Here is a 56,346-nt window from a genome sequence, read left to right as displayed (position 1 = left end):
TTTGCCCTCTGATTGCCGATCTGGTGCTTCTCGCCGGTTTGATTTTCTTCTTCTTCTGAATAAGAAATGTCCGTTAACGTTATGGGCTTACCCGAGCCCATAAAAATTTACTCTCCGTTTACTTTCTCCCATTCCCAACCCTCTTTCCCGCGCGTATAGTAGCGAAGTTTAAAAGCATTAACTTTTGTTGCATTACCGGGATGTAAAGTGAATACAACGCTGTTTCGATGGCCGGTTCGTGTCTATTACGAAGATACCGATGCCGGTGGTGTGGTTTACCACGCCAGCTACGTTGCTTTTTATGAACGGGCACGCACAGAGATGCTGCGCCATCATCACTTTAGTCAACAGGTGCTGTTGGCTGAGCGAGTTGCCTTCGTGGTACGCAAGATGACGCTTGAGTATTTTGCGCCTGCCAGACTCGACGATATGCTCGAAGTCCAAACTGAAATTACATCAATGCGCGGGACCTCACTGGTTTTCACGCAGCGGATAGTCAACGCAGAGAATACCGTACTGAACTCAGCTGAAGTGCTGATTGTTTGTGTTGATCCAACCATAATGAAGCCTCGTGCGCTTCCTAAGTCTATTGTCGCGGAGTTTAAGCAGTGACTGACATGAATATCCTTGATTTGTTCCTGAAGGCAAGCCTTCTGGTTAAACTTATCATGTTGATTTTGATTGGTTTTTCAATCGCATCCTGGGCCATCATCATCCAGAGAACGCGTATCCTCAATGCCGCTGGCCGTGAAGCTGAAGCGTTTGAAGATAAGTTCTGGTCGGGTATTGAGCTTTCTCGTCTGTATCAGGAAAGCCAGGGACGCCGTGAAAACCTTACAGGCTCCGAGCAAATTTTTTATAGCGGTTTCAAAGAGTTTGCTCGTCTGCATCGTGCAAACAATCATGCGCCAGAAGCGGTGGTGGAAGGTGCCTCGCGTGCGATGCGCATCTCTATGAACCGCGAGCTGGAAAATCTCGAAACGCATATTCCATTTCTCGGCACTGTCGGTTCCATCAGCCCGTATATCGGCCTGTTTGGTACCGTGTGGGGGATCATGCACGCCTTTATCGCGCTGGGCGCGGTGAAGCAGGCGACGTTGCAGATGGTTGCACCGGGTATCGCTGAAGCACTGATTGCGACCGCTATCGGTCTGTTTGCGGCAATTCCGGCGGTTATGGCTTACAACCGTCTGAACCAGCGCGTGAACAAACTGGAACTGAACTACGACAACTTTATGGAAGAGTTCACTGCGATTCTGCACCGTCAGGCGTTTACCAGCACCGAGAGCAACAAGGGGTAAACCATGGCCAGATCGCGTGGACGAGGTCGTCGCGAGCTCAAGTCCGAAATCAATATCGTTCCACTGCTGGACGTCCTGCTGGTACTGCTGCTGATCTTCATGGCGACAGCGCCAATCATTACCCAGAGTGTGGAAGTGGATCTGCCGGATGCGACAGAATCACAGGCGGTGAGCACCAATGACGATCCTCCGGTTATCATTGAGGTTTCCGGCGTAGGGCAATACAGCGTCGTGGTAGAGAAAGATCGTATGGATCAGCTGCCGCCTGAGCAAGTGATTGCTGAAGCGCAGCGTCGCCTGGAGTCAAATCCGAAAACGGTCTTCTTAATCGGTGGCGCGAAAGACGTACCCTACGATGAAATTATTAAAGCGCTGAACTTGCTACATAGTGCGGGTGTTAAGTCAGTTGGCTTAATGACCCAACCTATTTGATCATCCGCGTAGTTTTTGGGAACCGATAGTGTCAAAGGCAACCGAACAGAACGACAAGCTTAAGCGAGCGATAATCGTCTCCGCAGTGCTGCACGTGATTCTCTTTGCAGCGCTGATCTGGAGTTCGTTCGACGAGCATATTGATGCATCAGCCGGCGGCGGTGGAGGGTCTTCCATTGACGCCGTGATGGTGGATCCCGGTGCGGTAGTACAGAACTATAATCGCGAACAACAGCAGAAGGCGAGTGCCAAACGGGCTGAAGAGCAGCGTGAAAAACAGTCGCAACAGCAGGCGGAAGAACTGCGTGAAAAGCAGGCCGCAGAGCAGGAGCGTCTGAAGCAGCTTGAGAAGGAGCGTTTGCAGGCGCAGGAAGCTGCGAAAGAGCAGGCGGAACAGCAGAAGCAAGCCGAAGAGGCCGCGAAAAAAGCCCAGGAACAGCAAAAGCAGGCGGAAGAGGCGGCAGCAAAAGCCGCAGCGGACGCGAAAGCACAGGCTGATGCCCAGGCAAAATTAGCGGCAGAAGCGGCGAAGAAAGCCGCTGCTGATGCCCAGAAGAAAGCTGAAGCGGAAGCCGCGAAGAAAGCCGCAGCTGATGCTCAGAAGAAAGCCGAAGCGGAAGCCGCGAAGAAAGCCGCAGCTGATGCTCAGAAGAAAGCCGAAGCGGAAGCCGCGAAAAAAGCCGCTCAGGAAGCAGAGAAGAAAGCTGCTGCCGAGGCCGCGAAGAAAGCGGCTGCGGCTGAGAAAGCGGCTGCAGAAAAAGCTGCCGCCGCTGAAAAAGCCGCTGCCGATAAAAAAGCTGCAGCTGAGAAGGCTGCTGCCGATAAGAAAGCTGCAGCTGAGAAGGCCGCTGCCGATAAGAAAGCTGCTGCTGATAAAGCGGCTGCCAAAAAGGCCGCTGCTGCTGAAAAAGCCGCTGCCGCCGCAGGGGTTGACGATCTGCTGGGCGATTTGAGCTCCGGTAAGAATGCACCGAAAACGGGCGGTGGGGCGAAAGGAAACAACGCAGCGCCGACGGGAAGTGGTAACACTAAGAGTAACGGTGCGACAGGGGCTGAAATCAACGGTTATGCCGCGCAGATTAAATCCGCTATTGAAAGCCGATTCTATGATGCGTCTTCCTATACCGGTAAAACGTGTACGTTGCGTATAAAACTGGCTCCGGACGGCATGCTGCTGGATATTAAGTCTGAAGGTGGCGACCCGGCTTTATGTACTGCGGCCCTGGCTGCAGCGCGTCAGGCGAAGATGCCTAAACCGCCGTCTCAGGCAGTTTACGAAGTCTTCAAAAATGCGCCGCTGGACTTCAAACCTTAAGTTACATTTTCCCCGTGCAAACGGGGAAAAATAGACCAGGTTTAGTCACAGGGTTCTGGTAGTTTTGTCTATTTGAGTTTGTTAACATTCTGCTAAATTATCGTGGGTAAGGTTACCCGGATAAGGGAGATATGATGAAGCAGGCATTACGTGTAGCATTTAGTTTTTTAATGCTGTGGGCAGCAGTACTGCACGCAGAAGTACGTATCGAGATCACCCAGGGGGTGGACTCGGCACGCCCAATCGGTGTTGTTCCGTTCCAGTGGGCCGGTCCTGGCGCTGCACCTGAAGATGCCGGTGGCATCGTGGCGGCTGACCTGCGTAACAGCGGTAAATTCAACCCGTTAGATCGTTCTCGTCTGCCGCAGCAGCCGGGCAGCGCGCAGGAAGTACAGCCTGCAGCATGGTCTGCACTGGGTATTGATGCCGTGGTTGTGGGTCAGGTTACGCCTAACCCGGACGGCTCTTACAACGTGGCCTGGCAGCTGGTGGATACCGGCGGTGCACCGGGTACCGTTCTGGCACAGAACTCTTACAAGGTCACTAAGCAGTACCTGCGCTACGCGGCACACGCTGCCAGCGATGCGGTATTTGAAAAACTGACCGGCATTAAAGGGGCGTTCCGTACCCGTATTGCTTATGTGGTACAGACCAACGGTGGTCAGTTCCCGTATGAGCTGCGCGTATCTGACTACGACGGCTACAACCAGTTCCTGGTGAAACGTTCTTCTCAGCCGCTGATGTCTCCAGCCTGGTCTCCGGACGGTTCTAAACTGGCCTATGTAACCTTCGAAAGCGGTCGTTCAGCGCTGGTTATCCAGACGCTGGCAAACGGTGCTGTTCGTCAGGTGGCCTCTTTCCCACGTCACAACGGTGCGCCTTCCTTCTCTCCGGACGGGTCCAAACTGGCGTTTGCGCTGTCAAAAACCGGTAGCCTGAACCTGTACGTGATGGACATTGGCTCTGGCCAGATTCGTCAGGTGACCGACGGTCGCAGCAACAACACCGAACCTTCATGGTTCCCGGACAGTCAAAACCTGGCGTTTACCTCTGACCAGGCTGGCCGTCCACAAATTTACAAAGTCAACATCAACGGCGGTGCTCCGCAGCGTATTACCTGGGAAGGTTCGCAGAACCAGAACGCAGACGTGAGCAGCGACGGTAAATTTATGGTAATGGTGAGCTCCAACGGTGGGCAGCAGCACATTGCCAAACAAGATCTGGTAGCGGGTGGCGTTCAAGTTCTGTCGTCAACGTTCCTGGATGAAACGCCAAGTCTGGCACCTAACGGCACGATGGTAATCTACAGCTCTTCTCAGGGGATGGGATCTGTGCTGAATCTGGTTTCTACAGATGGGCGTTTCAAAGCGCGTATTCCGGCAACTGATGGACAGGTAAAATCACCTGCCTGGTCGCCGTATCTGTAAATAATAATTAATTGATTACTAAAGGAATCATAGAAATGCAACTGAACAAAGTGCTGAAGGGGCTGATGATCGCTCTGCCTGTAATGGCAATCGCAGCGTGTTCTTCTAACAAGAACGCCAGCAATGACCAGAGCGGCGAAGGCATGATGGGTGCCGGCACCGGTATGGACGCGAACGGCAATGGCAACATGTCTTCTGAAGAGCAAGCGCGTCTTCAGATGCAGCAGCTGCAGCAGAACAACATCGTTTACTTCGATCTGGATAAATACGACATCCGTTCTGACTTCGCTGCGATGCTGGATGCTCACGCTAACTTCCTGCGTAGCAACCCATCTTACAAAGTCACCGTAGAAGGTCACGCGGACGAACGTGGTACTCCAGAGTACAACATCTCCCTGGGTGAACGTCGTGCTAACGCTGTTAAAATGTACCTGCAGGGTAAAGGCGTTTCTGCTGACCAGATCTCCATCGTTTCTTACGGTAAAGAAAAACCTGCAGTACTGGGTCACGACGAAGCGGCTTACTCCAAAAACCGTCGTGCCGTACTGGTTTACTAAGAGAATTGCATGAGCAGTAACTTCAGACATCATCTGTTGAGTCTGTCGTTACTGGTTGGAATAGCGGCCCCCTGGGCCGCTTTTGCTCAGGCACCAATCAGTAGTGTCGGCTCAGGCTCGGTAGAAGACCGGGTCACTCAACTCGAGCGTATTTCTAACGCTCACAGCCAGCTTTTAACCCAACTCCAGCAACAACTTTCCGATAACCAAAACGATATTGACTCTCTCCGCGGCCAGATTCAGGAAAGCCAGTATCAGTTGAACCAGGTTGTGGAACGTCAGAAGCAGATTTTGCTGCAGATAGATAGCCTGAATAGCGGTGGTGCAGCAGCACAAGCACAGCCAGCCGCGGGCGATCAGACCGGTGCGGCGACATCAGCTCCGGCTGCGGATGCTTCTGCTTCAACAGGGGCGCCTGTACAGAGCGGTGACGCGAATACGGACTACAACGCGGCCATTGCCCTGGTGCAGGATCAGTCTCGTCAGGATGACGCGCTTGCTGCGTTTCAGAACTTTGTTAAGAAATACCCTGATTCCACTTATCAGCCAAATGCGAATTACTGGCTCGGTCAGTTGAATTACAACAAGGGTAAAAAGGACGATGCGGCGTTTTATTTTGCCTCCGTGGTAAAAAACTACCCGAAATCGCCAAAAGCGCCTGATGCGATGTACAAAGTGGGCGTCATCATGCAGGACAAAGGCGACACTGCGAAAGCCAAAGCGGTTTACCAGCAGGTAGTCTCAAAATTCCCGGGTACCGAAGGTGCTAAGCAGGCGCAAAAACGTCTGAATTCGATGGGATGATTATCGCATGACCAGAAATCGCGTTATTTCTGGTCGTGCAGCATGATTCGTAAGCAGTTAAGTGATCTTCATCGAAATTTTTGTTGCGCTGAATTCTTAAATCAGTAATATATGCCGCCGTTGCCACGGGATATCAAACAACGTGAAAACAGCGTAAAAGTGGGTCGTTAGCTCAGTTGGTAGAGCAGTTGACTTTTAATCAATTGGTCGCAGGTTCGAATCCTGCACGACCCACCACTAAGTCAGGTGGAAGTAGTAGTAAAACGTGAAGGATAACGTTGCGTCAGCAACGGCCCGTAGGGCGAGGCGAAGCCGAGTCATCCTGCACGACCCACCGCTTAACGCATATCGGCAGTACAGAGTGGGTGATTAGCTCAGTTGGTAGAGCATCTCCTTTACACGGAGGGGGTCGGCGGTTCGAGCCCGTCATCACCCACCACTCGGGTCGTTAGCTCAGTTGGTAGAGCAGTTGACTTTTAATCAATTGGTCGCAGGTTCGAATCCTGCACGACCCACCAATTTTAATGTCTTACTCAGATATTAAACGTGAAGGATAACGTTGCTTTAGCAACGGCCCGAAGGGCGAGGCGAAGCCGAGTCATCCTGCACGACCCACCAATTTTATTGGTTCCGAGTGATAATTCAGGCAACACCCAAAAGGGTCGTTAGCTCAGTTGGTAGAGCAGTTGACTTTTAATCAATTGGTCGCAGGTTCGAATCCTGCACGACCCACCAGCCTGAATAAATTTGAAGTACATCCCGCAAGGGGTCGTTAGCTCAGTTGGTAGAGCAGTTGACTTTTAATCAATTGGTCGCAGGTTCGAATCCTGCACGACCCACCAGTGTAGAAAGGCGCCCTAAAGGCGCCTTTTTGCTATCTGCCGTCTGTGCAGGTCGGGCAAGGCGAAGCCGCCGGCCGACAAATGCTATCCGCACCTATTTCCGGTGACTTTTCCTCTCATATTCGCTATCTTGTTTAGTATACAAAACACAATTGCCATGCGTTTTGCTATGTCATGCAAAAGAAAGGCAATATTGTTAAGCCCGTAAAACGAGAAGCCATAATGAGTGTGATGTTTGATCCTGAAGCCGCAATCTATCCGTTTCCGCCAAAGCCTGTCCCGCTAAGCCAGGACGAAAAGCAATTCTACCGTGAGAAGATCAAACGTCTTCTTAAAGAACGAGATGCGGTGATGGTGGCCCATTACTACACCGACCCGGAAATTCAGCAGCTGGCGGAAGAGACCGGGGGCTGTATTTCTGACTCACTGGAGATGGCACGCTTCGGTGCAAAACATCCCGCTTCCACGCTGCTGGTTGCTGGCGTGCGTTTTATGGGCGAAACGGCAAAGATCCTGAGCCCTGAAAAAACCATTCTGATGCCGACGCTTAATGCGGAGTGTTCCCTGGATCTCGGCTGCCCGATTGACGAGTTCACGGCCTTCTGCGACGCTCACCCTGACCGGACCGTGGTGGTTTACGCCAACACCTCTGCGGCGGTAAAAGCGCGTGCAGACTGGGTTGTCACCTCCAGCATCGCCGTTGAGCTGATTGAACATCTGGACAGCCTTGGCGAGAAAATTATCTGGGCGCCTGACCGCCATCTTGGAAATTATGTCCAGAAGCAGACGGGGGCTGACGTTCTCTGCTGGCAGGGTGCCTGCATTGTGCACGACGAATTCAAAACCCAGGCGCTGGCGCGCATGAAGGCACTTTATCCTGACGCCGCTATTCTTGTTCACCCTGAATCACCCCAGTCTATTGTCGACATGGCGGACGCCGTGGGCTCAACCAGCCAGCTTATCAACGCGGCCAGGACGTTGCCTCACAAGCAGCTCATCGTGGCGACCGATCGCGGTATTTTCTACAAGATGCAGCAGGCCGTGCCGGAGAAAGAGCTCCTTGAAGCGCCAACGGCGGGTGAGGGCGCAACGTGTCGCAGCTGTGCGCACTGCCCGTGGATGGCGATGAACGGCCTGAAGGCCATTGCCGAAGGGCTCGAGACGGGCGGTGCGGCACATGAAATCCATGTGGATGCCGCCCTGCGTGAAGGTGCGTTAATTCCGCTTAACCGCATGCTGGATTTTGCGGCTACACTACGTACTTAATTCAAAACGTCCCGGGGAAAAGATGGATTTTTTTAGCACGCAGAACATTCTGGTTCATATACCGATTGGTGCAGGTGGCTATGACCTGTCATGGATTGAGGCCGTTGGCACGCTGGCGGGATTACTCTGCATCTGGCTGGCAAGCCTGGAGAAGATCAGCAACTACGCGTTCGGGCTGATTAACGTTACGCTGTTTGCGATTATCTTCTTCCAGATCCAGCTGTACGCCAGCCTGCTTTTGCAGCTGTTCTTCTTTGCGGCCAATATTTACGGCTGGTACGCGTGGTCGCGTCAGAACAGCCAGCAGGAGGCAGAGCTGCAGATCCGCTGGCTGCCCTTGCCGAAAGCCATCGCCTGGTTTGTCGCCTGTCTGGTCGCCATTGGTTTAATGACCGTCTACATCAACCCGGTGTTTGCGTTCCTGACCCGCGTTGCCGTGTCGGTCATGTCCGGTTTCGGCCTGAACGTGACGATGCCCGAGCTCCAGCCGGATGCCTTCCCGTTCTGGGATTCCTGCATGATGGTGCTGTCGATTGCGGCGATGATCCTGATGACGCGAAAATACGTTGAGAACTGGCTGCTGTGGGTCATCATCAACGTTATTAGCGTAGCGATCTTCGCTCTGCAGGGCGTCTATGCGATGTCGCTGGAATATCTGCTGTTGACCTTCATCGCGCTGAACGGCAGCCGGATGTGGATTAACAGCGCGCGTGAGCGAGGTTCTCGCGCGCTTTCCAGCTAGTGGTGATGCTGATGTGAATGTCCGGACTGCGCCTCGTTGAGGTGGCAGTCCGGCCCGTTACAGGGCTGATATTCCATCTGGATGGTGGCGTGGCCAATTTCGTAGTGATGTTCAAGAAAATGCTGGATGCGCTCAAGCAGCGCATCGTGGTCGTGAGGCGGGATCACCTGGACGTGCAGCGTCATGACCGGTTTTTCCCCCACCAGCCAGACGTGCACGTGATGAACATTGCGGACTTCCGGGACTGAACGGCGCAGGTTGCGCTTCAACTCTTCAATATCCATAGATGTCGGTGCCCCTTCAAGCAGTTCATTCACGCTCTCCTTCAGCAGTCGCCAGGCGCTGCGCAAGACCAGACATGACACCAGCACGGACAGAATCGGATCGACAGGCGTCCAGCCGGTATAGAGGATCACCAGCGCGGCGACGATCGCCCCGACTGAGCCGAGCAAATCACCCAGGACATGCAGAGCCGCAGCGCGCACGTTGAGGTTCTTTTCTCCGCTGCCGCGGTGCAGAATCCAGAAGGCCAGGATATTTGCCAGCAGCCCCGCCACGGCAATCACCATCATTGTTGTCCCGGCGATTGGCTGCGGGTGTGTGAAGCGCTGTACGGCCTCCCAGACGATAAGAACGGTGATGACCACCAGCGCAATAGCGTTCACAAACGCGGCAAGGGTTGTCAGCCTCAGCCAGCCGAAGGTATGGCGCGCATTGGGAGGACGACGCGCAAACTGTACCGCCAGGAGGGCGAAGAGCAGCGCTGCGGCATCGGTCAGCATGTGTCCGGCATCAGCCAGTAGCGCCAGAGAGCCGGAAATCAGGCCGCCAATGACCTCGATAACCATAAACGTTGCCGTAACGCCAAAGGCCAGCATCAGTCGTTTAGCGTTGTCGTTGCCGGGAGAGTGTGAGTGGGAATGGGAGTGCGCCATATCTGCTTTCCTGATGTGTTATTGTTTTTAGTGTAGCGTTTTTAATAGGTTACTCCAAAAAGAAAGGAGAGCCTGAGCTCTCCTTTTTCTTACCGGTTACCACCCCTTACTGGGTTGTGCCATCGGTTTTGGTATTCGCGTCGTTCCCTACTTTATCATTAGGATCGGGGCATTTGCCGTCCTTACACATCGAGTTCTTATGAACCTCATCCGAACTCATATTGTCATGATTCATGGTGCCGGCACCGCTGCTGTTAGGATGCAGCATAGTGCCGCCGGTGTTGGTGTTACCGGTATTGATCTGGCTGTTGTCGACATTATTCGGGGCGATATTCTGTTTCGCATCAGGGGCGGGCTGGCCTGCTGCCGCAGCGGCATTCGCATCACCGTTGCTGTCTGATGTGCCCGTTTCCGCGGCCAGGACGCTGCCGCTGGCCAGAGTGAGTGTGGCGGTCAGGAAGAGGGTTGCCAGTTTTGTCATTTTCATCATGGTGCTCCTGTTCTTGTCGTTACGCTGGATAACTTTCTCCAACAGTGCATCTCTTTCAGAGGCGAAAGATTCCTCCTCACGGACTTACGTCAGTAGGGAATCGCGTTTAAGCGTTTAAAATTGGTTGTTACAGTTAAAAAGCTTAGGTTAGATCTCGTTTTTCGCTATTTTGTGGCGATTTTTAGGCGAATTCCAGGAATTATCTGCGTGAAGTGTAAAACCGTGTTTACACTTCCTGGTCGACAAGATAGATTGAAAGGATTGCTTTCATTACTAAAGATATGGCAGAGCTGGAACGAAGATGAATTATCAGAACGACGATTTACGCATTAAAGAGATCAATGAGTTATTACCTCCTGTAGCGCTCCTTGAGAAATTCCCCGCCACTGAAAATGCCGCAAACACGGTTTCTCATGCTCGTAAAGCGATCCATAAGATCCTGAAAGGTAATGACGATCGTCTTCTGGTGGTGATTGGCCCGTGCTCCATTCACGATCCTGCAGCTGCGAAAGAGTACGCAGCCCGTCTGCTCACCCTCCGTGAAGAGCTGAAGGACGAGCTTGAAATCGTCATGCGCGTTTATTTTGAAAAACCGCGCACCACCGTGGGCTGGAAAGGGCTGATTAACGATCCGCATATGGATAACAGCTTCCAGATCAACGACGGTCTGCGCATTGCGCGCAAGCTGCTGCTGGAGATCAACGACAGCGGCCTGCCTGCTGCCGGTGAATTCCTGGACATGATTACGCCACAATACCTGGCAGACCTGATGAGCTGGGGCGCAATTGGTGCGCGCACGACTGAATCTCAGGTTCACCGCGAGCTGGCGTCCGGTCTCTCTTGCCCGGTGGGTTTCAAAAACGGCACTGACGGCACCATTAAGGTGGCTATCGACGCCATCAACGCAGCGGGTGCGCCGCACTGCTTCCTGTCCGTAACCAAATGGGGCCATTCCGCCATCGTTAACACCAGCGGGAACGGTGACTGCCATATCATTCTGCGCGGCGGCAAAGAGCCGAACTACAGCGCGAAACACGTGGCAGAAGTGAAGGTCGGGCTGGAAAAAGCCGGGCTGCCACCGCAGGTGATGATCGATTTCAGCCATGCCAACTCCAGCAAGCAGTTTAAAAAGCAGATGGAAGTGGGTGCAGACGTCTGCCAGCAGATTGCCGGCGGTGAGAAGGCGGTGATTGGGGTGATGATCGAAAGCCATCTGGTTGAAGGTAACCAGAACCTGGAAGGCAGCGAGCCGCTGGTGTATGGCAAAAGCGTCACCGATGCCTGCATTGGCTGGGACGATACCGATGCTATCCTGCGTCAGCTGGCGAATGCGGTAAAAGCGCGTCGCGGCTGAATTCTCAGTCACAAATAAAAAGCGCGGAAGGCTCCGCGCTTTTTTTATATCTGGCGAAAATTACTTCGCTTTACCCTGGTTCGCGACAGCCGCTGCTTTCGCCGCGATCTCTTCTGCGTTACCCAGATAGTAGTGTTTGATTGGCTTGAAGTTTTCGTCGAACTCATACACCAGCGGTACGCCAGTTGGGATGTTCAGTTCGAGGATTTCGTCTTCACCCATGTTGTCCAGGTATTTCACCAGCGCACGCAGGGAGTTACCGTGAGCCGCGATGATCACGCGCTCGCCGCTTTTCAGGCGTGGCAGAATGGTTTCGTTCCAGTAAGGCACAACGCGGTCGATGGTCAGCGCCAGGCTTTCGGTGGTTGGCAGCTCAGCGTCGGTCAGCTTCGCGTAACGCGGATCGTGGCCCGGGTAGCGCTCGTCATCTTTGGTCAGCTCTGGTGGGGTGATTGCGAAGCCGCGACGCCACTGTTTAACCTGCTCGTCGCCATATTTCTCAGCGGTTTCCGCTTTGTTCAGGCCCTGCAGCGCACCGTAGTGACGTTCGTTCAGTTTCCAGGACTTCTCAACCGGCAGCCAGGCCTGATCCAGTTCGTCCAGCACGTTCCACAGGGTGTGGATGGCACGTTTCAGCACAGAGGTGTAAGCAAAATCAAAGCTGAAGCCTTCTTCCTTCAGCAGTTTACCTGCTGCTTTTGCTTCGCTTACGCCTTTCTCAGACAGATCAACGTCGTACCAACCGGTAAAGCGGTTTTCGTTGTTCCACTGGCTTTCGCCGTGACGCACCAGAACCAGCTTAGTAATAGCCATCTCTTACTCCTCAAGCATTTTTAGAATGATAACAATTCTCATTATATTGCCGTGGCCGTGCCACCAGCAACGCTTAACCCTAACCATAGCGAAAATAGTCTCTGAGTGTAAGATGCTTGTGAATCCAGGGTTATGATTTTGTCTGCGATCGGCGCTATTTTCAGCAAGGCGCGCAGAAAAAAGCCCTCCGGAGGGAGGGCTGGATATTAATGCGGAATAAAATGATATTCCGTCACGCTCACGTACTCTTCACCCGGGCGCAGCACGCAGTCCGGCTGTGGCCATTCGGTATGATTCGGGCTGTCCGGCAGGAACTCGCTCTCCAGCGCCAGGCCTTGCCAGTCGCTGTACTCATCGTGTTCGCGCGCCGTCGTACCTCCGAGGTAGTTGCCTGAGTAAAACTGCAGGGCGGGGGCGGTGGTATAAACCGTCATCTGCAGTTTCTCATCCGCAGACCAGACCTGCGCGGCAGGCTGTTTCACATCGCCTTTGGCCTGCAGCAGGAAAGCGTGATCGTAGCCTTTCACCTTGCGCTGATCGTCATCGCTCATGAAATCCTGGGCGATGGACTTCGCGCTGCGGAAGTCAAAGCTGGTGCCGCTCACGTCTTTGAGGCCCTGATACGGAATGCCCATCTCGTCAACCGGCAGATACGCATCCGCCAGGATCTGCAGCTTATGGTTACGCACGTCGCACTGGCTACCGTCCAGGTTGAAATACGCGTGATTGGTCAGATTGACCGGACACGGCCTGTCGACCGTCGCACGGTATTCGATGGCGATACGGTTGTCGTCGGTCAGCGTAAAGCGCGCGGATGCGACAAGGTTCCCCGGAAAGCCCTGGTCGCCATCAGGCGAATCCAGCGAGAACAGAACTTCGCCATCGTTTTGACGAACAATCTTCCAGCGGCGTTTATCAAACCCGTCCGGTCCGCCGTGCAGCTGGTTCTCACCCTGGCTTGGAAGCAGGGTGTACTGCACGCCGTCGAGTTCAAAACGGCTTTTCGCGATGCGGTTAGCATAGCGCCCAACGGACGCGCCAAGATAGGCGGACTGATTGACGTACTGCTCAGGCGAGGCGCAGCCGAGCAGAGTCTCACGCACGCTGCCGTCCGGCATCGGTACGCGGGCAGAAAGAAGGGTTGCCCCCCAGTCCATCACCGTAACGACCATCCCCGCGCGATTGCGCAGGGTTAACAGGCGATACGGCAGACCATCCGGTGCAAGGGTAGGTGTTTCGTTTAGCACTGTCCGGCTCCTTGTGATGCTTTGCAAACATAGAAGGTTTCTTTGATGCCCGTTTTTGCTTCGTACTGCTTCGCCACGGCATCCTGTACGGCAGGGACCAGCTCCTCAGGCACCAGCGCAACGATGCAGCCGCCAAAACCGCCGCCCGTCATGCGCACGCCGCCTTTGTCGCCGATGGTGGCTTTAACGATGTCCACCAGGGTGTCGATCTGCGGCACGGTGATTTCAAAATCATCGCGCATGGAGGCGTGAGATTCCGCCATCAGCTCACCCATGCGTTTCAGATCGCCTTTCGCCAGCGCGGACGCGGCTTCAACGGTACGGGCATTTTCCGTCAGCACGTGACGAACGCGTTTGGCGACGACCGGATCCAGCTCGTGTGCCACTTTGTTAAATTCATTGAGCGTCACGTCGCGCAGGGCAGGCTGCTGGAAGAAGCGGGCGCCGGTTTCGCATTGCTCGCGGCGGGTATTGTATTCGCTGCCCACCAGCGTGCGCTTAAAGTTGCTGTTAATGATGACGACAGCCGCGCCTTTTGGCAGGGGAACGGCTTTGGTACCCAGCGAGCGGCAATCAATTAACAGGGCATGCTCTTTTTTGCCGAGCGCGGAGATCAGCTGGTCCATAATGCCGCAGTTACAGCCCACGAACTGATTTTCTGCTTCCTGACCATTCAGGGCAATTTGCGCGCCGTCCAGCGGCAGATGATAAAGCTGCTGGAACACGGTGCCCACGGCGACTTCCAGCGACGCAGAGGAGCTTAAGCCCGCACCCTGCGGCACGTTGCCGCTGATAACTAAATCGGCGCCGCCAAAGTTCTTGTTGCGCTTCTGAAGGTGTTTCACCACGCCGCGCACGTAGTTAGACCACTGCTGGCTGTCGTGCGTCACAATCGGGGCATCGAGAGAAAACTCGTCCGTCTCATTACCGTAATCCGCCGCAATCACGCGAACTTTACGGTCGTCGCGCTTCGCGCAGCTGATGACTGTCTGGTAATCGATGGCGCACGGCAGCACGAAACCGTCGTTATAGTCGGTGTGTTCACCGATCAGGTTAACGCGGCCTGGCGCCTGGATAACGTGGGTGGCAGGGTAGCCAAATTTCTCAGCAAACAGGGATTGGGTTTTATCTTTCAGACTCATTTTTTTTAGACTCCTGATTCGCGATAGTGGACGTCGCTAACGGCACGCAGACGTTCTGCCGCCTGTTCCGCCGTCAGGTCACGCTGGGTTTCCGCCAGCATTTCATAGCCCACCATAAATTTACGCACCGTCGCAGAGCGCAGCAGCGGCGGATAGAAATGGGCGTGCAGCTGCCAGTGTTGATTCTCTTCGCCGTTAAACGGGGCGCCGTGCCAGCCCATGGAGTACGGGAAGGAGCACTGGAACAGGTTGTCGTAACGGCTGGTGAGCTTTTTCAGCGCCAGGGCAAGGTCGTCGCGCTGCGCGTCGCTGAGATCGGTGATGCGCTGCACGTGTGCTTTCGGCAGCAGCAGCGTTTCAAACGGCCAGGCGGCCCAGTAAGGGACGACGGCCAGCCAGTGTTCGGTTTCCACCACGGTGCGGCTGCCGTCGGCCAGCTCGCGCCGGGTATAGTCCACCAGCATCGGCGAACCGTTTTCCGCGAAATACGCTTTCTGCAGACGGTCTTCACGCTCGGCTTCGTTAGGCAGGAAGCTGTTCGCCCAGATCTGGCCGTGCGGGTGCGGGTTTGAGCAGCCCATGGCCGCGCCTTTGTTTTCGAACACCTGCACCCACGGATAGCTCTGCCCCAGCTCTGCGGTTTGCGCCTGCCAGGTGCTGACGACCTCTTTCAGCGCGTCCACGCTCAGCTCGGGCAGCGTTTTGCTGTGATCCGGCGAGAAGCAGATCACGCGACTGGTTCCGCGCGCGCTTTCGCAGCGCATCAGCGGATCGTGGCTTTCCGGCGCGTCCGGCGTGTCGGTCATCAGGGCGGCAAAATCGTTGGTGAACACGAAGGTGCCTTTGTAGTCAGGGTTTTTGTCCCCGGTGACGCGCGTGTTGCCCGGACAGAGGAAGCAGTCCGGGTCATGCTGTGGCAGCGTCTGTTTTGCAGGCGTCTCCTGAGCCCCCTGCCAGGGGCGCTTGGCGCGATGCGGGGAGACCAAAATCCATTGCCCGCTTAACGGGTTAAAACGACGATGCGGATGATCGACGGGATTAAATTGCGTCATTACGGATCCTTAGTCCGGATAGCCTTGCGGGTGGCGTGACTGCCAGTGCCAGGTATCCTGTGCCATTTCATCAAGCGTGCGCGTCACACGCCAGTTGAGCTCTTTGTCGGCTTTGGTGGCATCGGCCCAGTAAGCAGGCAGGTCGCCATCACGACGCGGAGCGAAGTGGTAGTTAACCGGCTTACCGCAGGCTTTGCTGAAGGCGTTAACCACGTCCAGCACGCTGCTGCCGACCCCGGCGCCGAGGTTGTAAATATGCACGCCCGGTTTGTTGGCCAGCTGCTGCATAGCCGCAACGTGACCGTCGGCCAAATCCATCACGTGGATGTAGTCGCGCACGCCGGTGCCGTCTTCGGTCGGATAGTCATTGCCAAAAATCGCCAGCGAGTCGCGGCGACCCACGGCAACCTGGGCGATATACGGCATCAGGTTGTTCGGGATGCCCTGCGGATCTTCACCCATGTCGCCGGACGGATGCGCGCCGACCGGGTTGAAGTAGCGCAGCAGCGCGATGCTCCACTCCGGCTGCGCTTTTTGCAGGTCGGTCAGGATCTGCTCCACCATCAGCTTGCTTTTGCCGTACGGGCTTTGCGGGGTACCGGTCGGGAAGCTTTCAACGTAAGGGATTTTGGGCTGATCGCCATAGACGGTGGCGGAGGAGCTGAAGATAAAGTTTTTGACGTTGGCCGCGCGCATGGCGGAGATGAGACGCAGGGTACCGTTGACGTTGTTGTCGTAATACTCGAGCGGCTTCGCAACGGATTCACCGACCGCTTTCAGACCCGCGAAGTGGATCACCGCTTCGATGGCGTGGTCGTGAAGGATCTCGGTCATCAGCGCTTCGTTGCGGATGTCGCCTTCCACGAAAGTCGGTTGTTTACCGCCAAGGCGTTCAATCACCGGCAGCACGCTGCGCTTACTGTTGCACAGGTTGTCGAGGATGATGACGTCGTGACCGTTTTGCAGCAGTTGCACGCAGGTATGACTACCTATGTAACCGCTACCACCTGTTACCAGAACTCGCATATTTCGCTCCATTGGGCTTATGGTATGTAATAACCATAGCATAACAGAGACGCGAAAAGTGTGACATGGGATAAAATAGTGGAATCGTTTACACTCGTTTTCACACTCGCTTTTACAATGACTCCGAGCATTCTAGATCAAAGAGATAGCGATGTATTGATGCAAGTTATCTGAAAAAGAGGAGGGCAGAGCCCTCCACGGTTAATCGACGTTGCTGAGAAGGTAGCGATAACCCTCACCGTCCGGCACAAACTCCAGGCGATGCGTGATGCAGACGGGGGCATCTTCGGCATGGTGTGAAACGAACAGCAGCTGCGTTTCACCTTCGCTAATCAGGACATCCACAAAGCGGCGGATAAGCTGGCGGTTCAACGGGTCGAGTCCCTGCAGCGGTTCGTCGAGAATCAGCAGCGTAGGGTGTTTCACCAGCGCGCGAACGATCAGCGCCAGACGCTGCTGCCCCCACGACAGACTATGAAACGGCGCGTCAGCGACCCGGTTGTCCATGCCCAGGATATCCAGCCACTGCTGGGCCATCTTGTGCTGTTTGTCCGACACCGCCTGATAAATACCGATGGAATCAAAATATCCGGAAAGGATCACGTTGCGTACCGTGGTACTGACCCGGTAATCCAGATGCAGGCTGCTGCTGACATAGCCGATATGTTTTTTTATATCCCAGATGGTTTCGCCGCTGCCGCGACGCCGACCAAACAGCGTCAGATCGTTGCTATAGCCCTGCGGGTGATCGCCGGTGATCAGGCTCAGCAGCGTGGATTTCCCCGCGCCGTTAGGGCCGACAATCTGCCAGTGTTCGCCGGGATTGACCGTCCAGCTAAGACGGTTGAGGATCGGGCGATCGTCATAAGAGACAATCCCCTCTCGCAGCACGATGCGCGGCTGGTGGGGATCGAGCGCATGGCGGGCCGAAGGGGCGTCAGGTTCCGGAAGGGTAATTCCGTCGAGCTGTTCGCTGTGCGCGAGCTGGGCAATCAGCGCCTGCTTAAGCAGCGCGGTTTTTTCGCCGGTCTCGGTCAGGTTACAGTCGGCCAGTACGCCCGCGTGCTGAATAAAGTCCGGAATTTCATCGAAGCGGTTAAGCACCAAAACCAGGGTATATCCCTGCTGATTAAGCGACTCCAGCAGGGACGCCAGCTGCGCACGGGACTGCACGTCAAGGCCGTCAAACGGTTCGTCGAGGATAAGCAGGTCGGGCTCGCTCATCAGCGCCTGGCAAAGCAGCGTTTTTCGCGTCTCGCCGGTAGAAAGGTATTTGAAGCGCCGGTTGAGCAGGGCGGTGATACCGAACCGTTCTGCCAGGCGCTGACAGCGGGCGGGATCTTTCACCTCATCCTGAATTATTTCCGCCGTCGTACGGCCGGTATCTTCTTCGCCTGGGCTGAGTAAATCAGTGTTATTGCGCTGCCACTCCTCGCTTACCAGCTTTTGCAGTTGTTCAAACGACAGGCGCGTCAGGCGCGTAAAGTCGCCCTGGTATTCGCCCTTGAGGAGGGGGAGTTCGCCGGCCAGCGCGCGGGCCAGCGCAGATTTACCGCTGCCGTTAGTGCCGACAAACGCCCAGCTTTCACCCGCGCGTATCGTCAAATCAGCAATCGTCAGCGTTCGGGTATCGCTAAGACGAAACGTGCCTTGCGAAATATGCAATGATGACATGATTTATCCCTGTTTTTGCAGCACCAGATATCAGGGATACGCACTGTCGGCGCGATTGTCAATGCGCTCAGCACAATGTGGCGATAATCACCCGGTCTGCGTTGAACCAGGCGGTAACGACAGAACCGTCTTCTAAACATTCCGCTTCGCTAAGCGGTATCGTCGCGCAAAGCGGTTGCCCGTCTGCCAGGGTCATTAGCACTTCGCACTGCGCCTGGCCGCGTTCGATATGGCTAATTGCGCCCTGAAGCTGGTTATCAGCCGCCTTTGCGGCGTCGGGATCGCGCGTAATATTGACCCACGGCGCTTTCAGCAGAACCAGCACCTCTTTACCTTCATCCAGCTCAAGACGTTCCGCGCTTTGCGCCGTTATGGCGGCCTTCAGACGAGTGGTGCCATCGGCAAGCAGGATCTCAATATGCTGCTGTACCTGGAGATTGTCGCGCGCCGTCACCGTTCCAAACCACTGGTTGCGGGCGCTGGTTTGTAACGAGAAGCGGGAAATGGCGGCCAGCAAGCTGTCCAGCGGAACGTTATCGTCGTCGCTCAACACATCGAACGCCTTTTGCTGGATCTGGGCCAGCAGATCGTAAAGCTGAATAAGGCGCTGGCCATAGCGCGTCACGATCGCGCCGCCGCCGCCTTTGCCGCCTGTGGCTCTGTCCACCAGCTGTTGTTCGCTCAGGGTGTTCATTTCGTTGATGGCGTCCCAGGCACTTTTGTAGCTGATGCCCGCGTTTTTCGCCCCCTGGCTAATCGAGCCCGTTTGTTCTATTTGTTTAAGCAGGGCGATACGCCGCGGATCGGCGAAAAGCTTTTGCTGAAGTCGTAGAGTGAGAAGAATTTCGGCCTGCATAACAGTGTCCTGGCAAAAAGAGTATTGTGGCCTAAATGGTGCAGGGCGCAAAGAGTACCGCACAAAAGGGGATGTTTTTCTCACTTGAAAGGGTAGAATGAGCTATTCACAATATCTGGAGAAAACCATGTTAGAGTTGTTGAAAAGTCTGGTATTCGCCGTGATCATGGTACCAGTAGTGATGGCCATCATCCTCGGTGCCATCTACGGCCTGGGTGAAGTGTTCAACGTCTTTTCGAACATTGGTCACAAAGACCAGGCTAAAAAGCAGCATTGATTCCCTACAAAACGCCCGGCGAGTCCGGGCGTTTTGCTCTCAAGATTTTCCCGTCTACGCCGATATTATTTAACGCATCACCCCGGTTTACCCCTTCAGCGGTACGATTAAACGCTGGGATCTCCCTGACGTTACCGTTATATTAATATGTATATAACGCTACTCACAGGAGTTACAGATGGCACGTTCATGGGTACGCCTTTTCGCAGGGGCAACGCTGACGCTTTCACTTACCGGACACGCGCTGGCGGACGAAGGTAAAATTACGGTCTTTGCGGCGGCGTCGCTGACCAACGCGCTGCAGGACATCGCGGCGGCGTATAAAAAAGAGAAAAACGTCGAGGTGGTCTCCTCGTTTGCCTCTTCCTCTACGCTGGCGCGCCAGATAGAAGCGGGCGCGCCGGCGGATCTGTTCATCTCGGCTGACCAGAAGTGGATGGATTACGCGGCGGAGAAAAAAGCGATAGATGCGACAACCCGCGAAACGCTGCTGGGCAATAGCCTGGTTGTCGTGGCGCCAAAAGCCAGCGTGCAGGCGGACTTCACCATCAACAAACAGACCAACTGGACGAGACTGCTGAACGGTGGCCGTCTGGCTGTGGGCGACCCGGAGCACGTTCCGGCCGGGATTTATGCCAAAGAAGCGCTGCAAAAGCTGGGTGCATGGGAGACATTGTCACCGAAGCTGGCCCCGGCGGAAGATGTGCGCGGCGCGCTGGCGCTGGTAGAGCGCAATGAAGCTCCGCTGGGCATTGTGTATGGCTCTGATGCCGTTGCCAGTAAAGGGGTAAAAGTAGTCGCAACGTTCCCGGAAGACTCCCACAAGAAAGTGGAATATCCTGTTGCGATTGTTGATGGACATAAAAATGCGGCCGTGACGGCCTTCCGCGATTACCTGAAAGGGCCGGAGGCGTCCGCAATCTTTAAACGCTATGGATTTACGACTCACTGATGATATTGACCGATCCTGAATGGCAGGCTGTTCTGCTGAGCCTTAAAGTCTCTTCCCTGGCGGTTGCGCTGAGCTTGCCCTTTGGGATCTTCTTTGCCTGGCTACTGGTTCGCTGTCGGTTTCCCGGCAAAGCGCTGCTCGACAGCGTGCTTCATCTTCCGCTCGTGTTGCCGCCCGTGGTGGTCGGTTATCTGCTGTTAATTTCCATGGGGCGACGCGGTTTTATTGGCGAAAAACTTTACGACTGGTTTGGGCTGACGTTTGCGTTTAGCTGGCGCGGTGCGGTACTGGCGGCGGCGGTGATGTCATTCCCGCTGATGGTGAGGGCGATCCGCCTCGCGCTGGAAGGCGTGGACATAAAGCTCGAACAGGCGGCCCGTACGCTCGGTGCCGGGCGCTGGCGCGTCTTTTTCACCATCACGCTTCCCCTGACGTTACCCGGCATTATTGTCGGGACGGTACTGGCCTTCGCCCGCTCGCTGGGCGAGTTTGGCGCGACGATCACGTTTGTGTCGAACATCCCCGGCGAGACGCGAACCATCCCATCGGCAATGTATACTCTGATTCAAACGCCGGGCGGTGAAGGCGCGGCGGCGCGGCTGTGTATTATTTCAATTGTGCTGGCGCTGGCATCGCTAATGGTGTCTGAATGGCTGGCGCGGCTCAGCCGCCAGCGGATGGGGAAATAAGCATGCTGGAACTCCATTTCACCCAGACGCTGGGAAACCATACCCTGACGCTTAACGAGACGCTGCCGGCAAGCGGAATCACCGCCATCTTTGGCGTGTCGGGGGCGGGAAAAACGTCGCTGATAAATGCTATCAGTGGTCTGACGCGGCCGCAGTCAGGACGGATTGTATTGAATAACCGCGTCTTAAACGACGTGGAAAACAAGGTTTATCTCACGCCGGATAAACGCCGCATTGGCTATGTTTTCCAGGACGCGCGCTTATTCCCGCACTACAGCGTGCGCGGCAACCTGCGTTACGGCATGGCGAAAAGCATGGCCGGACAGTTTGATAAGCTGGTGACGCTTTTAGGCATTGAGCCTCTGCTCGACAGGCTGCCATCGTCGCTCTCCGGCGGAGAAAAACAGCGCGTGGCCATTGGCCGCGCGTTGCTGACCGCGCCCGAACTGCTGCTGCTCGACGAACCGCTGGCCTCGCTCGATATTCCGCGTAAACGCGAACTTCTGCCTTATCTACAGCGCCTGACCCGGGAAATTAATATTCCGATGCTCTACGTCAGCCATTCGCTGGATGAGATCCTCCATCTGGCCGACAGGGTGCTGGTGCTGGAAGAGGGCAGCGTGAAGGCCTTCGGCAACCTGGAAGAGGTGTGGGGCAGCAGCGTAATGCACCCGTGGTTACCCAGGGAACAGCAGAGCAGCATTCTTAAAGTGAGCGTTCTGGAACACCATCCGCACTACGCGATGACCGCCCTGGCGCTGGGCGACCAGCATCTTTGGGTCAATAAGATCGACAAACCGCTACAGTCCGCGCTGAGAGTTCGCATCCAGGCGTCGGACGTCTCGCTGGTGCTGCAGCCGCCGCTGCAAACCAGTATTCGAAATATTCTGCGCGCCAAAGTGGCGGAGTGTTTTGATGATAACGGGCAGGTGGAAGTGAAGCTTGAAGTCGGCAGCAGGACGCTCTGGGCGCGCATCAGCCCGTGGGCGAGGGATGAGTTAGGGATCAAACCCGGCCTGTGGCTTTACGCGCAAATTAAGAGCGTCTCGATCACCGCCTGATTACAGCAGGTGGGTGTAAATGTACTGTGCGATGCTGTCGGTGGTGTTGTCACCAATCACCACGTTGGCGCGGGCTTTCACCGCGTCGTCGGCATTGCCCATCGCAACGCCGGTACCGGCGGCTTCCAGCATGCTGATGTCGTTGTAGTTGTCGCCGAAGGCGATCACGTCACGCATCGACCCGCCCTGAGATTCTACATACTGCGTCAGGCGCTTGCCTTTGCTGTTGCCTTTGCGGGCAATGTCCACCTGGTCATGCCAGGACCATTCGCACTCCAGACCCAGCGTTTGTTCCACGTGTTTTGCGAAGGTATTCAGTTTGGTGGTGTCTTCATCGGTCAGGGCGAATTTCCAGATTGCCTCAACGTCCTGGGCGGCCTGACGCAGGGAGGAAACTTGGGTAAAGACCGGACGCTGCGCTTCAGGCAGGGACAAAGCCCAGTTGCTGGTGCGCACCACGTGGCCGGTAGGGCGCTCGTACAGCATCGCGTTATCCACATACATCAGTCCGTGAACGGCATGCTCATCCAGCAGATCGATCAGCTGCAGCGCCTGGGGAACCGGCAGCGGGTCGGATTCTAAAACCTTTTTTGCCTGATAATCATACAAATGTGTTATGCTTATACAAACAAAAATTAGAAGGTTTAACATGAAAAAAGTATTTGTGTATCATCGTGTTAGCTCGGATCAGCAGCTCGACGGGTCAGGTATCGCACGCCAAGCTGAACTATTAGAAGGCTACTTAGAGCGTACTGGCATTTGTGCGGAAATGGATGATCCAGCCCCAGTAGTACTATCGGATCAAGGTGTCTCAGCCTTTAAGGGTTTAAACATCTCTGAGGGTGAGTTAGGGGCATGGATGGAACAAGTACGTAATGGTATGTGGGATAGTTCTATATTGGTAGTGGAATCTATAGACCGCTTTAGGCGCCAGAACCCGTTTGATGTGATGGGTTACATCAATGCTCTAATGGCACATAACGTAGCTATTCATGATGTAATGGCTAACATAGTTATCAGCCGTAGTAATTCTAAAGATCTACCTTTTGTAATGATGAATGCTCAACGGGCATATGATGAATCTAAGTATAAAAGTGATCGTATTCGTAAAGGGTGGGCGAAGAAACGCGAACAAGCATTCAACAAAGGTACTATAGTAACTAATAAACGTCCTCAATGGATCGAAGTAGAAAATGATAAGTATGTGCTTAATCATAAAGCGGCAGTAGTTAAAGAGATATTTGCTCTTTATCAAACTGGCATGGGATGCCCCACGATTGCTAAAAAACTTCAAACGAAAGAAGGTGAGCAATATAAATTTAATCGTCCGTGGACTGGTGAACTTGTTCATAAGATTCTTACTAATCGCCGTGTAACTGGTAAGATTTTCATTTCAGAAATCATCCGTAACCATGATGATATTGAAAATCCAGTAACTCAGAAAAAGTACGATATGGACGTGTACCCTGTAGTGATTAATGAAGAAGAATTTGAATTAGTACAGGAATTGCTAAAGTCTCGTCGTCCTAATGCTGGACGTGTTACCGTGAAGAAAGACGGACAGGAAGAAGTACTGATTAAAAGTAATTTGTTTAGTGGTATCGCTCGTTGTACTGAATGCGGCGGGCCAATGTATCATAATGTGGTTCGTGCTAAACGTACACCAAAGAAAGGCGATCCAAAAATCGAGGAATATAGATACATTCGTTGCCTCAATGAACGTGATGGACTTTGCGAAAATAAAGCTATGACCTATGAAACAGTAGAGCGTTTTGTAGTAGAGCATTTATTAGGCATGGATCTAAACACTGTGATTAAAGAACAAGAATTCAATCCTGAAATTGAAGTGATACGTATTCAAATTGATCAAGTTAAGGATCAGATCACTAACTATGAAAATGGTATTGAACGGCGTAAAAGTGCTGGTAAAGCTGTCTCTTTTGAAATGAGGGAAGAATTGGATGATGCCAAGTTAGAATTAGAACAGTTATTAGCACGTCAGGCTTCATTAGCTACAGTACAAGTAGATTTACCAGTACTACAGGATGTTAACGTTACTGAATTATATAATGTGAATAACGTCGACATACGCACACGTTATGAGAATGAACTTAACAAGATTGTTTCTAATATTCGTCTAAAGCGTAACGGCAATTTTTACACAATTGACATTATCTACAAGCAGAACGAGCTGAAAAGGCATGTCCTTTTTATAGAGAATAAGAAGAAAGAACAAAAGTTAATCAGTGAGGTGATCATTGAAAATGTTGATGGTGCTAAATTCTATTACACACCATCTTTCGTAATTAGTGTTAAAGATGGTGAGATCCGTTTTCAGCAGACAAAAGAAGATCTTACAATCATTGATTATTCGCTATTGCTGAACTATGTAGATGCTGTAGATCGATGTGATGCCGTAGGTGTTTGGATGCGAAACAATATGAGTTTCTTATTCACTAAGTAACGAGTATCCTAAACATAAAACGAAAGAAACCTCTTAATTGACTTGTAACGTCAGCAGAGCCATCAAAAATGCGATTTTAGAATCTTGCTTCAGCCGTGAAGATTTTTTGAAAAATACAAAGTTGAGTAATGATAGTATTTCTCTTTTAAAAATGTAACTAACAATCGTTACATGTATTTTTGTGATAAATCTAACGTTACTTCCAAAGTACATAGTGATGTACTTGAAAGTAGTCTATAGTTAAATTGACAATAATAATAATGTAGTATCAGTTGAGTTGACCTGCCCCCCGTTGATTAGTACACCCCGATGTTAGTAATGTCTTCATAAGCCACATGAGGACATCCCCATGAAGAAGCGTTTTTCCGACGAACAGATCATCAGTATTCTCCGCGAAGCCGAAGCTGGGGTACCCGCCCGTGAACTCTGCCGCAAGCATGCCATTTCCGATGCCACGTTTTACACCTGGCGTAAGAAGTATGGCGGTATGGAGGTGCCTGAAGTTAAGCGCCTGAAGTCGCTTGAGGAAGAGAACGCCAGACTCAAGAAGCTGCTTGCCGAAGCCATGCTGGATAAAGAGGCGCTTCAGGTGGCTCTTGGGCGAAAGTACTGACGACAGACCAGAAGCGGGAAGCCGTGATGTTGATGTGTGATGCGACCGGTCTGTCGCAACGTCGTGCCTGCAGGCTTACAGGTTTATCCCTGTCGACTTGCCGCTATGAGGCTCACCGTCCGGCTGCTGATGCGCATTTATCAGGGCGCATCACTGAGCTGGCACTGGAGCGCAGGCGTTTTGGCTACCGTCGTATTTGGCAGTTGCTGCGCCGTGAAGGGCTTCATGTTAATCATAAGCGCGTGTACCGGCTTTATCACCTCAGTGGCCTGGGCGTAAAACGCAGAAGACGTCGTAAAGGGCTGGCAACAGAACGTCTGCCGCTGCTCCGTCCGGCGGCGCCCAATCTGACCTGGTCGATGGATTTCGTCATGGACGCACTTTCCACCGGTCGCAGGATCAAGTGTCTTACCTGCGTCGATGATTTCACAAAGGAATGCCTGACGGTCACTGTTGCCTTTGGGATTTCAGGCGTTCAGGTCACGCGTATTCTGGACAGCATTGCACTGTTTCGAGGCTATCCGGCGACGATAAGAACTGACCAGGGGCCGGAGTTCACTTGCCGTGCACTGGATCAATGGGCCTTTGAGCATGGTGTTGAGTTGCGCTTAATCCAGCCGGGCAAGCCAACGCAGAACGGATTTATTGAGAGCTTTAACGGACGATTTCGCGATGAATGTTTGAATGAGCACTGGTTCAGCGATATCGTTCATGCCAGGAAAATTATTAATGACTGGCGGCAGGATTATAACGAATGCCGCCCGCACTCCACGCTGAATTATCAGACACCGTCTGAATTTGCAGCGGGCTGGAGAAAGGGTCATTCTGAGAATGAAGATTCCGACGTTACTAACTGAGTGTTGTATCTAATCGTGGGGGCAGGTCAGCTATCATGTAGGAGTGACAGCCCCATATTAAGGGGGAATTATAATGGCGAGAAAAGAAACAATACACAATAATCAAATGATCCAGAATGAACTACGTTTCATTTGCTTTAATTCACTATCTAGTGAAGCAAAAGAAGTAATGCGTGGAATAATCCAGGAAAGTACTTTTCTAGGTAAAAACCGTGTACCGGAAGAAGATGTATTTGCGATAGTAAAGAATGCTCCTGAATTCAGTGAAGTTATGGTATTTGAACATCTAAAACTATTCAGACAGAATAAAAATCAAAACTATCCAGATAGTAAATCATCGCGTGAAAAGTACAAACGCATAGCAACCCTAGTATCACAGGCGTTTGAAGTACTACTAAAGGAAGGGAAATCCCTTAATAGAATGAAGCAATACAAACCAAAGAAAACCGTAACAGAAGAACATGTAGCACTAGTTGAACTGCTAAAAGATGAAGGTGCGGATCTTATTACCTTAATTGAACGACTAGTAGCAATGAATAAGTAATTGATTTATATGTAAATAATAACCGTAACTATAACCGTATTGTATACGTCGAAAATACGGTTATTATGAGTAAAATACGGTTGATGCCACAACATATAGTAGTTAAATCAATGGGTTACATACCACATATTGATTCCCGTAACTTAATATAATATACACTTTAAAGTAAATGACTTACTTGTCTATTCAGTATCATAGAGCCTAACTCGCTTTGCTCGTTAGTCTCTGTAAAACCAAAAAGATAAGATCGTAAACTTGCGTTTTCTCGCTAGTCACTCGAAGAACGCCACGTCTTTTGTTTTTGTCTATCGACTACTGAAGGAAGTGAAAACCTATACTGTTTGGGGTCTGCCGTCTTTTGGAGTAACTACGCGGGCTTTGCCCTTGTCGGGTTATCGGGCTGTTTAAGCCCTTACTATTAATTAATCTACTACTGGTACAGTACTACCAGAACTATGGACTTATCAGATGATGAGGCAGTATACTTCCAACAATCATTAGTTAACTAAAGTTAGGTACAATAATCTGAGTAATTAATATCTTATCTGATCATCTAAAGGTAGAATCACCAGATAATTCCATATAACCTTTATGGTCTATTTGTGACTTTATTAGCACCGATTAACATTAAGAAATCATTAGGAAAGATGATACTTACGTAAATGATTGAAATAAAATATTAAACCCTCTGAAAACCGGATATTAGAGACAAGTACACAATTTACATTCGAAACCTTGAAAACATGTAGATAACAGGTATGTTTATAGGTATAGCTCGCTAAATAATTAAATTTATTAACTTATTCTCATTTAGATTACTTACAATACTTCAAGAGGGGAAGTGATTGATATGAAACATTTTTTCATAGTGGAGCCATTAGTAGACCCAGTTTCAATGAGGTTAAGAGGGGTTGAAATATTAACTCGCTTCCAAGATCAGTATGGTAAGTTTTACCCGCCGGATACTGTCATTCAGAGCATGAGCAATGAAGAAAGATGTTTGTTACTCAGAGAGCAAGTCACTGCTATCAAAGAAAAAAATGATTTCTTCACAAAGAACAATCTGTTGTGTAGTCTTAATGTTAACAGGGATATGATTGAATGTATCAATCGCACACCTGAAGAAGATTGCCTATTAAAGGGTATGAATTATGTGCGGCTTGAAATTTCAGAGAGTCTAGCAACATGTGAACTACACACCCGTACTAAACTAATAGAAGCACTATGTACTAGATTTGGTAAGGTATGGCTGGATGATTTGGGAGCAGGATATTGTGATATAAGCATGGTTGATGCTTCTCAGTATGAATTGATTAAGATTGATCGTGAATACTTCTGGCGGGAAGCCAAGAAAGAACAGCCATTCAAAGGTTTGATACTCTATAAAAATAAATGTAATAAAATCGTCTTTGAGGGCGTAGAGACAGATGAACAACTTGAACTAGCTAGACGTTTAGAGGTATGGGGTGTACAAGGTTACTTGTTTAACTCTTGTAAATTAATCGATATTGAAAGTCTGGCACTTCGCTATGACTATATAAGGCTGACAAATTAATATCTAGAATCGTTATGTGCTATAAAATTCTGCCCCTTGATAATGGTATATATGAGATATATCGCTTGAGTGAAAGCAGCGATGATTCTTTTACTCAGTTAGCCCGGACTATCCTTAGTTCACATGAGGTTTTACTAACGAATCCACAGGTGTATCCCGACATTTCATATATAGACTATATTATGTTCTACGTACCCTAGTTAAGGAAGAAAAATGAATTATAATAAATGTGACTATTCTGCTATAGAATTAGTGGATGGTGTAATCTTTCGCATGAAAGATGATATTACTGGTTTTTATAAGTTAGTTGATAATGAAAAATATTACTATTATCATTTTGAGGATGGCGTCTATACACGTACTGATGGTTTAGTAACAATAGATAAGGGTGATCTTTTTTCTAATCTACTTGAGCTGAGAGCGGAGAGTTTCATTTATATCACAGACCAAAATATAGAAATGCCTCAGAGTGAATTCCGTAGTGCTTTTTTATATTTCGATAGTTTACGAGTCAGCATTGAAAGCATTGATGGAAACATGTCAATAAAATCATTTGATTATAAAACTGATACTGAAATTCAAACTTATAATGATGTACTACAGTTCTATAATCACATCATTGATAATAAATGTGCGTATTATGGAAGACCCGACTTTGACAATGATATTCTTATCAATTCATTACGCAATATTGGCGTTCCAATCGACCAGGTTAAGGAACATCTTACAAGATTTGATATTTTTTGTAGAATGATTATTCCTGAATATCAGTATCCAATCTCACCAACAGAGATAAAACAGCTTAGCTATTAATTTTCTCAATGCCTTTACTACTTGGTAAGGGCATTGAGCTTTTGGATTAACTTTAAAAAAACTTATCGATAATCTTATATGGCTTTACTTCTATATCATACCTAAAGTACACTCATAACCTCACGCCCCCCACTATGGGTAGGTTTGTTGAAGGTGTGGGTGTGGCGTGAAGCTACCATACAACAGCCCTCAGTACTGTTACTCCCCCTTCAGTTTACATGTAAGTAAAGAAATTCTACATAAGGCCGATACTACCCATTGTGACTTAGAGGATGTTGAAACAACCTCTTGTATTCTAGATAGTTCACAAGGGTTACTAATGGGGAAAATTATTGTAGTTTTATTGGTGCTCATCGCTTTGTATTTCAAAATCTCAGGTGGAGATGTTAAGCATGAAGCACAGCACGAAGAACCGTCTACCCAGCTCACCAATCAAGAGTTACAGGACGCTAAGGATTTCGCTCAGGCTCTTATCCAGCGTGATTACACATGCGATAAAGTCACTAGGTTTAGCAATGCGAACTTCTCAGGCCGTATAGATGTATGGTGTGATGATCAATACCAGTATGAGATTACAAAGCCTGGTGGACGCTGGCAGGTAGTAGCGAAGTAATCTGAAAATTTCAGTACTAAGCCCTGTATGATGTGAATCTACAGGGCTTTTTCAATTTGTAAATGATATTATCATTCAGAACTTGCCTATAGTGAAGAGTGGTAAAATGAAAATTACTGTTGAAAATATCTCTGAGATGTTCGAGGGAACGAAAGAACTATTGATTGGTGGGCTGATCACGGCTGTCACTGGTTTGATTATTATAATTGGTCCAAATGGCAATGAATATGTAAAAGTGCCTTTGATGTTTGTTGCGATATTTCTAATTACTATAATACCTGGTTTTATCGCGATGCTTTTCTCACCATTAACAAAACTGACAGCAAAGATTTTTGATATTAAAAGTAGCAATATACTTTGCCGCCTGTTTTCATTTTTGTATTTCCTACTGTATTGGTTTGTAACGCTTTCAGTGTTCAACTTTATAATTAGATATGTATTAAATGTACACCCAATAGAAGATGGTATGAAAATATGCTTTGCTATTGGGTGCTTTATTGTCGCAGTAGTACAAACAAGAAGATTTTACACAATACTTATTAAGTAATTGAATATGCCCCAATAACATGAACTGTCCTACTCAATGGGGCCGTCAATGTGTAGGGGCATTTTTTAGAATGGCAGTTCTTCTTGCCCACAGAACCAATCATCAGCATGTTGTTCAACCACTCGGCGTTCAGCATGTAGATAAACTAGAGCATCCAACACCTTGTTAAAGTGTGTCTCGCTAATCAGTACAAAACAATCCCTTTCAACCGTTCCCAGCCAGAACACCCCACCTACAGAACCTTCAAATATCACCCGATCACCAACTCGAATTGTTCAAGAATACTTCCCCGATAACAGACCGTGAACCAAACCCCAGCGTGTGAGAACTGATGAACACCTCTACGTATGGATGGATCGTAACCGTTCTTATTGCCCATTTCTAAGCCCTCCACTAACCGTTAGATACTGTAAATTTATACAGTGTAATACTGAAGAACAAGACGAAACGCTAAAAATTCAATAAAAACGATCATATTAAATAAGTTAAATGATTTTCTTTAGGCGAATAGTTTCTATACTAATAGATTTGAGCGATCAATAATAGAGTATAAATCGATTAAAGAGATCAATTTGATGATAATAACTAGCTTTATAGCAGAGCCGATCATGACAACTTCAGGCCAACTGGTTGGTTGTGAATTGTTAACCCGTTTCCATTGCCAGGACTTGCCTGTACTGAACAGTAAGTACTTCATCATGGCTATGGATAATGAAAGGAAGAGGGAACTACTCACACGACAACTACAGGCCATAGAATTACGTGCTTCATGGTTCAGGGATCACCGGCTTTTCTGTACCGTTAATGTTGATACCTTACAGGCACGGCTATGTGTATATGACAGTGGTATAACTCACTTACTGGATAAGCTGGAGTTTGTCAGGTTGGAGATCTCAGAAGACTTTGAAGGGTTGGAATTGGGTATAGATCATCCGGTGTTACGAACAATGTTAAACGTAGGCTATCGCTTGTTCCTTGATGATCTTGGTTCCGGTCGGGCTAACGTTGCGGCGTTAACTACTGGATGCTATGAAGCGGTAAAAATCGATAGGGCGTTCTACCGTGAGGAAGTACAGAAACCTACATTCAACGTACTGATGAAGAACATCATGAACTATTGCCCCTATGTAATCGTAGAGGGAGTAGAGCAGCGGCAAGAGCTACCAGTACTACGCGATGCTGGAGTAACGGCAGTACAAGGATACCTGTACCGATCAGTACCGTTTGACAAGATACACAACCTTCTCTAACACCATAGTAAATACCCTATAGACAACAACTATGGGGTATACCTATGAACATCACATTACACTTCCCTAAAGGCTCTACAAGCATCATAGACGGTACTTATACAGGTTATGAGTATTCCCGTTCAGATAAGCTAATCAACGCTCATATCACGTTTGATGAATTGACCTGCCCCCACGATTAGATACAACACTCAGTTAGTAACGTCGGAATCTTCATTCTCAGAATGACCCTTTCTCCAGCCCGCTGCAAATTCAGACGGTGTCTGATAATTCAGCGTGGAGTGCGGGCGGCATTCGTTATAATCCTGCCGCCAGTCATTAATAATTTTCCTGGCATGAACGATATCGCTGAACCAGTGCTCATTCAAACATTCATCGCGAAATCGTCCGTTAAAGCTCTCAATAAATCCGTTCTGCGTTGGCTTGCCCGGCTGGATTAAGCGCAACTCAACACCATGCTCAAAGGCCCATTGATCCAGTGCACGGCAAGTGAACTCCGGCCCCTGGTCAGTTCTTATCGTCGCCGGATAGCCTCGAAACAGTGCAATGCTGTCCAGAATACGCGTGACCTGAACGCCTGAAATCCCAAAGGCAACAGTGACCGTCAGGCATTCCTTTGTGAAATCATCGACGCAGGTAAGACACTTGATCCTGCGACCGGTGGAAAGTGCGTCCATGACGAAATCCATCGACCAGGTCAGATTGGGCGCCGCCGGACGGAGCAGCGGCAGACGTTCTGTTGCCAGCCCTTTACGACGTCTTCTGCGTTTTACGCCCAGGCCACTGAGGTGATAAAGCCGGTACACGCGCTTATGATTAACATGAAGCCCTTCACGGCGCAGCAACTGCCAAATACGACGGTAGCCAAAACGCCTGCGCTCCAGTGCCAGCTCAGTGATGCGCCCTGATAAATGCGCATCAGCAGCCGGACGGTGAGCCTCATAGCGGCAAGTCGACAGGGATAAACCTGTAAGCCTGCAGGCACGACGTTGCGACAGACCGGTCGCATCACACATCAACATCACGGCTTCCCGCTTCTGGTCTGTCGTCAGTACTTTCGCCCAAGAGCCACCTGAAGCGCCTCTTTATCCAGCATGGCTTCGGCAAGCAGCTTCTTGAGTCTGGCGTTCTCTTCCTCAAGCGACTTCAGGCGCTTAACTTCAGGCACCTCCATACCGCCATACTTCTTACGCCAGGTGTAAAACGTGGCATCGGAAATGGCATGCTTGCGGCAGAGTTCACGGGCGGGTACCCCAGCTTCGGCTTCGCGGAGAATACTGATGATCTGTTCGTCGGAAAAACGCTTCTTCATGGGGATGTCCTCATGTGGCTTATGAAGACATTACTAACATCGGGGTGTACTAATCAACGGGGGGCAGGTCAGAGCTAACTGTTCATCAATATAAGTTCTCATTCCATTTTCAGGTGTGAATTTTATCATATCGAACATCTCTGTTTCAGTTTCACGCTGTAATTTTTTCTACTGAAAAGTACTGGTTTACTACATCAGCAATTCCATTTTCCGTATTGTTACCTATTACTAAATCAGCACACGCTTTCACTTCATCAACAGCGTTACCCATAGCAACACCCAAGCCAGCAGTCTCCAACATACTTAGATCGTTGAAATTATCGCCAAAGGCTATTACCTGGCTCATAGATAAACCTTGTGATTCTACCCATTGTGCCAGGCGTTTACCCTTACTGTTTCCGGCTTGTGCTATGTCTACTTGGTCGTGCCAAGACCATTCACAAGCAAGGCCAAGCTCACGCTCTACGATCTGAACAAAGCGATGTAGTTTTTCAGTATCAGAATCAGTAAGGGCGAATTTCCATATAGCATCAACATTTTGAGAGGCTTCACTCAGAGAGGGTACTTGTTTGAATACTGGACGTTGTGACTCTGGAAGAGATTTAGCCCAATTTTCTGTACGGATAATATGCCCCGTTGGATTTTGATAAAACATGGCATCATCGGCATACATCAGACTATGAACATTGTAACTATCAAGTAGGTTTACTAATTGAGTAGCTTGTTCTGGTTGTAATGGGTCTGAGGCAATAACTCTTTTTTCGGCGTAATCGTACAATAAAGCACCGTTACAACATATAGCTGGTGTATTCAGTGCTAATGCCTGATAAAAAGGATGGATGGCTACAAAGTGCCGTCCGGTAACTATGACAACCTTTGCCCCTGATTTACGGGCATTCTGTAGGGCAGTTAATGAGGCTGGTAAAATAGTTTTTTCTGGCGTCAATAAAGTGCCGTCCAGATCAAGGGCGATTACCTGATAGTCCATGTAGTGATTCACCTGATTTTGGTATGTAGTTTTTCCGATAGTACACCGCTTTGCGGCTACGACGAAACAAGGTGAAGAGAGTCTTGTTGAGCACTGGAACAACGTTGGATACTGGCGTATTGCCCTGGATTGGTGAAAATGTTGTAATAAGCGTCACACACTCAAATAAGTGCCATTACAACAAATTGCAGGTGTATCTAACGCCAGTGCCTGATAAAAAGGGTGAATGGCAACGTGATGTCGACCCGTTACGATAAGGAGTTGATATCCCGCTTCCTGCGCGCGTTTTAGCGCCTCAAGGGAGGAGGGGAGAAGGGTTTTTTGCGGCGTCAGTAAGGTACCGTCTAAATCCAGAGCAATCACACGCGAGGTCATCTGTTTTCCCGGGTTAATATTGAATTTACGTTTTGATGGGATGGTACACCGAGAGGCGAACGCTTCAAAACTCCTGTCGACAATTCAGCATTCACCGTCAAAAGTTAACTACTTTCATGCGCAGTGAGGAGTGAATATTCATGAAACAAACCGTTTATACCGCCAGTCCTGAAAGCCAGCAGATCCACGTCTGGCGTTTAAATACCGAAGGGACACTCACGCTGGTTCAGGTTGTAGATGTGCCAGGCCAGGTACAGCCGATGGTCATCAGCCCGGATAAACGTTTCTTGTACGTGGGTGTGCGCCCGGAGTTCCGCGTGCTGGCCTATCGCATTTCTCCGGGCGATGGCGCGCTGACGTACACTGCCGAAGCCCCGTTGCCGGGCAGCCCAACCCATATCTCGACCGATCGTAAAGGCAACTTTGTCTTCAGCGGCTCTTATAATGCGGGCTGCGTCAGCGTAACGCGTCTGGAAGAGGGCATTCCGGTCGAAACCGTGGATGTGGTGGAAGGGCTTGAAGGCTGCCACTCGGCGAATATCTCTCCGGATAACCGCACGCTGTGGGTGCCTGCGCTGAAGCAGGATCGTATCTGCCTGTTCACCCTGAGCGACGATGGTCACCTGGTGGCGCAGAATCCTGCCGAAGTGACTACCGTTGAAGGTGCCGGCCCGCGCCATATGGTCTTCCATCCGAACCAGCAGTACGCCTATGTGGTTAATGAACTGAACAGCTCGGTGGACGTATGGGAGCTGAAAGATCCTAACGGCCAGATCGAGTGCGTGCAGACGCTGGACATGATGCCGTCTGATTTCTCCGATACCCGGTGGGCGGCGGATATCCACATTACGCCAAATGGTCGCCATCTGTACGCCTGTGACCGTACCTCCAGCCTGATTACCGTGTTTAGCGTCTCTGAAGACGGCAGCGTGCTGGCGATTGAAGGGTTCCAGCCAACGGAAACCCAGCCGCGCGGCTTTAATATCGATCACAGCGGTAAATACCTGATTGCGGCGGGGCAGAAATCCCACCACATCGCGCTGTATGAAATTAAAGGCGAGCAGGGGCTATTGGAAGAGAAAGGACGTTACGCCGTAGGCCAGGGGCCAATGTGGGTCGTGGTCAACGCTCACTAAGCGGCTAAAAACAAAAAACCTCGCGAATGCGAGGTTTTTTTTATGCCCGGTAGAACGGCGTTTACCGGGCCTGCGGGCTATGTAGGCCCGGTAAGGCGAAGCCACCACCCGGCAAAACAGCTTACTGCTTCGGCTCAGTAACCACTTTGCTACCCAGACCGCGGTTGTTGTATTCCCACATGCGGTTGAAGTTAGCGTCGTTCAGGTTGCGCTGCACGTTCCCTTTATCATCCACCGCACCGGTGTTGCCGGAGAATGGACGTTTGGAGATCGCGGCATCAGCCCACGGCTTCGCCATGTTGAAGCCTTCGTTGATCACGCTGTCGCGGATCACGACCTGACCGTTGGTCGCAGAGTCCACGTCCAGGGAGCGTCCCAGCTGCGCCACGCCGTCACCGGCAGCGTTAAAGCGGCTGTTCACGGCCAGGAAGCCGTAGAAGAGGTTAGACTGGGTTGCCGGAGCAAACACGTAACCTTCCTGCTGAGTACGTGAGTTCACCACGCGGAAATCGGTATTATCAAACACCACCGCGCCGCGACCGGACACCAGATCCACGTCACCTTCAACGTAGCTGTTGGTCACCAGGGTACGAGTCAGGCGGTTATTCTGCAGGGTGTTCTGCACGCCGCTGTTGGTCACGAAGAAGGTGTTCTGACGGCCAAGAATGTTGACGTTGTTAATCTGCACCTTATCGCCATCGCTACGCAGCGCAACGGCCTGGTGGCTGCCGGCATCAACGCTGTCGCCCAGGGTATTCTGAATGGTCAGGTTTTGCAGCTGCAGACCGTTATTCTGAGACCAGAACACCGCCGAGCACATCACGCCAATGGTGGCGGAACGCTTGCTCTGGCAGTTATCAAACATGTACCACGCCGGTTTGCCCGGCATATATTTACCGGCCGGGTTCACCAGGTGACGCCAGGTGTTGCTGTCGATTTCGGAATCAATCGCCAGGCCAATTTTTACGTCGATCGCTTTTTCGCCCAGACCGTAAAGCGTAATGCTGCCCGGTGCCGCCGGAACATACACGGTGCCTTCATATTCACCCGGCAGGATCGCGATGTACTGGCGAGACGCGCTGTGTTTAGTGATGGCAGCATCAACCGCAGCCTGAATAGAGGTATGCGTTACGCCCTGCGCACCCGCCGGGCCAACCACGAAGTCAGGCTGTTTAGGCAGGTTAATAGAAGACGGTGTCCACGGCGCAGCGTTAGGATCCATCGCCGAGAAGTAGTGCGCACGATCGAAGTTCTTCGCTTCATCAGCGGACAAAATCGGGCGGGAGGCGGTACCGGGCGCAACCTGCTCAGAAGGGCGCTGATCCGGTGGTGTTGAACTGCATGCGGATAAGGTCACGCCAAAGGCGAGTGCTAACGCCAGACGGGAAATCCTGGAAATGTTCAAGGTAGAGCTCCTGGGTATGCAAGTCTTAAACGGGATAGACGAAATAGCCTGCTTTTTTATACTAAGTTGAGCGAAACGGGAAGATAAAAAGGGTAAAAGTTGCATTTTTAGCCCCGGAGCGGCAGGTAAGTGATCACAAATAAATAACATTTTCAGTCAAGGCGGTTGACAGTAGACGGTGGATGCAAATAAATGTCTATACAACCTAAGACAAGTGGAATGCCCCATGCAGCAGATTCATCCCGACGATGTAATATGGCGAAATGCGCGACTGGCTACGATGGCGCCGGACGTACCTGCGCCTTATGGACTGAAAGAGCAACACGCCCTGGTCGTGCGCGGCCACACTATTCTGGCCGCGATCCCTGAATCTGACATTCCTTCCGGACACCGTCACTGTGTCGATCTTCAGGGACGTCTGGTCACGCCTGGCCTGATTGACTGCCATACCCACCTGGTATTTGGCGGCGACCGCGCGGCGGAGTGGGAGCAGCGTCTGAACGGCGTCTCTTATCAAACCATTAGCGCCCAGGGGGGCGGGATTAACGCTACCGTGACGGCGACGCGCAGCAGCTCAGCCGAAACCTTGCTGAAACTGGCGCAGCAGCGGCTCCAGCGTCTCATGAATGAAGGCGTGACGACCGTTGAAATCAAATCGGGATACGGGCTCAACGCCGAGGCCGAAGAGAAAATGCTGCAGGTTGCCCGCCAGCTGGGCCTCAATAATCCGATCGATATCAGCCCAACGCTGCTGGCGGCCCATTCGGTTCCGCCGGAATACCGGCAGGATCCTGACGCCTACCTCACGCTGGTCTGTGAGCAGATACTGCCCACGCTGTGGCAAAAAGAGTTATATGAAGCAGTCGACGTGTTTTGTGAAAACGTCGGCTTTACCCCGTCGCAAACCGAACGCCTCTTCAAGGCCGCCGCCGCGCTGGGTATCCCGGTGAAAGGGCACGTCGAGCAGCTGTCGAATCAGGGCGGCGCGGCGCTGGTCAGCCAGTATAAGGGCCTTTCCGCCGACCATATTGAGTATCTCGACGACGCAGGCGTTCAGGCGATGGCGCAAAGCGGCACGGTTGCCGTCCTGTTGCCGGGTGCGTTCTATTTTCTTCAGGAGCGCCAGCGTCCACCGATTGAACAGCTCAGAAAACAGGGCGTGCCGATGGCGGTCGCCACCGACTATAACCCCGGCACCAGCCCGTTTGCGAGCCTGCACCTGGCGATGAACATGGCCTGCGTCCAGTTTGGCCTGACCCCGGAAGAAGCCTGGGCTGGCGTCACGCGCCATGCCGCGCAGGCGCTGGGCCGCGGGGAAACCCACGGGCAGCTGCGGGCAGGGTTTGTCGCCGATTTTATCGTCTGGGATGCTCATCATCCGGTAGAGATGGTCTACGAGCCGGGACGCAACCCGCTATATCAACGTATTTTCCGTGGGGAGGCAGTATGAGGTTATGGCGGCCCGTAGCCGAAACCGTCTGGCAGGGGCGCGATGACAGCGCCGAGGCCAGCAGCGCAAAGCGCATTTTCCAGACGATAAAGCAGCAGGGCCAGTTCACGCCGCTTTCATCCGGCATCGCGCTGATAGGCTTTGAATGTGATGAAGGGGTAAAACGCAATCAGGGCAGGCCCGGCGCCGTGCAGGCACCGGATATGCTGCGAAAAGCGCTGGCAAATATGGCAAGCCATCAGGGGCATGACCGGCTGGCGGATATGGGCTCGGTGTACGTTGAAGGTGACGAGCTGGAAGCGGCACAGCAGGCGTTAAGCGATGCCGTGACGTCATGCCAGCGGTCCGGGATGCGCACGCTGGTCTTTGGCGGCGGGCACGAAACCGCGTGGGCGCACGGTCGCGGCGTGCTGGACGCCTTTCCGAACGAGCGGGTTGTCATTATCAACCTTGATGCCCATCTCGATCTGCGCAAGGCCGACCGGGCCACATCCGGCACCCCGTTTCGCCAGCTGGCGCGCTACTGCGATGAGCGCGGGCGGGAATTTCACTACGCCTGCCTTGGCGTGAGCCGGGCGGCGAACACGCAGGCTTTGTGGGATGAGGCCGAACGCCTGAACGTCACGCTGGTGGAAGATCTCCATTTCAGGCGCGATGCGCTATCCGCCCTGGAAAAGGTACTGGCGCAGGCCGACCATATCTATCTGACGATCGATCTGGACGTCCTGCCCGCCAGCGAAATGCCTGCCGTGTCCGCACCGGCTGCGTTAGGCATACCGGCGCTGGATCTTCTCCCGGTTATCGAACAAATCTGCCGCAGCGGTAAGCTACAGGCCGCCGATCTGGTAGAGTTTAACCCGCAGTACGATCGGGACGGGCAGGGCGCTAAGCTCGCCGCCCGCCTGGCCTGGCAAATTGCTCACTGGTGGGCATAACACTATTCAAGGAGTCACGATGTTTTCACGCTCACCTCTGCCGCAGTCGAGCCCTCCCGCGCCTTTCTATGAAAAGGTGAAGCAGGCAATTAGCGAAAAAATCGCTACCGGCGTCTGGCGCCCGCACGATCGCATTCCTTCGGAGGCCGAGCTGGTGGCACAGTTTGGTTTTAGCCGGATGACCGTCAACCGGGCGCTGCGCGAGCTGACCGACGAAGGGCTTCTGGTGCGCCTGCAGGGCGTGGGGACGTTTGTGGCGGAACCGAAAGGACAGTCGGCCCTGTTTGAAATCCGCAGCATTGCGGACGAGATAGCCGCGCGTAATCATCAGCACCGCTGCGAGGTGCTGGTGCTCGAAGAGACCCAGGCCAGCGCCGAGCAGGCCACGGAGCTTAACGTCAAGGAGGGAAGCCGCATTTTCCACTCCGTGATGGTGCATTTCGAAAACGACATTCCGGTGCAGATTGAAGATCGCTGCGTTAACGCTGAGCGGATACCGGACTATCTGAACCAGGATTACACCCAGACCACGCCGCATGCCTATCTCTCGCTCGTCGCACCGCTGACGGAAGGGGAGCACATTGTGGAGGCCGTGCGCGCCACGCCGCAGGAGTGCGAAAGGCTGCGCATTAAAGAGCACGATCCGTGCCTGCTGATCCGCCGCCGTACCTGGTCCTCGTCGCACATTGTGTCGCATGCCCGGCTGCTTTTCCCGGGTAATCGCTACCGGCTGCAGGGCCACTTCATGTCATAAGTTTTATAAGCGTGATCGCTAACGCAATATAACAAAATTGTATCTTTTTTGTTAAATCTGACCTTGTGTGTGCTTGTCTATACAAGTATATCTAAATGCATCATCTGTCCCCTATGAGGAGCACACAATGTCGTCAGGTAAATACCGCCAGCAGGACGTCCGCGCCGCGCGCGGCACCACGCTTACCGCCAAAAGCTGGCTCACCGAAGCCCCGCTGCGCATGTTGATGAACAACCTCGACCCTGAGGTGGCGGAGAACCCCCACGAGCTGGTGGTCTACGGCGGCATAGGCCGCGCCGCGCGCAACTGGGAATGCTATGACGCAATTGTAAAATCCCTGACCGAACTCGAACACGACGAAACCCTGCTGGTGCAGTCCGGCAAGCCGGTTGGCGTGTTCAAAACGCACAAAAACGCGCCGCGCGTGCTGATCGCTAACTCTAACCTCGTGCCGCACTGGGCCACCTGGGAACACTTCAACGAACTGGACGCAAAAGGACTGGCGATGTATGGCCAGATGACCGCCGGGAGCTGGATCTACATCGGCAGCCAGGGGATCGTGCAGGGCACCTACGAAACCTTCGTGGAAGCCGGTCGCCAGCACTACAACGGCTCACTGAAAGGCCGCTGGGTATTGACCGCGGGTCTCGGCGGCATGGGCGGCGCGCAGCCGCTGGCCGCCACGCTTGCCGGCGCATGCTCGCTCAACATTGAGTGCCAGCAGAGCCGCATTGATTTCCGTCTGCGCACCCGCTACGTCGATGAGCAGGCAACCGATCTGGACGATGCGCTGGCGCGCATCAAAAAATACACCTCTGAAGGCAAAGCGGTGTCGATTGCCCTGTGCGGCAACGCGGCGGACATTCTTCCTGAACTCGTCGCCCGCGGCGTGCGCCCGGATCTGGTCACCGACCAGACCAGCGCCCATGACCCGCTGCACGGCTATCTGCCAAAAGGCTGGTCGTGGGAAGAATATCAGCAAAAAGCGGAGACCGACCCGGAAGGTACGGTGCTTGCCGCGAAACGCTCTATGGCGGAACACGTCTCAGCGATGCTGGCCTTCAGCCAGATGGGCATTCCGACCTTTGACTACGGTAACAACATCCGCCAGATGGCGAAAGAGATGGGCGTGAATAACGCCTTTGACTTCCCGGGCTTCGTTCCTGCCTATATTCGCCCGCTGTTCTGCCGCGGCATCGGTCCGTTCCGCTGGGTTGCCCTGTCCGGTGACCCGGAGGATATCTACAAAACCGACGCCAAAGTGAAGGAGATCGTCGCTGATGACGAACATCTTCACCACTGGCTGGACATGGCCCGCGAGCGCATTAACTTCCAGGGCCTGCCGGCGCGTATCTGCTGGGTAGGGCTGGAGTGGCGTCAAAAACTCGGCCTCGCCTTCAACGAAATGGTGCGCAGCGGTGAGGTTTCCGCGCCGATCGTCATCGGCCGCGACCACCTGGACTCCGGCTCCGTCGCCAGCCCGAACCGCGAAACCGAAGCCATGCGCGACGGCTCGGATGCGGTCTCCGACTGGCCGTTGCTGAACGCTCTGCTGAATACCGCCAGCGGCGCGACCTGGGTGTCGCTGCACCACGGCGGCGGCGTGGGGATGGGCTTCTCCCAGCATTCCGGGATGGTCATCGTCTGCGACGGAACCGATGAAGCCGCCGCGCGTATCGCTCGCGTACTGCACAACGACCCGGCAACCGGCGTGATGCGTCACGCGGATGCGGGTTACGAAATTGCCATTGACTGTGCCAAAGAGCAGGGCCTTAACCTGCCGATGATCCCTGCCACACAAGGAAAGCATTAATGAACGCATTAACACTCACTCCCGGCTCGCTGACGCTCAAGCAGCTGCGTAACGTCTGGCGCAAGCCGGTCACCCTTTCGCTGGATGCAAGTGCCCATGCCGCCATTAACGACAGCGTCGCCTGCGTCGAAGCCATCGTTGCCGAAGGGCGCACCGCCTACGGGATTAACACCGGCTTTGGCCTGCTGGCGCAGACCCGCATCGCGACACACGATCTGGAAAACTTACAGCGTTCGCTGGTGCTGTCACACGCGGCGGGCGTGGGTCAGCCGCTGGATGATGAGATTGTCCGTCTGATGATGGTGCTCAAAATCAACAGCCTGGCCCGCGGCTTCTCCGGCATTCGACTGAGCGTGATTCAGGCGCTGATGGCGCTGGTCAATGCGGAAGTCTATCCGTGGATCCCGGCAAAAGGTTCCGTCGGTGCCTCCGGCGATCTTGCGCCGCTGGCGCACATGTCGCTGCTGCTGCTGGGGGAAGGCAAAGCGCGCTGGCAGGGCGAGTGGCTTCCTGCGAAAGAGGCGCTGAAAAAAGCCGGGTTAAACCCGATCACCCTGGCGGCGAAAGAGGGGCTGGCGCTGCTGAACGGCACGCAGGCATCGACCGCTTTCGCGCTGCGCGGCCTGTTTGAAGCGGAAGATCTGTTTGCCTCAGCGGTGGTGTGCGGTGCGCTGACCACCGAAGCCGTGCTGGGCTCGCGTCGCCCGTTCGATGCCCGCATCCACGAGGTGCGCGGTCAGCGCGGGCAGATTGATGTCGCCGCGATGTACCGTCACGTGCTTACCGACACCAGCGAGATCGCGGATTCACACCACAACTGTGAAAAGGTGCAGGATCCCTATTCCCTGCGCTGCCAGCCGCAGGTGATGGGCGCGTGCCTGACGCAGCTGCGCCAGGCGGCAGAAGTGCTGTTGGTGGAGGCCAACGCGGTGTCCGATAACCCGCTGGTCTTCGCCCAGGAAAACGAGGTGGTCTCCGGGGGCAACTTCCATGCCGAGCCGGTGGCAATGGCGGCGGATAATATCGCCCTGGCGATTGCCGAAGTCGGCGCGTTGTCCGAGCGCCGCATCGCGCTGATGATGGATAAACATATGTCCCAGCTGCCGCCGTTCCTGGTGCGTAACGGCGGGGTCAACTCGGGCTTTATGATTGCCCAGGTGACCGCGGCGGCGCTGGCGAGCGAGAACAAAGCCCTGTCGCACCCGCACAGCGTGGACAGCCTGCCAACGTCAGCGAACCAGGAAGATCACGTTTCGATGGCGCCGGCTGCCGGGCGTCGTCTGTGGGAAATGGCCTCCAACACCCGCGGCGTGCTGGCGGTGGAGTGGCTGGCGGCATGTCAGGGTGTCGATCTGCGTGAAGGGCTAAAATCCAGCCCGCTGCTGGAGCAGGCGCGTCATGTGCTGCGCGAGCACGTATCGCACTACGATGATGACCGCTTCTTTGCGCCGGATATTGATAAGGCGATGCAGCTTCTGGAAGAGGGAAGCCTTGTAGGACTGTTACCTTCGGTGCTGTGATTTTTTGCCCTCACCCTCTCCCACAGGGAGAGGGAATTGCCCGGTTTTCACCCTCTCCCTGTGGGAGAGGGCCGGGGTGAGGGCATCAGCCCGCACTATTATGAATACATCGCCGTAATCGACGCGCTGCCCAGCGAATGGAAATGCACGTTAAACCCTACCATCGCGCCGCTCGCCCCTTCATCGACCTCAATCTTCTCCACATCCAGCGCGTGCACCGTGAAGATATAGCGGTGGGTTTCCCCTTTTGGCGGCGCCGCGCCGCCGTAGCCCGCTTTACCAAAATCGGTGCGCGTCTGAATGGCGCCTTCAGGCAGGGCAACCAGGTCTGAACCGGAACCCTGCGGCAGGACGCGCGTGTCGGCAGGCAGGTTCGCCACAATCCAGTGCCACCAGCCGGAGCCGGTCGGCGCATCCGGGTCGTAGCAGGTCACGACAAAGCTTTTTGTTCCGGCCGGAACCTCATCCCACGCCAGGTGCGGGGAGATGTTGTCTCCCTGATACCCCATGCCGTTGAATACGTGGCGTTCCGGTAGTTTTTCACCGTCGCGCAGATCTTTACTGATGATTTTCATACGGTTTACCCTCGTTGATCGCTCGTTCAGCAAGTGTAATGCATAGGGTTACATCGTGAAATGCGCGGGAATGTTAACGGCTGTTACAACCGCGTCGGTTAATTTACGCAGCTGCTCTGGCGTAATGCTGTACGGCGGCATCAGGTAGATAAGCTTGCCGAAAGGCCGCACCCAGACGCCCTGCTCAACGAAGAAGCGCTGCAGCGCCGCCATATTCACCGGATGGGTGGTTTCAATCACGCCGATGGCGCCCAGCACGCGCACGTCTGCCACGAAATTTGCGCCAGAGGCGGCGCTCAGCTCCTCTTTCAGCTGCGCCTCAATCGCCGCCACCTGCGTCTGCCACTCGCCGCTCTCCAGAATGGCGAGGCTTTCGCTTGCGACGGCGCAGGCCAGCGGGTTGCCCATAAACGTCGGGCCGTGCATAAAGCAGCCGGCCTCGCCGTCGCTGATGGTGTCGGCCACCTGGCGGGTCGTGAGCGTGGCGGAGAGCGTCATGGTGCCGCCGGTCAGCGCCTTGCCCAGACACAGTATATCCGGCGCAATGCCCGCATGTTCGCAGGCAAACAGCCTGCCGGTGCGGCCAAAGCCGGTGGCGATCTCATCGGCAATCAGCAGAATGCCCTCGCGGTCGCACATCTTGCGAATACGCCTCAGCCATTCCGGATGGTACATCCGCATTCCGCCTGCGCCCTGCACAATCGGCTCCAGGATCACGGCGGCGATTTCATGGCGATGCGCCGCCATCAGCCGCGCGAAGCCGACCATGTCCATCTCGTTCCACTCGCCGTCGAAACGGCTCTGCGGGGCAGGGGCAAACAGGTTTTCCGGCAGATAGCCTTTCCACAGGCTGTGCATCGAGTTGTCCGGATCGCACACCGACATCGCCCCGAAGGTATCCCCGTGATAGCCGTTGCGGAAGGTGAGGAAGCGCTGGCGCGTTTCACCCTTCGCGTGCCAGTACTGCAGCGCCATTTTCATCGCCACTTCCACCGCCACGGAGCCGGAATCGGCCAGGAACACGCACTCCAGCGATTCAGGCGTCATCGCCACCAGGCGACGGCATAAATCCACCGCGGGCTGATGGGTGATTCCGCCAAACATCACATGCGACATCTGGTCAATCTGCGCCTTCATCGCCGCATTCAGGCGCGGGTGGTTGTACCCGTGAATGGCCGCCCACCACGAAGACATCCCGTCAACGAGCTGTTCGCCGCTGGCGAGGTGCAGCTCGCAGCCGTGGGCCGAGGCCACCGGATAAACGGGAAGAGGGCGGGTAGTGGAAGTGTAAGGGTGCCAGATATGCTGCTTGTCGAAGGCGAGATCGTCCTGGGTCATAATCGACTTGTAAACCATTTTGAAAAGTTTTAGGTTTACGAGTATAAACCGAACCGAAAATTAACAAAACCCTTTGGAGAAGCCCGATGGCTCACCACGCACGCTGGACGATGTCGCAAGTCACTGAATTATTCAACAAACCTTTCCTTGAGCTGATGTTCGAAGCCCAACAGGTGCATCGTCAGCACTTCGATCCGCGCCATGTTCAGGTCAGCACGCTGCTGTCGATCAAAACCGGTGCCTGTCCTGAAGACTGCAAATATTGCCCGCAGAGCGCGCGCTACAAAACCGGTCTCGAATCCGAACGGCTGATGGAAGTGGAGCAGGTGCTCGACTCCGCTCGCAAGGCGAAAAACGCCGGCTCGACCCGCTTCTGCATGGGCGCGGCGTGGAAGAACCCGCACGACCGCGACATGCCGTATCTGGAGCAGATGGTGAAGGGCGTGAAGGAGATGGGCCTCGAAGCCTGTATGACGCTCGGCACATTAAACGAGGAGCAGGCGCAGCGCCTCTCCGCCGCAGGGCTGGACTACTACAACCACAACCTCGACACCTCGCCGGAGTTTTACGGCAACATCATCACCACGCGGACCTATCAGGAGCGTCTGGACACGCTGGATAAAGTGCGTGACGCGGGGATCAAGGTCTGCTCGGGCGGTATTGTCGGCTTAGGCGAAACGGTGAAAGACCGCGCGGGCCTGCTGCTGCAGTTGGCAAACCTGCCGACCCCGCCGGAAAGCGTGCCGATCAACATGCTGGTGAAGGTTAAGGGAACGCCGCTGGCGGATAACGACGACGTGGATGCGTTTGATTTTATTCGCACCATCGCGGTGGCGCGCATCATGATGCCGACCTCTTTCGTGCGCCTCTCTGCCGGTCGCGAGCAGATGAACGAGCAGACCCAGGCGATGTGCTTTATGGCCGGAGCCAACTCCATCTTCTACGGCTGCAAGCTGCTGACCACGCCGAACCCGGAAGAGGACAAAGACGTTCAGCTGTTCCGCAAGCTGGGGCTTAACCCGCATCAGACCGAGGTGCTGACGGGCGATAACGAGCAACAGCAGCAGCTGGAGCAGCAGATTTTCAACGCCGACACCGACCAGTTCTACAACGCGGCAGCCGTATGACCTGGCAGGCACGCATTAATACCGCGCTGGAGGAACGCCGGGCGGCAGAGGCGTTTCGCATTCGCAGGGTGGTGGAAAACGGCGCGGGCCGTTTTCTTACCCGCGAGGGGCGGCAGTTTTGTAATTTCTCCAGCAACGACTATCTCGGGCTGAGCCAGCATCCTGCCATCATCCGCGCCTGGCAGCAGGGTGCGGAGCGGTTTGGCGTGGGCAGCGGCGGCTCGGGACACGTCAGCGGCTACACCACGGCGCATCAGGCGCTGGAAGAGGCGCTTGCCGACTGGCTCGGCTACCCGCGCGCGCTGCTGTTCATCTCCGGCTTTGCCGCCAACCAGGCGGTCATTACCGCCCTGATGGGAAAAGAGGACCGGATTGTCGCCGACCGCCTGAGCCACGCCTCGCTGCTGGAGGCGGCAAATTTAAGCCCGGCGCAGCTGCGCCGCTTTGCCCATAACGATGCGGGGCAGCTCGCCGCGCTGCTGGATAAACCCTGCGACGGACAGCAGCTGGCGGTCACCGAAGGGGTGTTCAGCATGGACGGCGACAGCGCGCCGCTTGCCGCGCTGCACGAGGCCGCAAAGCGGCAAAACGCCTGGCTGCTGGTTGACGATGCCCACGGCATTGGCGTAATGGGTGGCGAAGGTCGCGGCAGCGCGCATCAGCAAAACGTAAAGCCGGAGCTGCTGATCGTCACCTTCGGCAAAGGCTTTGGCGTCAGCGGCGCCGCCGTGCTGTGCAGCGAGTCCGTCGCCGACTATCTGCTGCAGTTTGCCCGACACCTGATCTACAGCACCAGCATGCCCCCGGCACAGGCAGTGGCGCTGTCTGCGTCGCTGGCGGTGATCCGCAGCGCGGAAGGGGATGAACGTCGTCAGCGGCTGGCAGAGCATATCTCCCGCTTCCGCAAGGGGCTAGCGGCGCTGCCCTTCCACAGCCCCGATTCGCAGAGCGCCATCCAGCCGGTGATTGTCGGCGAAAACGGCCGCGCGCTGGCGCTGGCACAGGCGCTGCGCGAGCGCGGCATGTGGGTTACAGCCATTCGCCCGCCAACGGTCCCGCCGGGCACCGCGCGGCTGCGTTTAACCCTGACGGCGGCGCATGAGGCTCGGGATATCCAGACGCTGCTGGAGGCGCTCCATGACGCCGGTGAATAAACAGGCCGTCGCGGCGGCATTTGGTCGGGCCGCGCAGAGCTATTCGCAGCACGATGAGCTGCAGCGTTTGAGCGCGCAGGGGCTTCTGGCCGCGCTTGGCGAGAACCGTTTTCCGCAGGTGCTGGACGCCGGATGTGGTCCCGGCAGCAACAGCAGCTACTGGCGCGGGACGGGAAGCCAGGTGACGGCTATCGACCTCTCGGACCAGATGCTCGACGAGGCGCGTCAGAGGCAGGCAGCGGATCGCTATCTGCTGGCGGATATCGAGGCGATCCCGCTGGCGGATGCGCAGTTCGATCTGGTCTGGAGTCATCTGGCGGTCCAGTGGTGCAGCAGCCTGCCGCAGGCCTTACGCGAGCTTTATCGCGTTGCGCGACCGGGCGGGAAGGTGGCCTTTACCACACTGCTGGAAAGCTCGCTGCCGGAGCTAAATCAGGCGTGGAAAGCGGTGGATGAGCAGCCGCACGTTAACCGCTTTTTATCGCATGAGCAGGTGACGCAGGCGCTGGCAGGCTGGCGCTACCGCAGCACGGTGCAGACCATCACCCTCAATTTTGGCGATGCGTTCAGCGCCATGCGTTCGCTGAAGGGCATCGGCGCCACGCACCTGCACGCCGGACGGGAGAAAAAACCGCTCACCCGGGGCCAGCTGCAGCGTCTGGAGCTGGCCTGGCCTCAGCAGCGGGGACATTTCCCGCTCTCTTATCAACTTTTTCATGGGATTATCGAACGTGAGTGAACGTTATTTTGTCACCGGAACGGATACGGAAGTGGGAAAAACGGTGGCCAGCTCGGCGCTGCTGCAGGCGGCGCGAAAGCTTGGGAAAAACACCGCCGGATATAAGCCGGTTGCTTCCGGCAGCGAGATGACGGCGGAAGGGTTACGCAATACCGACGCGCTGGCGCTCCAGCGTAACAGCACGCGTGAGCTTGCCTATTCAGCGGTGAATCCGTACACCTTTGCCGAGCCGACCTCGCCGCACATCATCAGCGCTGACGAAGGTCGTCCGATTGATTTCACCGTGCTGTCAGCCGGGTTACGGACGCTGGAAAGCCAGGCCGACTGGGTGCTGGTGGAAGGCGCAGGCGGCTGGTTTACGCCGCTTTCGGACACGCAGACGTTTGCTGACTGGGTGCAGGCCGAGCAGCTTCCCGTCATTCTGGTCGTCGGCGTCAGGCTGGGCTGCATCAATCACGCCATGTTGACCGCGCAGGCCGTACAGCAGGCCGGGCTGACGCTGGCGGGCTGGATAGCCAACGACGTGGTTGCGCCGGGGAAACGACACCAGGAGTATCTGGCGACGCTCAGGCGCGTACTTCCCGCCCCGTGCCTCGGGGAAATTCCCTGGCTTGCTGACGGCGTGGAAAATACCGACACCGGGCGTTATCTCGATCTCAGCGTCTTGCTTTCCGCGACATCCAGTGCGCGATAAGCTCGTCATCCAGCTCGTTAACGTGGCCCTGCGCCACGTTACGCCCGCGATAGAGCATGCAGAAGCGGTCCGCAACCCGGCGGATAAACGACAGTTGCTGCTCCGCTAATAGCACCGTCATACCTAACTCCCGGTTTAAGCGCACCAGCAGCTGCCCCAGCTTCTGGGCGAAGCTGTGTCCTGCGCCGTGCAGGGGCTCATCGAGGATCAGCAGGTGCGGACGGTTCACCAGCGCATTAGCCAGCGCCAGCTGGTACTGGTCGTCCGGAGAGAGCGTGTTGGCGCGGGCCTGACGCAATGCGTAGAGCGCCGGAAACAGGTCGTAAACGTCACTTTTCGCCTCCGGGTTGGGTTTCCCCATCGCCCGCATGGCGATATGCAGATTCTCCTCAATCGTTAACTGGGAGAAGATCCGCCTGTCCTGCGGGACATAGCCTATCCCCGGTCCTGAGCGCTGTTCTGGCGGCAGGTTAAGCAAGTCGCGCGGCGGCGCGCCCGCCTCGTGCCAGATGATGCTGCCGCTTTCAACGGGCACTCTCCCGGCGATGCAATTCATGAGGGTGGTTTTCCCCATCCCCGGCAGGCCAACGACGCCTGTACACATCCCTTGCGGAAAATCCAAATTCACGTTCCATAGCGTATGTTGGCTTCCGTAAAACTGATTCACAGCACGCAGACTCAACATCTTTTTCTCCTTAAAAATGTGTGTAGGTGAGGCTCGGGTTTGAATCTGCAAAACCCCTGCCAGAAACCGAAAAGTGTTCAAAAAAACGGCTTTTTTAGGAATAAGTCACCAGAGAGGGGCTGAGATAAAAGGGAATTGCACATCGACGGTGCTGGAGGTGGTGAGTTGTGGTGCAGAACCCGAAATGATGAAAATGTGAGCAAGATCCCATCGGTTGGTTATGAATGACGCAACTGTTAATCATCAAAAAATAGCTATAAAATTTTTTTACTGCGGTCTCGTGGGAAAAACCGGGAATTTGCCGAGCGCCAGTCTGCATGGGCTGGAAGCAGTTATCCACTATTCCTGTGGATAACCATGTGCATTAGAGTTAGAAAACACGCGATAAGCGAGAGAAGACGCGGCTTACGCCCAAATTGGCGCGAAACGCGGCTTTAGAAAATATCGTTTATTATTTAATTGCTTAGATAAAAGCAATTCCCGTCATGAAAGTGTCACCCGTTGCCACAAAACTATCATTACCTGGCTTGACAAATGTTAAAAAAGAAAAAGTTCTGGGGATAACCTGACCTGACTGGTGTTTTATATTGTCACAGTCCAAATTTTGGCCGCTATCGCGCTAATCATTCAGGCGCTATGCTAAATATCCTGACATGCTACTGGTTTTTCATCCAGTGTTTTTTACTGGCATTCCTGGCAACAACGAGTAAAATTACTCACCTGCCGCTTATAACGTCATCAGGTTGTCGCCCATGAGTAAACCGTTCAAATTGAATTCTGCTTTCCGTCCATCTGGCGATCAGCCTGAGGCGATCCGTCGTCTGGAAGAGGGGCTGGAAGACGGGCTGGCGCACCAGACGCTGCTGGGGGTAACCGGCTCGGGTAAAACGTTCACCATCGCCAACGTGATTGCGGATCTCCAGCGCCCAACGATGGTGCTGGCACCCAACAAAACCCTGGCCGCGCAGCTTTACGGCGAGATGAAAGAGTTCTTCCCGGAAAACGCGGTGGAGTATTTCGTCTCCTACTACGATTACTACCAGCCTGAAGCCTACGTACCGAGCTCTGACACCTTCATCGAGAAGGATGCCTCGGTGAACGAACACATCGAACAGATGCGTCTGTCGGCCACGAAGGCGCTTCTGGAGCGTCGCGATGTGGTCGTCGTCGCGTCGGTTTCCGCGATCTACGGTCTGGGCGATCCGGATCTCTATCTCAAGATGATGCTGCACCTGACGCAGGGGATGATCATCGACCAGCGCGCCATCGTTCGTCGTCTGGCGGAGCTGCAGTATGCCCGTAACGATCAGGCGTTCCAGCGCGGCACCTTCCGCGTACGCGGTGAGGTGATCGACATCTTCCCGGCGGAATCGGACGATATGGCGCTGCGCGTCGAGCTGTTTGACGAAGAGGTTGAACGCCTGTCGCTCTTCGACCCGCTGACCGGACACATTGAATCAGTGATCCAGCGCTTCACCATCTACCCGAAAACGCACTACGTGACGCCGCGCGAGCGTATCGTGCAGGCGATGGAAGAGATCAAAGTGGAGCTGGCCGAGCGCCGTAAGGTGCTGCTGGCGAACAATAAGCTGCTGGAAGAGCAGCGCCTGAGCCAGCGTACCCAGTTTGACCTTGAGATGATGAACGAGCTGGGCTATTGCTCCGGCATTGAAAACTACTCGCGCTTCCTCTCCGGGCGCGGGCCGGGCGAGCCGCCGCCGACGCTGTTTGACTACCTTCCGGCAGACGGTTTGCTGGTGATCGACGAATCCCACGTCACGATCCCGCAGATCGGCGGGATGTACCGCGGTGATCGGGCGCGTAAAGAGACGCTGGTAGAGTACGGGTTCCGCCTGCCGTCAGCGCTGGATAACCGTCCGATGAAGTTTGAAGAATTTGAGGCATTAGCGCCGCAAACCATTTACGTCTCGGCCACGCCGGGCAACTACGAGCTGGAGAAATCCGGTGAAGACGTTGTCGATCAGGTTGTGCGTCCGACCGGATTGCTCGACCCGATTATTGAAGTTCGTCCAGTGGCTACGCAGGTGGACGATCTGCTCTCAGAGATCCGCGCCCGTTCCGCCATCAACGAGCGCGTGCTGGTGACCACGCTCACCAAGCGTATGGCGGAAGACCTCACCGAGTATCTCGAAGAGCACGGCGAGAAGGTGCGCTATCTGCATTCGGATATCGACACCGTGGAGCGCATGGAGATTATCCGCGATCTGCGTCTGGGCGAGTTTGACGTGCTGGTGGGGATCAACCTGCTGCGAGAAGGTCTGGACATGCCGGAAGTCTCGCTGGTGGCGATTCTGGATGCGGACAAAGAGGGTTTCCTGCGTTCTGAACGCTCCCTGATCCAGACCATCGGCCGTGCCGCGCGTAACGTCAACGGGAAAGCGATTCTGTACGGTGACAAAATCACCCCGTCGATGGCGAAAGCGATTGGCGAAACGGAGCGCCGCCGCGAGAAACAGCAGCGCTACAACGAAGAGCACGGCATTACCCCGCAGGGGCTGAACAAGAAGGTGGTGGATATTCTGGCGCTGGGTCAGAACATTGCCAAAACCAAAGCGAAAGGTCGCGGCAAGGCGCGTTCAGTGGTGGAAGAGGATACCGTCGTGCTGACGCCGAAAGCGCTGCAGCAGAAAATCCACGAGCTGGAAGGGCAGATGATGCAGCACGCGCAGAACCTGGAGTTCGAAGAAGCGGCGCAGATCCGCGACCAGCTTCATCAGCTGCGGGATCTTTTCATCGCGGCATCGTGAGTAAAGCGTTGTTTTCTCCCTCTCCCCGTGGGAGAGGGATCCCCAGTAATTTTTGAACAGAAGCAATAACGTTGTTTCAGAGCGATTGAAGGCTATCAGCGATGCTCTGGTCCGGCTGTAAATCGCTGAGGTGTTTCCTGCAGGCCGGGGCGAGGCGCAGGGATGCGCCGAGAGGGCGGGCTTTACAGGGACGTTACCTCCGCCCTTACCCGATAAGCCGAAAGGAATAAGCCGAGGGCACCGCGAAGCGGCGATTTACCGCCGGGAGCCCGGGTCGCCAGGGTGGTGGCGATTGAGCCACCCTGGCACGTTCACAGGCCATGTCGTTACAGAGTAGCAAGGAACATAAAGTGAACGGAATGACCACCAGAGTCGTATGTTCCCCTTCACCTCAGCCCTCTCCCTCAAGGGAGGGGGGGCGTCCGTGCGGGCATTATTATGAGGGCATCAGGCCGCACAAAACGAACCTAACCCAGCGCCTGAATCGCCTTCTCCAGCGCCTCGCGCAGCAGGTGACGGTCATGGCGATATTTAATATCACTCGCTTCCAGTGGCTCCTGCACGACCACGCGGTCGCCAATACCCGACACATCCACCTTCGGTCCGACCACGACGCCGTCGATAATTTTTTTACCGACGTACTGCTCCATTAATTCAAGCTTATCTGCCAGCGACAGGCTCGCCGCCGCCGGACTCAGTTCACGTCCCAGGTTACCGATGTAAACCATCGGGGCAGGGGTGCGGCGCAGCGCCTGCGCCAGCTCTTTCACCAGCAGAATGGGCATCAGGCTGGTATAAAAACTGCCCGGACCGATCAGGATAAGATCCGCTTCTCCGATGGCCTCCACCGCTTCTCGCGTGGCGGGCACGCTCGGATAGGTCATTAACTCCGTGGGCGGCAGGATGAGCTGGTCAATATTCACCTCGCCGTAAACTTCATGCCCTTCGGCGTCGATGGCCATCAAGTCTACCGGTTGTTCTGACATGGGGATCAGGAATGCGTCAACTTTCAGCAGATTACGGATTAAGTTGATGGCTTCCAGAGGCCGTACGCTCAGGTGATCCAATGCCTTTAACATCAGATTTCCAAGGTTATGCCCGGAAAGTTCGCCATTACCGCCAAAACGGTACTCAAACATCGCCGATGCGACGCTCGGCTCGGTAATTAACTGGTTCAGGCAGTTGCGCATATCTCCCCAGGCAATGCCGCCTTCGGCACGACGAATGCGCCCGGTTGAGCCGCCGTTATCGGTGGTGGTCACTATCCCTGTCAGCCTTGAGCCGAGTGACGACAAAGAGGACATAACCCGGCCCAAGCCGTGTCCTCCGCCAAGAGCGACCACTCGGTCAAGATCCGCAAAAGTGCGATTGCGCATACGTATTCCTTATCACGTTCGATCGCGTAACAGTAACCTAACTACCCCTAAAAGACGATGCCTCACCCGATGCAAAATGACGTATATCAATGTGAAAATGCGGTTTTTAGGTATTCTGTAGCGAAAATGCAGGATTGATTCGCTATATACGTAACTATATAGCGAAAGGCGATAATGGCGCCGTGAGAATTTACGCGCTACTATCGCCCTAACCACGTTTTCAAAATTGAAAACATACACTCTAGCCCTTGTGCCTGTGTCGAAAGATATGGCGCTCTGGCCGTGGCGAATTTGCCACCAGGGTACAGAAAGAAATGACTGTGCCTCCCGATCTGGAAAGGTGTACATGGCTTCACAACTTACTGATGCTTTCGCGCGTAAGTTTTATTACTTACGTCTGTCGATTACCGATGTGTGCAACTTCCGTTGCGCCTACTGCCTGCCCGATGGCTACAAACCGGGCAGCGTCACCAATAACGGCTTTCTCTCCGTGGATGAAGTGCGCCGCGTCACGCGCGCCTTCTCTGAGCTCGGCACCGAAAAAGTGCGTCTGACCGGCGGCGAACCCTCTCTGCGCCGCGATTTCCCCGACATCATTGCCGCCGTGCGTGAAAACGAACGTATCCGCCAGATTGCGGTGACCACCAACGGTTACCGCATGGCGCGCGACGTGGCGAACTGGCGCGATGCGGGGCTGACGGCGATCAACGTCAGCGTCGATAGCCTGGACGCCCGTCAGTTCCACGCCATTACCGGCCAGGATAAATTTCAGCAGGTCATGGACGGCATCGACGCGGCATTTGCGGCCGGGTTCGAGAAGGTCAAAGTCAACACGGTGCTGATGCGCGATGTAAACCACCATCAGCTGGACACCTTCCTGGCGTGGATCCAATCCCGCCCCATTCAGCTGCGTTTTATCGAGCTGATGGAAACCGGCGAGGGCAGCGAGCTGTTCCGTCGCCATCACATCTCCGGCATGGTGCTGCGCGACGAACTGCTGAAACGCGGCTGGATCCACCAGATCCGCCAGCGCAGCGACGGCCCGGCGCAGGTCTTCTGCCACCCGGATTACGAAGGTGAGATCGGGCTTATCATGCCCTATGAGAAAGACTTCTGCGCCAGCTGCAACCGCCTGCGCGTCTCCTCCGTTGGCAAGCTCCATCTTTGCCTGTTCGGCGACGGCGGCGTGGACCTTCGCGATCTGCTGGAAGATGATGCGCAGCAGGGCGCGCTTGAAGCACGCATTTCTGACGCGCTGACGCATAAAAAACAGACCCACTTCCTGCATCAGGGCAATACCGGTATTACTCAGAACCTGTCTTATATCGGCGGGTAATCAGGCTTAAGAAGGAATCAGAATATGAGTCAGGTAAGCGCAGAATTTATCCCGACACGCATTGCTATCCTTACCGTTTCCGACCGCCGGGGCGAAGAGGATGATACCTCTGGCCACTGGCTGCGCGAGGCGGCCCATGACGCGGGGCATCACATCGTCGATAAAGCGATCGTGAAGGAGAACCGCTACGCCATTCGCGCTCAGGTTTCGCAGTGGATTGCCAGCGATGAGGTGCAGGTGGTGCTGATCACCGGCGGCACCGGTTTTACCGCAGGCGATCAGGCCCCCGAAGCGCTGATCCCGCTTTTCGACCGCGAGGTAGAAGGCTTCGGCGAAGTATTCCGCATGCTCTCCTTTGAAGAGATTGGTACCTCCACGCTCCAGTCGCGCGCCGTTGCCGGGGTGGCTAACAAAACCCTGATTTTCGCTATGCCGGGCTCGACCAAAGCCTGCCGCACCGCGTGGGAAAACATCATCGCCCCGCAGCTGGACGCCCGTACCCGTCCGTGTAATTTCCATCCCCATTTAAAGAAATAAGCTATGTCACAACTGACCCACATTAACGCCGCTGGCGAAGCGCATATGGTGGACGTCTCCGCCAAAGCCGAAACGGTGCGCGAGGCGCGCGCGGAAGCGTTTGTCACTATGCTGCCGGAAACGCTGGCGATGATTATCGACGGCAGCCACCATAAGGGCGACGTCTTTGCCACCGCGCGCATCGCGGGGATTCAGGCCGCCAAGCGCACCTGGGACTTAATTCCGCTGTGCCATCCGCTGATGCTGAGCAAAGTGGAAGTGAACCTGCAGGCACAGCCGGAGCATAATCGCGTGCGCATTGAGTCACTTTGCCGCTTAACCGGCAAAACCGGCGTGGAGATGGAGGCGCTGACGGCGGCCTCAGTTGCCGCGCTGACCATCTACGACATGTGCAAAGCGGTGCAGAAAGATATGGTGATTGGCCCGGTTCGCCTGCTGGCAAAAAGCGGCGGCAAATCCGGTGATTTTAAGGTGGATAGCCATGATTAAGGTGCTCTTTTTTGCGCAGGTGCGCGAGCTGGTGAACACCGATAGCCTGACGCTGGACGCGTCCTTCGAAAACGTCGCGGACCTGCGCGCGCATCTGGCGGCACAAAGCGACCGCTGGGCGCTGGCGCTGGACGAAGGCAAGCTGCTGGCCGCCGTTAACCAGACGCTGGTGGAATTCACCCATCCGCTGAACGCAGGGGATGAAGTGGCCTTCTTCCCGCCGGTTACGGGAGGCTAAGATGGCTGAAACCCGAATTCTGGTGAGTCCCGAGCGTTTTAACGTGGGGACCGAATACAGCTGGCTGGCGGAACGCGATGAAGACGGCGCGG

Annotated in this window: 55 protein-coding genes, 5 tRNA genes, 2 pseudogenes and 1 riboswitch (2 of these 63 cut by a window edge); of the genes and pseudogenes, 44 read left to right on the top strand and 18 right to left on the bottom strand. The window is 53.9% G+C overall.

The genetic code is table 11. From position 1 onward, the window contains the following. The 15 genes from ybgE to pnuC form a co-directional block, all read left to right on the top strand. Positions 1-59, top strand: the end of a protein-coding gene (ybgE, locus tag AC1VYI_RS18100) for a cyd operon protein YbgE (protein WP_014831116.1). 232 nt of this gene lie to the left of the window's left edge; 59 of the gene's 291 nt are visible here — the last part of the coding sequence; the start codon falls outside the window, past its left edge; the stop codon is at positions 57-59. A 148-nt stretch (positions 60-207) separates the two neighbouring features. Further along, positions 208-612, top strand: a complete 405-nt coding sequence (gene ybgC / locus AC1VYI_RS18095; protein ID WP_003858593.1) for a tol-pal system-associated acyl-CoA thioesterase — start codon at positions 208-210, stop codon at positions 610-612. Continuing rightward, entirely contained in the window at positions 609-1,301 is a 693-nt protein-coding gene (gene tolQ / locus AC1VYI_RS18090; RefSeq protein WP_008501101.1) for a Tol-Pal system protein TolQ, read from the top strand. Before ybgC ends, tolQ begins: the two co-directional genes overlap by 4 nt. Before the next feature lie 3 nt (positions 1,302-1,304). Further along, positions 1,305-1,733, top strand: coding sequence for a colicin uptake protein TolR (tolR, locus tag AC1VYI_RS18085; protein ID WP_003858589.1), 429 nt, complete (start codon positions 1,305-1,307; stop codon positions 1,731-1,733). 28 nt (positions 1,734-1,761) lie between these two features. Continuing rightward, entirely contained in the window at positions 1,762-3,048 is a 1,287-nt protein-coding gene (gene tolA, locus AC1VYI_RS18080; protein WP_029740419.1) for a cell envelope integrity protein TolA, read from the top strand. Between the two features lie 134 nt (positions 3,049-3,182). Then, the gene (gene tolB / locus AC1VYI_RS18075) at positions 3,183-4,475 is read left to right on the top strand and encodes a Tol-Pal system beta propeller repeat protein TolB (protein WP_013097529.1); all 1,293 of its coding nucleotides are present in this window, start codon (positions 3,183-3,185) and stop codon (positions 4,473-4,475) included. A 35-nt stretch (positions 4,476-4,510) separates the two neighbouring features. Further along, positions 4,511-5,032 carry a peptidoglycan-associated lipoprotein Pal gene (gene pal / locus AC1VYI_RS18070; RefSeq protein ID WP_003858578.1) on the top strand — a complete coding sequence of 174 codons (522 nt, stop codon included), beginning with the start codon at positions 4,511-4,513 and terminating at the stop codon, positions 5,030-5,032. Between the two features lie 9 nt (positions 5,033-5,041). Then, entirely contained in the window at positions 5,042-5,836 is a 795-nt protein-coding gene (cpoB, locus tag AC1VYI_RS18065) for a cell division protein CpoB (RefSeq protein WP_047742479.1), read from the top strand. Positions 5,837-5,997: 161 nt separating this feature from the next. Beyond that, positions 5,998-6,073 (top strand) — tRNA-Lys (locus AC1VYI_RS18060). A gap of 126 nt (positions 6,074-6,199) precedes the next feature. Next, a tRNA-Val gene (locus AC1VYI_RS18055) sits at positions 6,200-6,275 on the top strand. 3 nt (positions 6,276-6,278) lie between these two features. Next, a tRNA-Lys gene (locus AC1VYI_RS18050) sits at positions 6,279-6,354 on the top strand. A gap of 141 nt (positions 6,355-6,495) precedes the next feature. Beyond that, a tRNA-Lys gene (locus tag AC1VYI_RS18045) sits at positions 6,496-6,571 on the top strand. A 31-nt stretch (positions 6,572-6,602) separates the two neighbouring features. Next, positions 6,603-6,678: transfer RNA gene (locus AC1VYI_RS18040), tRNA-Lys, on the top strand. Positions 6,679-6,900: 222 nt separating this feature from the next. After that, positions 6,901-7,944, top strand: coding sequence for a quinolinate synthase NadA (gene nadA / locus AC1VYI_RS18035; protein ID WP_047742477.1), 1,044 nt, complete (start codon positions 6,901-6,903; stop codon positions 7,942-7,944). Positions 7,945-7,966: 22 nt separating this feature from the next. Beyond that, complete coding sequence (pnuC, locus tag AC1VYI_RS18030; RefSeq protein WP_134866649.1) at positions 7,967-8,686, top strand: nicotinamide riboside transporter PnuC; 720 nt, start codon at positions 7,967-7,969, stop codon at positions 8,684-8,686. Here pnuC and zitB read toward each other — a convergent pair. After that, entirely contained in the window at positions 8,683-9,621 is a 939-nt protein-coding gene (gene zitB / locus AC1VYI_RS18025; RefSeq protein WP_134866648.1) for a CDF family zinc transporter ZitB, read from the bottom strand. The genes pnuC and zitB overlap by 4 nt on opposite strands. Before the next feature lie 106 nt (positions 9,622-9,727). Continuing rightward, on the bottom strand, positions 9,728-10,108 hold the full coding sequence (locus AC1VYI_RS18020; protein ID WP_045357765.1) for a protein YbgS: 381 nt from the start codon (positions 10,106-10,108) through the stop codon (positions 9,728-9,730). Positions 10,109-10,412: 304 nt separating this feature from the next. Here AC1VYI_RS18020 and aroG point away from each other — a divergent pair, with 304 nt between their 5' ends. Continuing rightward, positions 10,413-11,465 carry a 3-deoxy-7-phosphoheptulonate synthase AroG gene (aroG, locus tag AC1VYI_RS18015; protein WP_008501110.1) on the top strand — a complete coding sequence of 351 codons (1,053 nt, stop codon included), beginning with the start codon at positions 10,413-10,415 and terminating at the stop codon, positions 11,463-11,465. Between the two features lie 60 nt (positions 11,466-11,525). Here aroG and gpmA read toward each other — a convergent pair whose 3' ends face one another. The 7 genes from gpmA to modE form a co-directional block, all read right to left on the bottom strand. Then, positions 11,526-12,278 carry a 2,3-diphosphoglycerate-dependent phosphoglycerate mutase gene (gpmA, locus tag AC1VYI_RS18010; RefSeq protein ID WP_023310804.1) on the bottom strand — a complete coding sequence of 251 codons (753 nt, stop codon included), beginning with the start codon at positions 12,276-12,278 and terminating at the stop codon, positions 11,526-11,528. A 206-nt stretch (positions 12,279-12,484) separates the two neighbouring features. Then, positions 12,485-13,525, bottom strand: a complete 1,041-nt coding sequence (gene galM, locus AC1VYI_RS18005; RefSeq protein ID WP_134866647.1) for a galactose-1-epimerase — start codon at positions 13,523-13,525, stop codon at positions 12,485-12,487. Next, positions 13,519-14,667, bottom strand: a complete 1,149-nt coding sequence (gene galK, locus AC1VYI_RS18000) for a galactokinase (protein ID WP_045403812.1) — start codon at positions 14,665-14,667, stop codon at positions 13,519-13,521. The genes galM and galK overlap by 7 nt, the downstream gene beginning before the upstream one ends. Before the next feature lie 5 nt (positions 14,668-14,672). Beyond that, on the bottom strand, positions 14,673-15,719 hold the full coding sequence (gene galT / locus AC1VYI_RS17995; RefSeq protein ID WP_045357773.1) for a galactose-1-phosphate uridylyltransferase: 1,047 nt from the start codon (positions 15,717-15,719) through the stop codon (positions 14,673-14,675). Positions 15,720-15,728: 9 nt separating this feature from the next. Continuing rightward, complete coding sequence (gene galE, locus AC1VYI_RS17990) at positions 15,729-16,745, bottom strand: UDP-glucose 4-epimerase GalE (protein WP_023334950.1); 1,017 nt, start codon at positions 16,743-16,745, stop codon at positions 15,729-15,731. Positions 16,746-16,946: 201 nt separating this feature from the next. Further along, positions 16,947-18,419, bottom strand: a complete 1,473-nt coding sequence (gene modF / locus AC1VYI_RS17985) for a molybdate ABC transporter ATP-binding protein ModF (RefSeq protein ID WP_134866646.1) — start codon at positions 18,417-18,419, stop codon at positions 16,947-16,949. A gap of 67 nt (positions 18,420-18,486) precedes the next feature. Continuing rightward, positions 18,487-19,275, bottom strand: coding sequence for a molybdenum-dependent transcriptional regulator (gene modE, locus AC1VYI_RS17980; RefSeq protein WP_332964258.1), 789 nt, complete (start codon positions 19,273-19,275; stop codon positions 18,487-18,489). A 127-nt stretch (positions 19,276-19,402) separates the two neighbouring features. On the opposite strand from modE, the gene AC1VYI_RS17975 reads away from it, so the two are divergent. The 4 genes from AC1VYI_RS17975 (at position 19,403) to modC (ending at position 22,254) form a co-directional block, all read left to right on the top strand. Then, on the top strand, positions 19,403-19,552 hold the full coding sequence (locus AC1VYI_RS17975; RefSeq protein WP_023310811.1) for an AcrZ family multidrug efflux pump-associated protein: 150 nt from the start codon (positions 19,403-19,405) through the stop codon (positions 19,550-19,552). Positions 19,553-19,730: 178 nt separating this feature from the next. Further along, complete coding sequence (modA, locus tag AC1VYI_RS17970; RefSeq protein ID WP_023310812.1) at positions 19,731-20,504, top strand: molybdate ABC transporter substrate-binding protein; 774 nt, start codon at positions 19,731-19,733, stop codon at positions 20,502-20,504. Next, positions 20,504-21,193 carry a molybdate ABC transporter permease subunit gene (gene modB, locus AC1VYI_RS17965; RefSeq protein ID WP_023310813.1) on the top strand — a complete coding sequence of 230 codons (690 nt, stop codon included), beginning with the start codon at positions 20,504-20,506 and terminating at the stop codon, positions 21,191-21,193. The genes modA and modB overlap by 1 nt, the downstream gene beginning before the upstream one ends. A gap of 2 nt (positions 21,194-21,195) precedes the next feature. Beyond that, positions 21,196-22,254, top strand: coding sequence for a molybdenum ABC transporter ATP-binding protein ModC (gene modC, locus AC1VYI_RS17960; protein WP_134866645.1), 1,059 nt, complete (start codon positions 21,196-21,198; stop codon positions 22,252-22,254). Here modC and AC1VYI_RS17955 read toward each other — a convergent pair. Then, positions 22,255-22,872 (bottom strand): annotated as a pseudogene (locus AC1VYI_RS17955) (pyridoxal phosphatase); the annotation flags it as partial. A 31-nt stretch (positions 22,873-22,903) separates the two neighbouring features. Between AC1VYI_RS17955 and AC1VYI_RS17950 the strand changes: the two are divergent. From AC1VYI_RS17950 to AC1VYI_RS17915, 8 genes are all read left to right on the top strand, one after another. Further along, entirely contained in the window at positions 22,904-24,718 is a 1,815-nt protein-coding gene (locus tag AC1VYI_RS17950) for a recombinase family protein (protein ID WP_158513739.1), read from the top strand. A gap of 349 nt (positions 24,719-25,067) precedes the next feature. Next, positions 25,068-26,188, top strand: a protein-coding gene (locus AC1VYI_RS17945; RefSeq protein WP_087451024.1) for an IS3-like element ISSen4 family transposase whose coding sequence is annotated in 2 segments (ribosomal slippage) — positions 25,068-25,326 and positions 25,326-26,188 — 1,122 coding nt in all. Because the reading frame shifts where the segments join, the coding sequence is not laid out codon by codon here. 73 nt (positions 26,189-26,261) lie between these two features. Further along, entirely contained in the window at positions 26,262-26,732 is a 471-nt protein-coding gene (locus tag AC1VYI_RS17940) for a hypothetical protein (protein WP_126850932.1), read from the top strand. 850 nt (positions 26,733-27,582) lie between these two features. After that, a complete protein-coding gene (locus tag AC1VYI_RS17935; RefSeq protein WP_482883366.1) occupies positions 27,583-28,287 on the top strand; it encodes an EAL domain-containing protein in 705 nt (234 codons plus the stop codon). A 213-nt stretch (positions 28,288-28,500) separates the two neighbouring features. Continuing rightward, positions 28,501-29,100, top strand: a complete 600-nt coding sequence (locus AC1VYI_RS17930; protein WP_126850930.1) for a hypothetical protein — start codon at positions 28,501-28,503, stop codon at positions 29,098-29,100. Between the two features lie 319 nt (positions 29,101-29,419). Then, positions 29,420-29,713 carry a hypothetical protein gene (locus AC1VYI_RS17925; RefSeq protein WP_023292988.1) on the top strand — a complete coding sequence of 98 codons (294 nt, stop codon included), beginning with the start codon at positions 29,420-29,422 and terminating at the stop codon, positions 29,711-29,713. 106 nt (positions 29,714-29,819) lie between these two features. Continuing rightward, entirely contained in the window at positions 29,820-30,260 is a 441-nt protein-coding gene (locus AC1VYI_RS17920; protein ID WP_059305894.1) for a hypothetical protein, read from the top strand. Positions 30,261-30,835: 575 nt separating this feature from the next. Next, positions 30,836-31,510: an EAL domain-containing protein gene (locus AC1VYI_RS17915; RefSeq protein ID WP_148110390.1), complete on the top strand. Its 675-nt coding sequence runs from the start codon at positions 30,836-30,838 to the stop codon at positions 31,508-31,510. Positions 31,511-31,701: 191 nt separating this feature from the next. Here AC1VYI_RS17915 and AC1VYI_RS17910 read toward each other — a convergent pair. The 3 genes and pseudogenes from AC1VYI_RS17910 to AC1VYI_RS17900 form a co-directional block, all read right to left on the bottom strand. Next, a protein-coding gene (locus AC1VYI_RS17910) for an IS3-like element ISSen4 family transposase (RefSeq protein WP_087451024.1) occupies positions 31,702-32,822 on the bottom strand; the annotation gives its coding sequence in 2 pieces (ribosomal slippage) (positions 31,702-32,564 and positions 32,564-32,822; 1,122 coding nt in all). A 151-nt stretch (positions 32,823-32,973) separates the two neighbouring features. Next, positions 32,974-33,810 carry a pyridoxal phosphatase gene (locus tag AC1VYI_RS17905; RefSeq protein WP_047742451.1) on the bottom strand — a complete coding sequence of 279 codons (837 nt, stop codon included), beginning with the start codon at positions 33,808-33,810 and terminating at the stop codon, positions 32,974-32,976. 162 nt (positions 33,811-33,972) lie between these two features. Further along, positions 33,973-34,185: pseudogene (locus AC1VYI_RS17900) on the bottom strand (HAD-IIB family hydrolase); the annotation flags it as partial. A 140-nt stretch (positions 34,186-34,325) separates the two neighbouring features. Here AC1VYI_RS17900 and pgl point away from each other — a divergent pair. After that, complete coding sequence (gene pgl / locus AC1VYI_RS17895; RefSeq protein WP_226483654.1) at positions 34,326-35,321, top strand: 6-phosphogluconolactonase; 996 nt, start codon at positions 34,326-34,328, stop codon at positions 35,319-35,321. A 121-nt stretch (positions 35,322-35,442) separates the two neighbouring features. Here the strand turns inward: pgl and AC1VYI_RS17890 are convergent, their stop codons facing one another. After that, positions 35,443-36,726, bottom strand: coding sequence for a putative acyl-CoA thioester hydrolase (locus AC1VYI_RS17890; RefSeq protein WP_047173442.1), 1,284 nt, complete (start codon positions 36,724-36,726; stop codon positions 35,443-35,445). Positions 36,727-36,952: 226 nt separating this feature from the next. On the opposite strand from AC1VYI_RS17890, the gene hutI reads away from it, so the two are divergent. The 5 genes from hutI (at position 36,953) to hutH (ending at position 43,198) form a co-directional block, all read left to right on the top strand. Beyond that, complete coding sequence (gene hutI, locus AC1VYI_RS17885) at positions 36,953-38,176, top strand: imidazolonepropionase (RefSeq protein WP_134866641.1); 1,224 nt, start codon at positions 36,953-36,955, stop codon at positions 38,174-38,176. Beyond that, positions 38,173-39,111 (top strand): formimidoylglutamase, encoded by a 939-nt coding sequence (hutG, locus tag AC1VYI_RS17880; RefSeq protein ID WP_134866640.1) that lies wholly within the window; start codon positions 38,173-38,175, stop codon positions 39,109-39,111. The genes hutI and hutG overlap by 4 nt, the downstream gene beginning before the upstream one ends. Positions 39,112-39,130: 19 nt before the next feature. Continuing rightward, positions 39,131-39,865: a histidine utilization repressor gene (locus AC1VYI_RS17875; protein ID WP_023310841.1), complete on the top strand. Its 735-nt coding sequence runs from the start codon at positions 39,131-39,133 to the stop codon at positions 39,863-39,865. A 127-nt stretch (positions 39,866-39,992) separates the two neighbouring features. Then, positions 39,993-41,678, top strand: a complete 1,686-nt coding sequence (gene hutU, locus AC1VYI_RS17870; RefSeq protein WP_059446400.1) for a urocanate hydratase — start codon at positions 39,993-39,995, stop codon at positions 41,676-41,678. Beyond that, the gene (gene hutH, locus AC1VYI_RS17865; RefSeq protein ID WP_023310843.1) at positions 41,678-43,198 is read left to right on the top strand and encodes a histidine ammonia-lyase; all 1,521 of its coding nucleotides are present in this window, start codon (positions 41,678-41,680) and stop codon (positions 43,196-43,198) included. The genes hutU and hutH overlap by 1 nt, the downstream gene beginning before the upstream one ends. A gap of 98 nt (positions 43,199-43,296) precedes the next feature. On the opposite strand, the gene AC1VYI_RS17860 is transcribed toward hutH, so the two are convergent. Next, positions 43,297-43,773 carry a kinase inhibitor gene (locus AC1VYI_RS17860; protein WP_008501131.1) on the bottom strand — a complete coding sequence of 159 codons (477 nt, stop codon included), beginning with the start codon at positions 43,771-43,773 and terminating at the stop codon, positions 43,297-43,299. Between the two features lie 48 nt (positions 43,774-43,821). After that, a complete protein-coding gene (bioA, locus tag AC1VYI_RS17855) occupies positions 43,822-45,111 on the bottom strand; it encodes an adenosylmethionine--8-amino-7-oxononanoate transaminase (protein WP_072263161.1) in 1,290 nt (429 codons plus the stop codon). Positions 45,112-45,197: 86 nt separating this feature from the next. On the opposite strand from bioA, the gene bioB reads away from it, so the two are divergent. Genes bioB through bioD form a run of 4 tightly spaced genes read left to right on the top strand, consistent with a single transcriptional unit; the run spans position 45,198 to position 48,825 of the window. Then, entirely contained in the window at positions 45,198-46,238 is a 1,041-nt protein-coding gene (gene bioB, locus AC1VYI_RS17850; RefSeq protein ID WP_033144975.1) for a biotin synthase BioB, read from the top strand. Then, positions 46,235-47,392, top strand: a complete 1,158-nt coding sequence (bioF, locus tag AC1VYI_RS17845) for an 8-amino-7-oxononanoate synthase (RefSeq protein ID WP_134866639.1) — start codon at positions 46,235-46,237, stop codon at positions 47,390-47,392. Before bioB ends, bioF begins: the two co-directional genes overlap by 4 nt. Beyond that, positions 47,376-48,131: a malonyl-ACP O-methyltransferase BioC gene (gene bioC / locus AC1VYI_RS17840; protein ID WP_134866638.1), complete on the top strand. Its 756-nt coding sequence runs from the start codon at positions 47,376-47,378 to the stop codon at positions 48,129-48,131. Before bioF ends, bioC begins: the two co-directional genes overlap by 17 nt. Further along, on the top strand, positions 48,124-48,825 hold the full coding sequence (gene bioD, locus AC1VYI_RS17835) for a dethiobiotin synthase (protein WP_134866637.1): 702 nt from the start codon (positions 48,124-48,126) through the stop codon (positions 48,823-48,825). The genes bioC and bioD overlap by 8 nt, the downstream gene beginning before the upstream one ends. Here bioD and AC1VYI_RS17830 read toward each other — a convergent pair. After that, positions 48,788-49,510, bottom strand: coding sequence for an ABC transporter ATP-binding protein (locus AC1VYI_RS17830; protein ID WP_134866636.1), 723 nt, complete (start codon positions 49,508-49,510; stop codon positions 48,788-48,790). The two genes, bioD and AC1VYI_RS17830, sit on opposite strands and share 38 nt — an antisense overlap. A gap of 752 nt (positions 49,511-50,262) precedes the next feature. Here AC1VYI_RS17830 and uvrB point away from each other — a divergent pair. Next, entirely contained in the window at positions 50,263-52,278 is a 2,016-nt protein-coding gene (uvrB, locus tag AC1VYI_RS17825; RefSeq protein ID WP_109846300.1) for an excinuclease ABC subunit UvrB, read from the top strand. A 467-nt stretch (positions 52,279-52,745) separates the two neighbouring features. On the opposite strand, the gene yvcK is transcribed toward uvrB, so the two are convergent. Then, entirely contained in the window at positions 52,746-53,654 is a 909-nt protein-coding gene (yvcK, locus tag AC1VYI_RS17820; RefSeq protein ID WP_023310851.1) for a uridine diphosphate-N-acetylglucosamine-binding protein YvcK, read from the bottom strand. 225 nt (positions 53,655-53,879) lie between these two features. Next, positions 53,880-54,013: riboswitch (molybdenum cofactor riboswitch) on the top strand. Here yvcK and moaA point away from each other — a divergent pair. The 5 genes from moaA to moaE all read left to right on the top strand — a co-directional run. Then, positions 54,001-54,990, top strand: coding sequence for a GTP 3',8-cyclase MoaA (moaA, locus tag AC1VYI_RS17815; RefSeq protein WP_482882221.1), 990 nt, complete (start codon positions 54,001-54,003; stop codon positions 54,988-54,990). Its footprint overlaps the riboswitch before it by 13 nt. Before the next feature lie 24 nt (positions 54,991-55,014). Then, a complete protein-coding gene (moaB, locus tag AC1VYI_RS17810; protein ID WP_024908761.1) occupies positions 55,015-55,527 on the top strand; it encodes a molybdenum cofactor biosynthesis protein B in 513 nt (170 codons plus the stop codon). A 3-nt stretch (positions 55,528-55,530) separates the two neighbouring features. Further along, on the top strand, positions 55,531-56,016 hold the full coding sequence (moaC, locus tag AC1VYI_RS17805) for a cyclic pyranopterin monophosphate synthase MoaC (RefSeq protein ID WP_008501142.1): 486 nt from the start codon (positions 55,531-55,533) through the stop codon (positions 56,014-56,016). Continuing rightward, a complete protein-coding gene (gene moaD, locus AC1VYI_RS17800; protein ID WP_226483656.1) occupies positions 56,009-56,254 on the top strand; it encodes a molybdopterin synthase sulfur carrier subunit in 246 nt (81 codons plus the stop codon). Before moaC ends, moaD begins: the two co-directional genes overlap by 8 nt. Position 56,255: 1 nt before the next feature. Next, positions 56,256-56,346, top strand: partial view of a molybdopterin synthase catalytic subunit MoaE gene (gene moaE / locus AC1VYI_RS17795; RefSeq protein WP_134866634.1) — the beginning only. It continues 362 nt past the right edge of the window; only the first 91 of its 453 coding nucleotides appear in the window; it begins with the start codon at positions 56,256-56,258; its stop codon lies beyond the right edge, outside the window.

The organism is Enterobacter sp. QK-SA4 (assembly GCF_056856775.1).
Note: the sequence above shows the minus strand (reverse complement) of the source record. Positions and strands in the feature narration are given on the sequence as shown.

Coding starts and splice junctions, on each gene's coding strand:
- tolR (WP_003858589.1), top strand. CDS start 1,305: ATGGCCAGATCGCGTGGACGAGGTCGTCGCGAGCTCAAGTCCGAAATC.
- tolB (WP_013097529.1), top strand. CDS start 3,183: ATGAAGCAGGCATTACGTGTAGCATTTAGTTTTTTAATGCTGTGGGCA.
- pal (WP_003858578.1), top strand. CDS start 4,511: ATGCAACTGAACAAAGTGCTGAAGGGGCTGATGATCGCTCTGCCTGTA.
- cpoB (WP_047742479.1), top strand. CDS start 5,042: ATGAGCAGTAACTTCAGACATCATCTGTTGAGTCTGTCGTTACTGGTT.
- nadA (WP_047742477.1), top strand. CDS start 6,901: ATGAGTGTGATGTTTGATCCTGAAGCCGCAATCTATCCGTTTCCGCCA.
- pnuC (WP_134866649.1), top strand. CDS start 7,967: ATGGATTTTTTTAGCACGCAGAACATTCTGGTTCATATACCGATTGGT.
- zitB (WP_134866648.1), bottom strand. CDS start 9,621: ATGGCGCACTCCCATTCCCACTCACACTCTCCCGGCAACGACAACGCT.
- AC1VYI_RS18020 (WP_045357765.1), bottom strand. CDS start 10,108: ATGAAAATGACAAAACTGGCAACCCTCTTCCTGACCGCCACACTCACT.
- aroG (WP_008501110.1), top strand. CDS start 10,413: ATGAATTATCAGAACGACGATTTACGCATTAAAGAGATCAATGAGTTA.
- gpmA (WP_023310804.1), bottom strand. CDS start 12,278: ATGGCTATTACTAAGCTGGTTCTGGTGCGTCACGGCGAAAGCCAGTGG.
- galK (WP_045403812.1), bottom strand. CDS start 14,667: ATGAGTCTGAAAGATAAAACCCAATCCCTGTTTGCTGAGAAATTTGGC.
- galT (WP_045357773.1), bottom strand. CDS start 15,719: ATGACGCAATTTAATCCCGTCGATCATCCGCATCGTCGTTTTAACCCG.
- galE (WP_023334950.1), bottom strand. CDS start 16,745: ATGCGAGTTCTGGTAACAGGTGGTAGCGGTTACATAGGTAGTCATACC.
- modF (WP_134866646.1), bottom strand. CDS start 18,419: ATGTCATCATTGCATATTTCGCAAGGCACGTTTCGTCTTAGCGATACC.
- modE (WP_332964258.1), bottom strand. CDS start 19,275: ATGCAGGCCGAAATTCTTCTCACTCTACGACTTCAGCAAAAGCTTTTC.
- AC1VYI_RS17975 (WP_023310811.1), top strand. CDS start 19,403: ATGTTAGAGTTGTTGAAAAGTCTGGTATTCGCCGTGATCATGGTACCA.
- modA (WP_023310812.1), top strand. CDS start 19,731: ATGGCACGTTCATGGGTACGCCTTTTCGCAGGGGCAACGCTGACGCTT.
- modB (WP_023310813.1), top strand. CDS start 20,504: ATGATATTGACCGATCCTGAATGGCAGGCTGTTCTGCTGAGCCTTAAA.
- modC (WP_134866645.1), top strand. CDS start 21,196: ATGCTGGAACTCCATTTCACCCAGACGCTGGGAAACCATACCCTGACG.
- AC1VYI_RS17950 (WP_158513739.1), top strand. CDS start 22,904: ATGAAAAAAGTATTTGTGTATCATCGTGTTAGCTCGGATCAGCAGCTC.
- AC1VYI_RS17940 (WP_126850932.1), top strand. CDS start 26,262: ATGGCGAGAAAAGAAACAATACACAATAATCAAATGATCCAGAATGAA.
- AC1VYI_RS17935 (WP_482883366.1), top strand. CDS start 27,583: ATGAAACATTTTTTCATAGTGGAGCCATTAGTAGACCCAGTTTCAATG.
- AC1VYI_RS17930 (WP_126850930.1), top strand. CDS start 28,501: ATGAATTATAATAAATGTGACTATTCTGCTATAGAATTAGTGGATGGT.
- AC1VYI_RS17925 (WP_023292988.1), top strand. CDS start 29,420: ATGGGGAAAATTATTGTAGTTTTATTGGTGCTCATCGCTTTGTATTTC.
- AC1VYI_RS17920 (WP_059305894.1), top strand. CDS start 29,820: ATGAAAATTACTGTTGAAAATATCTCTGAGATGTTCGAGGGAACGAAA.
- AC1VYI_RS17915 (WP_148110390.1), top strand. CDS start 30,836: ATGATAATAACTAGCTTTATAGCAGAGCCGATCATGACAACTTCAGGC.
- AC1VYI_RS17905 (WP_047742451.1), bottom strand. CDS start 33,810: ATGGACTATCAGGTAATCGCCCTTGATCTGGACGGCACTTTATTGACG.
- pgl (WP_226483654.1), top strand. CDS start 34,326: ATGAAACAAACCGTTTATACCGCCAGTCCTGAAAGCCAGCAGATCCAC.
- hutI (WP_134866641.1), top strand. CDS start 36,953: ATGCAGCAGATTCATCCCGACGATGTAATATGGCGAAATGCGCGACTG.
- hutG (WP_134866640.1), top strand. CDS start 38,173: ATGAGGTTATGGCGGCCCGTAGCCGAAACCGTCTGGCAGGGGCGCGAT.
- AC1VYI_RS17875 (WP_023310841.1), top strand. CDS start 39,131: ATGTTTTCACGCTCACCTCTGCCGCAGTCGAGCCCTCCCGCGCCTTTC.
- hutU (WP_059446400.1), top strand. CDS start 39,993: ATGTCGTCAGGTAAATACCGCCAGCAGGACGTCCGCGCCGCGCGCGGC.
- hutH (WP_023310843.1), top strand. CDS start 41,678: ATGAACGCATTAACACTCACTCCCGGCTCGCTGACGCTCAAGCAGCTG.
- AC1VYI_RS17860 (WP_008501131.1), bottom strand. CDS start 43,773: ATGAAAATCATCAGTAAAGATCTGCGCGACGGTGAAAAACTACCGGAA.
- bioA (WP_072263161.1), bottom strand. CDS start 45,111: ATGACCCAGGACGATCTCGCCTTCGACAAGCAGCATATCTGGCACCCT.
- bioB (WP_033144975.1), top strand. CDS start 45,198: ATGGCTCACCACGCACGCTGGACGATGTCGCAAGTCACTGAATTATTC.
- bioF (WP_134866639.1), top strand. CDS start 46,235: ATGACCTGGCAGGCACGCATTAATACCGCGCTGGAGGAACGCCGGGCG.
- bioC (WP_134866638.1), top strand. CDS start 47,376: ATGACGCCGGTGAATAAACAGGCCGTCGCGGCGGCATTTGGTCGGGCC.
- AC1VYI_RS17830 (WP_134866636.1), bottom strand. CDS start 49,510: ATGTTGAGTCTGCGTGCTGTGAATCAGTTTTACGGAAGCCAACATACG.
- uvrB (WP_109846300.1), top strand. CDS start 50,263: ATGAGTAAACCGTTCAAATTGAATTCTGCTTTCCGTCCATCTGGCGAT.
- yvcK (WP_023310851.1), bottom strand. CDS start 53,654: ATGCGCAATCGCACTTTTGCGGATCTTGACCGAGTGGTCGCTCTTGGC.
- moaA (WP_482882221.1), top strand. CDS start 54,001: ATGGCTTCACAACTTACTGATGCTTTCGCGCGTAAGTTTTATTACTTA.
- moaB (WP_024908761.1), top strand. CDS start 55,015: ATGAGTCAGGTAAGCGCAGAATTTATCCCGACACGCATTGCTATCCTT.
- moaC (WP_008501142.1), top strand. CDS start 55,531: ATGTCACAACTGACCCACATTAACGCCGCTGGCGAAGCGCATATGGTG.
- moaD (WP_226483656.1), top strand. CDS start 56,009: ATGATTAAGGTGCTCTTTTTTGCGCAGGTGCGCGAGCTGGTGAACACC.